Here is a 57,671-nt window from a genome sequence, read left to right as displayed (position 1 = left end):
ATTACGCCAAGTGCGAGGACTGGCTGTGGAGGTCCCTGCGCAGCGGCATCTCCACCGGTGGCGTCAACCTAGCTAATTTCTACCGGGAGGGGAAGGCAGGGCTCATCTCTCCCCGGCCGGAGAAGGCCATCGAGGTGTACCGCTATGGAGCGGAGAAGGGCTATCCCAGTTACTTCTTCTACTATGCCAACGAGCTCTATGACCAGGGGAACAAAGGGGAGGCCTTTGACTTTTACCGCAGGGCGGCAGAGGCGGGGGAGCCCCGGGCCTTTTTCTGGGCGGGCTACTCCTATGAGTTGGGAGAGGGAGTCCCCAAGGACAATGCCCGGGCCGCCCAATACTATCATCAGGCGCTCTCGGCACCCATCCAGGAAAAAGTGAACCCTGCCAACCGAATGGGCATGTGCTACTATGACGGGCGCGGCGTGGAGCGGGATTACGCCAAGGCCTTCCAGCTTTTGAAGTGGGCGGAGGACCACGGCGGTCCGGCCATGCTTTACTACCTGGGGGCCTGCTACGCCAACGGCCAGGGGACTCAGCAGGACTACGCCAAGGCCTTTGCCTATCTGGAAAAGGTCAACTGGGATTGCCCTCACGCGTTTTATCTTCTGGGAAAGATGTACTGCAACGGCCTGGGGGTGCCGGAGGACATTGCAAAGGGTGTGGAATATCTTCAAAAGGCCGGCGATTATGTAGAAGTTAAAGAGGAATTAAGACACTATAAAAAGACCCTGTTTGGCAAATGGGTGCGGCGATAAGATGGAACGACCCACGGAGGAAACAATATGAACCAAATTTTGAAAGAACTTCGTGCCATCGCAGGCCGGGAGCGGGCCCGCTGTCTGCCCGAAGTCACAGATCAGGACCTGGAAAAAAACGGCGCACTCTTTTATATGAATGGGCAGAATGGAACCGAATTTGACTGGTATGTCAATGACCGTCTGTCGTCTTTTATGGTATTTTATAATGATGAAGCCAATCTCGGGGCAGTCAAGCTGCATCTCAGCCACAACGGGACTGCGGATGTGTTTCTCTACGGTGAGCAGGGGAAAAAACTTCTGAAACAGGAGACTGTGCCGGTAGAGGCCACGGAGCAGGAGTTGTTGGAACTGGCGGTTCTCCTGCGGTGCGAGGCAGACGACAAGCGGCTGTGGGACGCTGACATCGAGACGCTAAACACTGATGACGCCCCGGAGCCCGCCGTTGTGGCGGAGTTTCGAAGCAGACAGGGGGGCTACACTGCCATGCGCGACCGCCGCATCCTGCTGGACAAGCGGGCCATGGTCTCGAAAAAAATCCTGGACGAGGGCTGGAAAGTGGGGTACATGGAGCGGGTGGAGCCACACGACGCGGAAGACAGCGGGTGGTTCTTTGCCTCGGGTACGGAGGAGCAGGGCTATCTGGACGACTACCGCAATATTCAACTGCTGCCGGTGGGAGTGGTATGGCAGCAGCTGGACCGGGACATTTTCGCATACATTGATCGCCCGGTGGGCACTCGGCTGATTCGAACCGCGTCGGATCAGTTTGATGTGGACCGGTTGGATCAGGAAATCTACACCGTGAAACGCTGAGTTATTGAGGCACAGATTACAAAAATCCCAAACTATTGTGAGAAGGTCCAGCCTGTGTTAATTCATAGGCTGGGCCTTACGTTATGAATCTGAAATCAATAAGTTTTATGGCTGTATCAAACCAATTTCATAAAACAAGAAACGTACAACTGCCTGGTGCAAGCAGAACAGTGCCCTGGGGCTGCAGCTCGGGTGTCAATTCAGGAATACCGCAAGTGCCCGAAATGGTTAAGTCTTTTCCGTTTAGCAGCATTGTAGGAGAACGCATTGCTTGGGCATGCAGTGTGTAGCGATGGGCTTCTTTGGGGAGCATCACGGAAATGGTGTCCGTGAGCGAATTGTTGAGGATCAAATAGACTACTCCACAGACTCCGTCTTTTCGGGAGTGACAGTAAATATGGATGTTTTCACGGTTGAGTTCCCTGCAATCATATACGGCCGTTCCCATCAGTCGATTCCAAAGCAGAACGGCAAAGTAATTGGGGCGGGGCAGAAAGGTGCCGTGCTCCAGAAAACCGTAGTCGGAGGAGGCTAATGTGTTGTGAAAAATCACGCCGTCGGTGATGGTGGAATAGCTGCCCAGCTCGTTCAGCGTACGCAGGACATCCAGATAGGTGGAGGCCCAGGTATCTCCGCCTCCGCCGGCGTCGCCGGATTCCGTGACCCACATCTGTCCGCCGGGGACAAATCTGTCTCTGAGTGCGGCGTGGGCTCTGGCGCAGTCCGGAGCCACCGCCAGGTATGCGTCGCTGTGGGCCATATGACCGGGCCAGTGGGCGGTGGGCAGGACCCAGGCAATCCGCTCAGAGACGCCGTTGTAATAATGGTAACTGAATACATCTAGGGGGATTTGTGTGCCTGCCAGCAGCTCTTCCGTGGTGCAGGTCTTGGTCATACTGGCAATTCCAGCCCCAAACCCTTTGCCCTCCGCACCGACAGCAGCAGGATCCCCGGTGGTACATGGGCCGACCAGAAGACAGTTGGGGTAATTTGCTCGAACCCACGTATATAGAATATCCTGGTCCCGGGCATAGTCCGAGGCGGTATAGCCTTGGGGAGCACCGGACAGCTCCAGCATATTGGGTTCATTCATAAATTCCACGGCATCAATGTCCCTGCCATACCGATGACTGAAGTCGAAGATCTTCTTTGCCTGGGTCAGATCCAGCGGTCCCCCGTGGGGGTGATCACCGGCACAGTTGCTGACGGAGATCAGCAGCTTGGCCCCGACATGAGCGACAAAGTCCAAAACTCCCATCCACTGTTCACGGGTCAGGACATTGCCATAGCCATCAGGCGCCTTCCCTCCGGTTACACCTTCAAAGTCATAATAGGTTTTGGTGGTCCATGTGCCGGATATGCGGATCCAGGCAGGACCCAGAGCCTTGGTAAGCTCCCGCAGCCGCCTGTTATGCAGGTCGATAGGAGGATAATACTCCATCAGCTCCGGCATGGCGGTCACATCGGTGAAGGATGTGACAGAAGGAAATCCCGATGTGCCGGCAATCTGCTCTCCGGTATAGGATTTCCAGAAGGTCCCACCGGTCACCTCTGTCATCTCAATGTTACTAGGACATAAGCCTCTTGTCCACATGGCGGAGAAAATGGGTCGGGCAAACAGGCAAGGGGATGCTTCCTTGTGCACTTCGGTTTTCATTTTTCATGTTACATACTCCTTTGTTTGAAAACGATCGGCAACCTCCACGATAAGCCGATGCAAAGCTGAGGCAGGAGGAACGCGCAGCAGTATTCCCGGAATGCCCATCAAACTGCCGCCCAGCGTGACGGCTGTCAGCACCCAAATTGCTGGAAGGTTGATTTTCGATCCGACCACCCTTGGATAGATCAGGTTTCCTTCCACCTGCTGCAAGATCAGCAGCGGTTTTGCAAGACCTGCAAGCCAGGAAAACGCCTGGGCAATACTGCTGATATGGCGCGGGCGAGATAAATCAAAACGCAGCAGGTGATTGTTCCAATGACCCATTTGCTGATGCACGCCGTTTTTCCGGGGTATCAAACATGGAAAACTCCTGGCTATTGTTACATCAGCGGTGCAAACAGACGGAGGATCTCCTGAAACAGATGCACCAGGAAATTGCTGCGGCAGGTTTCCACCAGAATGGGGCGGCAGGTCTGGAGGGTAGTAAGAAAATCCTGCTTGATGTCCTGAATAGCGGGGCTGCCGAACAGGAGCGCTCCGCACTCAAAGTGGAGATACAGACTGCGGAAATCCAAATTGGTGGTGCCCACAGTGGCGACCCGGTCATCAGATACAAAGGTCTTGGCGTGCATGAAGCCCTTTTCATATTCATAGACCCGGACTCCCGCGCGAACCAGATCTCGATAGTAGGAGCGGGTGGTCATGTGGATGGCCCACTTGTCCCAGCGGTGGGGCGTAATGATCCGAACATCCACGCCGCGTTTTGCTGCCAGCGTTAGGGCGGATACCATACTGTCGTCCACAATGAGGTAGGGGGTGTTGATGTAAACATAGTCCCGGGCCTGATTGAGGATCTGAAGGTAAACGTGCTCCCCCACATTTTCCGTGTCCAGAGGACTATCGGCGTAGGGCTGCACAAACCCTTCCCCGGAAACGGTGCAGGGCTGTCCTGACCAGGGATAATAGATCTGAAAATCCTCCTGCCGTCCGGTACAGATCTGCCACATCTCCAGAAACATGATGGTAAAGCTCCACGCAGCCTTGCCTTCCACCAAAATCCCGGCATCCTTCCAGTGCCCGTGCTTTTCAATGGCGTTGATATACTCGTCGGCCAGGTTGATTCCACCGGTATAGGCTACTTTCCCGTCGATGGAAATAATTTTTCGGTGATCCCGGTTGTTCTGCTTGGCGGTCAGAAAGGGGCGGAATGGGTTAAAGAGTACGCATTCGATTCCACATTGCCGCAGCTGCTGGGGGTAGTTTTGCGGTAAGAGGAGAAAACAGCCGATATCGTCATAAATCAGGCGCACCTTCACGCCTTGGGCGACCTTTTTTTCAGAATGTTCAGGATGGAGTCCCACATGTTTCCCTCCTGAACAATGAAGAACTCCAGAAAGATGTAATGCTCCGCCTGTTCCAGTGCAGGCAGCAGGGCCTCAAAAAGTCGTTCGCCAGGTGAAAAATATTGCACTGAGGTGTGATCGTAGATAGGAAAGCCAGCGGTATTCTGGAGGTAGCGTACCTGGGGAAACAGCTCTCCCACGTATTTTTCAGCCGCATCATATCCTGTCCCGGGCAGGGCAAACTGTACTGCGTTTTCTGCCTCCACAGTGCGGACCTTTTTGGCCAGGCTGCGGGTGGGGCCCTGAACATGGAACATGAGATAGAGCAGTCCGCCAAACAGCGGGAAGAGCAGGATCAGAAAGACCCAAGCAGTTTTATAGGCGGCCTTGTCTCGCTTGGACACAACGTGCAGCACTGTTAAGAAGCTCAGAATCGTCAGAATTACGTTTAAGGTTTGGAAGATCCGCCCGCCCCGGACCAACAGGTGGATCAGAAATGCGGCTTGGGCGACCAACAGAAAGATGATCAGAATCCGCTGACGAAAATAATTGGCGAAACCATTTCTGATTCATATGTGGTCTTCCTTTCCTTTTTGCCGCTTCAGATAGATATAGTAGAGCACGGTCGATAAGAACGCCAGGCTGACAGAGAGCACCGCGGAAATCCAAAAGGCAGGTGAAGATGGATCTTGAATGCTGAGGCCCATGATGGTGGCTGGGATCATGCCCGGCAAGATGCCCAAGGTTCCACCCAAAAGATTATGCCAAAAAGGAGTGCGGGTGGCGCCCAAGTACATGGTGACAAGATCGCCCGGAAGGCAGCTGATGGCGCGCAGGAAGAAGCAGAGAAAAAAAGAGTGGTTCTGCTGCTGTTTCATGACGGCCTGAAATTTGGGGTATTTCTGGGTCAGCTTGCTGACCTGGCGGAGCCCCAAAGCGCGGCCGATCCAGTAAGGAATGATCAGAATGATCCATATGCCAATAAGATTGATGACCAGAGCGGCGGGGGCAGGGAAGAGATAGCCGGCGGCTATTTCCAGAAGGAGCAGGGGGAAGACAACGGTCGCGCTTTTCAGCCCGTAGCACAGAAGCAGCAGGGCTGCAGTCAGAACGGAATTTTGGGGTGTACAGGTCAAAACTGTGTCCAGGGAGAGGTTGGAACGCAGAATCAAAATCACTGCAAGCCCCAAAAGGATCACACCCAGTACACATCCTGCGATATAAAATCTCCGTGGACGACGGTTTCTCATAGCGGACTCCTTGCAGGAAGAGGGACTGCCCCATGGGCAGCCCCTCCGGAAGATGATTTGCGGGTTTTAATGCTGATGCTTGATCAAGCCAAAGGCTTTGGACAGCTCCATGACGACCACAGGGACCAGAGAAAGGCCAAGGCCCAGCAGATAGGACTGTCCGGGCAGGACAACCAGACCGAAGGCAGTCCGTACCGGGGTGAACAGCACCAGAGCGACAAGCAGGAAGGAGACCAGGCACGCCCAGTTCAGCTTATGGTTGGAAAAGAGGCCGATCCGGAACAGCGAGTGCTCAGAGCGCATGTTGTAAGCCTGCACCACCTGGGACAGGGACAGAACCATAAAGGCGAGGGTCTGGCCGCCGGCCAGGGAACCCACGGCGCGTTCGCCGGAGACAAAGGCGATCAGGGAGAGTACGGCAAACATCACACCCTGAAGGAATACCCGGACGCCAAGCCCGTGGGCGAAGATTCCCTCGTCCTTGGGGCGGGGCTTCTGCTCCATGATGTCAGACTCCACCGCCTCCATGCCCAGAGCGATGGCGGGCATGCTGTCCGTCACCAGGTTAATCCAGAGAAGCTGCATGGACAGCAGCGGCGTTTTGTGCCAGAGGAGCATGGCGGTAAATACGGTGATGACCTCGCCGATGTTGGTTCCCAGCAGGAACCCCACCACCTTGCGGATGTTGGCATAGATGCCCCGGCCTTCCCGGACAGCATCCACGATGGTGGAGAAGTTGTCGTCGGTGAGGGTCATGTCTGCCGCGCCCTTGGCCACGTCCGTGCCGGTGATTCCCATGGCGCAGCCGATGTCAGCCGCCTTCAGGGCAGGCGCATCGTTGACGCCGTCGCCGGTCATGGAGACCACCTGTCCCTTACGCTGCCAGGCTTTTACAATGCGGATCTTGTTTTCCGGCGAGACGCGGGCGTAAACGGAGATGTGCTCCACCTCCCGGTCCAGCTGCCCGTCGGTCATGGCGTCCAGCTCGCTGCCGGTAATGGCCTTGTCCCCGGGCTGCAGAATGCCCAGCTCTCTGGCAATGGCCGCGGCGGTTACCACATGGTCGCCGGTGATCATTACCGGCTTGATTCCGGCCATACGGCAGACGTCGACGGCATCCTTTACCTCGGGCCGCGGCGGGTCGATCATGCCCACCAGTCCCATAAAGGTCAGGCCGCATTCCAGATTCTCCGAGGTGGGATTCTCAGGCAGGGCGTCGATCTCCTTGTAAGCGATGGCCAGGACCCGGAGCGCATCGGAGCTCATTGTGTCCACCATGTTCCGTGCCGACTCCAGATTTCCGGCCACGCACCGGGGCGCCATCATATCAAAGGCACCCTTGACGATGACTGTGTATTTCCCGTCTATCTGGTGGACGGTGGTCATCAGCTTACGATCTGAGTCAAAGGGCAGCTCTGCCAGGCGGGGATACTGCTTGTCCAGACCTTCCTTGGGCATTCCGTTTTTGTGGGCGGCCAGCACGATGGCCGTCTCGGTGGGGTCGCCAATGTGCTGCTCCTGGCCGTCGTGGAAGACCACCGTGCCGTCACAGCACAGGCTGGCATACCGCAGAAGGGTGCGCACCGGGTCGGAATTTTGGGTGCCGATGGCTTCGGGGGCATCCTGGCCATCCACATATGCCTTCACCAGGGTCATGCGGTTCTGTGTCAGTGTACCGGTCTTGTCGGAGCAGATGACGGAGGCACTGCCCAGAGTTTCCACAGCGGGCAGGCGGCGAATCAACGCATTTTTCTGAACCATGCGCTGTACGCCGATGGAGAGCACCACCGTAACAATGGCGGGCAGGCCCTCGGGAATGGCAGAGACGGCCAGGGAAACTGCGGTCATGAAGATTTCCAGAGGCGGGATCCCGTTGGCAAGGCCTACCACGAAAATGATGCAGCAGGCGACCAGGGCCAGGATGCCGAGGTATTTGCCCAACTGGGCCAGCTTTTTCTGCAGCGGAGTCTGGCTGTCGGTTTCGCTGTCCAGCAGGTTGGCGATTCGGCCCATCTCTGTGTCCATGCCTGTGGCGGTCACCACGGCCACGGCGGTTCCGTAGGTGACGGAGCAGCCGGAGAATACCATGTTGCTGCGGTCACCAAGAGGAGCGTTCTCCGGTACCACCACCTGAGCGTCCTTCTCAGAGGGCACGGATTCGCCGGTTAGGGCGGATTCCTCGCATTTGAGGCTGACACTGCGGAGAAGGCGGCTGTCTGCGGGGATGAAATCGCCGGCTTCCAGGCGAATGATGTCCCCCGGGACCAGCTGCGACGCGTCAATTACCGCTTCCTGTCCATCCCGAATGACTCTTGCGTGGGGGGCGGACAGGTTCTTCAGCGCGTCCAGGGCTTTCTCCGCCTTGCTCTCCTGCATGACGCCCATGATGGCGTTGAGTACCACGATCAACAAAATGAGTACCGGCTCAAAAAATTCCTTTGGCTCTCCCTCCACACAGGCGATGGCAAAGGAAACGGCTGCCGCGGCCAGCAGGATGAGAATCATCACGTCCTTGAATTGTGCCAGGAAACGCTGGAAAAAGGATTTTTTCTTTTTCTCCTTCAGCTTGTTTTCACCGAATTGGCTCAGCTTTTCCTGCACCTGCTGAGCATTCAGGCCGCTGGAGGGATTGGTGTTCAGCACCTGTATGGTCTCGGTGGGGGAGAGTTGATGGAATGTCAAGGGAACATCCTCCTTACTGTCGTGTTGTGTGGGCTATTGTAATCGTAAAGTCAGGAAATTTCATTGGGCAAAGCCTCGCTTGCGTTACACTTTTTCTCATCTGTATGCACAGTGTTACGTTTTGGGACACCGGCCTCATTTTGTCCAAAAAGGAAAAGAAACCGCAGGTTGAGAAAAGTCGAATCCTATGGTACACTGATTCCTAATAAGGTAAGAGGCGCCCGCGGAATGGGTGGGAAGGCCGGGAGAAGAGGCAGTGAAACGGAGGCAGGATATGGCGGATTCCAACATCACAAAGCATGCGTTGGCGGAGGCTCTGAAGAGCCTGATGGCAGAGCTGCCCTTTGAAAAGATCAATGTGGCGCAGATCTGCGAACGCTGCGAGATGAACCGCAAAAGTTTCTATTACCATTTCAAGGACAAATATGACCTGGTGAATTGGATTTTCGACACGGAATTCATTGCCCTGCTGAAAGACGAACATTTTGGGTCCGACTACGAGGAGCGTTGGGCCTTTGTTGAAAAGACTTGTCAGTATTTTTATCAGAATCACGGATTTTATCGCAAAGCCCTGCAAATTAAGGGGCAGAATTCCTTCAGCGATCACTTCCGGGAGTACATCCGTCCTCTTTTGGCGGAACGTATTTCCACTCTGTTTGGAAAGAAACAGCTGGATGAATTTACTATGAATTTCTTCACGGACGCGGTCATCTGTGCCATGGAGCGGTGGCTGCTCACCAAGGAGTGCATGCCGCCGGAACAGTTTTTGGGGAAAATCAAGATGATCACCGAAGAAGGGGCACGTTCCATTTGCCGGGAGCTGTTGCAGCTGCAGGAGTCTACCTGACCTTGGACGTTTGAGGAATGTGAAAAGAGAGGGCGTACCGCATGGAATTTGCGGTGCGCCCTTTCTTGCTGCTTATTGGGAGGAGGCCGGCGTAAGTTTCGGATAGGCGCGCTGGATCAGAGAAGTCAGACCCTCTTGAAACAGGTTCCCCAAGGAAGGACAGTCCGGGCGGTCCAGGGCGAACAGTTGGCCATGGCCGTCAAAAAATACACAGCAGGCGTCATCAGAGATGATTTCGTCCAGATTCCGGGTGTCGTAGGACAGCTCCCAGGGCACGGTCTGATAGTACTGTCCATTTCGTGTCTGTATTGCTGCCTGGTGGACCAGCTGCCGTATGTTGGCCGGGCAGTCCGGCTTGGCCGTCAGCACGGTGAACAGAGGGTGCAGCTGCTGGGTTTCGCAAAACAGATCGCTGTTGAGAATAAACTGCAGGTCTTGCTGGGAGTAGGGGTAGTAAACGGAGTAGGGCAGGCGGGCGTCCCGCAGCGTGGTGCAGACGTCTTCGGCTGTGCCGCTCCAGCGTACTACCAGCATAAGATGCTGGAGGGGAGTAATTTCGTCCAGAACCTCAGCGGTTATATCCTCTGGCCGGCAGAAGAGGAAAAAGGCGCTGTCGGAGTGTTGCTCAATGAGCGGGAGCAGCTCCAGCGGGCTGCCGTGAGACAAAAGCATCCAGCTGTAGATGCCTAGCTGTTCGCCCTCCCCAATGGCGCGGTCATACTGGGGAAGATGGGCGGAATACTGGGGGCAGTTCATTTGAAACAGTACCGTCCAGGGGATGTTGAAGCCCATACGATCCTCGTTCGTGCGGATGCGCTGGGCCCCCCAGGTGCAGCTGTTGTACCCCAGATTCATGCCGAATTTCACCAGATGTTCCGTCTCAATGTGGCTGACGGCGTCCTCCACCAGCGTGTAATACGCGCTGTCCTCATGCTCCAGCATGGTGCGGGCCGTCTGGAAAAAACGGCTTTGAAAGCGGCCCTCCGAAAAATGCAATGCCATATCCACCAGATTCCGAATGCTCCGCTTGGGGTTTTCCTGAAGGCTTTTCAGAGTTTGCCGGACGGTGGTTTCGATTAAAATACGGGACATGCTGTTTTCCATAGACAGAGCTCCTTCCGAGATGCTGCGTTGTGCTCGATAGGAAAAGCTTAGTGTTCCGCGCCCGCGTGGGCAAGGGACAATTTGCATCTTCTGTCCCAAAAGGTAACGGAGTGGGAGGCGTGTCGCAATTTTTGACTGACCGGTTCTTGTGTCCCGTGACTTTCCGCCGCAGTTCTCTATAATGTGGCTTAAACAGCCGGAACAAGGCAGAGAAAGGATGAATATCATGGGCAGCGTGAAAGATAATATGCAGAATTTTGCCATCAATCAGGCATTGAAGTACATTGAGGGGAATCCGGAAGAAAACATTCCAAAGCTGATGTCTCTGGTGGACCGGTTCACGCCGGATGGGTGGTATCAAAGCCAGCGGGACGCCATTCGGCAGGCCATTGATGAGAAGAACAACTGGTACCAGCTGATTCTGCGGGTCTATGAGCTGGACCCCGGTGTGCGCCGCGCCTTTTTCCAGAATTTCCTGTTTAACGCCAGCTTAAAGGGAAGCGCCACCCAGGAGGAGGTTAAGGCCCGGGAGAATTGTAATGTCCCTTGGGCCATTTTGCTGGATCCCACCTCTGCGTGCAATATGCACTGTACCGGCTGCTGGGCGGCGGAATACGGCAATCAGCTCAATCTCAGCTTGGAGACCATCGACTCCATTATCCGCCAGGGCAAGGAGCTGGGTACCTATATGTATATCTACACCGGTGGTGAGCCGCTGGTGCGGAAGGCGGATCTCATCCGGCTGTGTGAGATGCACCCGGACTGCGAGTTCCTGGCCTTCACCAACGGTACCCTCATCGACGAGGCGTTCTGCCAGGAGATGCTGCGGGTCAAGAACTTTGTCCCCACTATTTCTCTGGAGGGCTTTGAAGAGGCCAACGACTCCCGCCGGGGCAAGGGCGTGTATCAGAAGGTGAAGGGGGCCATGGCCCTCTTAAAGGAGCACAATCTGCCCTTCGGCATCTCCACCTGCTACACCAGCCAGAATTACGCGGATATTACCAGTGAGGCCTTCTTTGACTATATCATCAACAGCGGGGCCCTGTTTGTCTGGTTCTTCCACTATATGCCCGTGGGAAATGCCGCCGCTACGCAGCTGCTTCCTACTCCCGATCAGCGGAAGGAAGTGTACCACCGCATCCGGGAATTCCGTAAGACCAAGGCCATTTTCTCCATGGACTTCCAGAATGATGCGGAATATGTGGGCGGCTGCATTGCGGGCGGCCGGAACTACCTGCACATCAACGCCAAGGGGGATGTGGAGCCCTGCGTGTTCATTCATTACTCCAACTGCAACATCCATGATACCAGCCTGCTGGACGCCCTCAAGAGCCCGATTTTCATGGCTTACCACGACAATCAGCCCTTCAATGAAAATATGCTGCGTCCCTGTCCCATGTTGGAGAATCCCGAGGCACTGCGGGCCATGGTCAAAGAGACTGGAGCAGTCAGCACGGACTACCAGAGTCCGGAGAGTGTGGATCACCTCTGCGATAAGACCACGCCCTATGCAGAAAACTGGAAAGAGACGGCCCAGGAGCTTTGGAAGGGGTGCGGCGGCTGTACGGCCTGTGGAAAAAAGGGGTAATTGAAATGGTCCCTATCAGATTTTACCGATGCAACGGCAGATTGTAATCCTCAATGGCTGGAAGCGTTGCCCCACGTAGGCATTCTTCTCATGCAGGCAGAGAGCGCTGATCGGGAATATACATACGGTCCTGGCGGGACGATCGCCGTGTAGGATGTTTACGCGCTTCAAAAAGCGGGAAACGATGCCACAACCTCACAAATTACACCCGTCCAATATGTTCAGGACTTTGAACAAGTGCTGAAGGCCGGAAAAGATATTTTGTACCTGAGCTTCTTCTCCGGTATGTCCGGGACGTTCCAGTAAGCTGAGATGTGCGTGGAGGAACCGCGGGAACAATACCCGGAGCGTACCATCCTGTGCGTGGACACGCTGTGCGACTCGGTGGGGGAGGGGGTGTGAAGCGGCGCAGAAGAGAACGGGAGGATATACACTGGAAGATCCGGCGCTGTGAGTGACCCGGCATCGCTTGGAGGTCTGCCGCTGGTTTACGGCGGATGTATTCGACCACTTGCGGCGGGGCGGCCAGGTATCTGCCGGGATGACGGTCCCTGGGACGGCTCTGAAAATCAAGCATCTTCTTGTCAATCAAAATAGGGAGTTGGCAGTTGCGGAAAAACCAAGGGGCCGTAAACAGACCATCAGAGCTTAGCTGCCCCAAATAGAGCGGGGGCTGGAATCCTCAGATGGGAAAACGGGGTGTGGTGGGACATGGGAGCTGACCGGACGGTGCGCAGGGCCTGCAAGAGACCATCCGGGAGCAGAGGGAACTTTTCTCACGGACATTCCATGGTCAATGTATGTGACACAATGGAATGGGAAATTACCAGAAAATTCATTTGCTGATACGCATTCCTATGATATAAGAAGCGCAGCTGTTTTCCGTGGGAGAATAGCTGCGCTTAATTAGTTAGTATGTATGTGAGAAGTCGACTATGCGGTGTGTATATTAGCCCTCTTGCTGTTATGAGAATACAAGATCAAACAATTCCATCTGTACCTCATATATTTCCCCGTGAGGGACTTCAACGTAACTCTGCTCATCTGTTTCATAGACGAAATAGCGACATTCCCTTGTATCGATCTGAAATGAGATGCCTCAGTATGTCCTTCCTGTAGGGAAATGATTTGTCGCCGTTTGCTGAGAAGGTTTGTCTTCGTTGAGATATTGCTATAGTTGTTTCATATCTTTTGCGCGCAGAGGGATTGCCTGATCGGAGGTTGTGCCGCTGAGGGATACCGATACGATATCCTCAACTTCCGGTATATTGATTGGTCCTGTTTTGAGAAAACTGTTATCGAGAAAATATATGAAACCTGCAATCACACCAATAATGATGATAAATCCAACGCATAACGACCATATGGTTTTTGATCAGTTTATCCGTTTGAACGCATCGATATCTCTTTGCGAAATCTTGTCGCTGCAGACCACATTAACCGGTAGTCCGTTTGTCCCTCCAGGTAGGCGTAATCCAGGTGGGCTGTTGGGAAGTGTTGGTTTCAGTGCTTGCAGTTTCGGCGGTCTGTGACATCAGCTGGGTAATCAGCTCCGTTACATCGGAAATGGGAATTGCGTAGCCCATGCCCTCCACATCTGTATCCGATAGCTTGGCAGTGTTGATTCCGATCAGCTGTCCATCCAGATTCAACAGGGCTCCGCCGCTGTTACCTGGGTTGATGGCGGCATCTGTCTGAATATAGGTGGAAGTTGTTCCGCTTTCACTAGTCAAGCTGCGGTCCAGAGCGCTGACAATGCCGGTGGTAACGGACTGTCCATAACCCAGAGCGTTTCCGATGGCCACCACCTGTTCTCCTACCTCCAGCGCATCCGAGTCGCCCACAGCTATGACCGCAATTTGAGAGAGCGTATCGGAGGATATGTCAGACAACGCGATTTTCAGAACTGCCAGGTCAACCGCCTCGTCAGTACCACACAGCTGGGCCTCATAGACGGAGTTGTCCACAAAACTTACGGACAGAGTCGTAGCGTCTTCCACCACATGGGCGTTGGTCACAATGTAAAGATAAGTGCCATCATTAGCGATGATGATGCCGGAACCGCAGCTGGTCGTTTCTTCCAATTGGGTCTGCCCAGCGCCATTAGCCCCGAACCGATTAAAAAAGCTCTGCACTTCCTGCACTGAAATGTTGGTAATGGACACCACACTGGGCAAAGCGGCGGCGGCAATGTCCGATACATCCATGCCATATCGAGCGGTGGAGTAGGAGGTGCTGACCAAGCTAGTCAGCACCGCATCGCTGGAGGAAATGCTTTCTGCAGAAACAAGACGTTCCTCCAGGGGCAATAGCTGGCTGATGCCATAGAAGCTTCCGGCAGAGATTGCGCCGAACAAGGCTGCGCTTAGCACCAGGGACATAAGGCGCTTGCATAGGCTCGAGCGCTTGCGCTGCGGACATCTCCGTTGCGGAAAAAACTGCTGGGTTAGATTCGCTTCTGGTTCAAGCCAAGTGTTCCTGTCATTTCTGTAATCCATAAGGCAGGCTCCTTTCTGATGAGCATTGTGTTTGCTTCTGCCTTTAGGATAAGAGCGCAACCATAATTATAATTAAAAATCACGCAGGTAAATAGACCATAAATGTCAGCATCTGTCCATCTGGACTTTCCACCCGGATTTTTCCCTTGTGAGCCAGTACAATGCTCCTGGCAATGGAAAGCCCCAGGCCGTAGCCGCCTGTCTGGCTGCTGCGGGACTGATCTGTGCGGTAAAAGCGGTCAAACAGGTGGGGCAGCTTATCCTTCTCAATGGGTTGGGCGGAGGTGTTGGAAACAGTCAGAAGGAGCGTTCGCCCCTGTTTCTCCAGCCTCAGCTCCAGCCGTCCACCGGCGGGGGAATATTTCAGCGCATTGTCCAGCAGGATGGACAGAAGCTGGCGGATGGCTTTCTCATCTCCAGTGCAGGCGAGCATGGGCTGAATGTGGAGGGAGAATTCCTTCTCCTGGCTTTTGGCGAGGGCCTGGAAGGACTGGGCCATCTCCTCGGCCACATCGGAGATGGGAAAATCGATGAGCGGAAGCTTGGGCTGCTCCTCCTCCATGCGGGAGAGGTAGATAAGGTCATTGGTTAGGCCGGTCAGACGTTGGGCCTGACGGCGGATGTCGGAGATCCACTGGTTTTCCCCGCACTCCATCTCTGCCAGGTCAGCGTCGGCGCTAATGATGGTCATGGGGGTCTTTAGCTCATGTCCGGCGTCAGTGATAAATTGCTTTTGCTTTTCATAGCTCTCTGCCACTGGCCGGACGATGCGTTTGGACAGGATCAGCAGCAGTACGAGGACTGCCAGCAGCCCCAACAGCGCCAGCAGCACACTGGCCAGCAACGTCATGCGGAAAGAGGAGAGGCTTCTGCCACAGTCCAGAAAAATGATTAGGATGCCCTGCTCGTTCTCACACTGAAGGTACCGATAATTTCCCAGAAAGCCAGAACGGCGGCCGGAAAGCAATGCATTCTGGGCGTAAAGTGCCGCCTCAGCCTCGTCTACAGCGGCAATCTGCCCTGTGTCGGTTTGGAGTACCTGACCATGCTCTCCCAACAGAACAGAGAAGAAGCGGGATTCGTAGGGAGTTTCGGGGGACATTCCCCTCTGGCCAAACGGGTCTTTCTTTGCCGGCGGAGCGCTGTCCGGCTGGGTAGTTCCAGAGAGCTGTCCATCATGGTTCTTGGGAAAGGCTCCGTTGTTGGCGTCCAGCAGGGTCAAAATATTATCCGCATCGGCCACCACTTTATGATAGCTCATCAGATTCACGCCGCCAAGGATCACCGTCAGAACAATGGCCAGGGAGATCATACAGGCAACGATGAACTTGCGTCTCAGACGTCCGATCATGTCCGTTCCTCCAGAGAATACCCGGCGTTCCGGGTGGCTTTGATCTGAATGTCTGCCTGGAGGGCAGCCAGCTTTTTCCGCAGATAGGAGATGTAGACCCACACCACATTCAGCTCCACCTCGCTGTCATAGCCCCAGATCCGCTCCAAAAACCGTTCGGTGGGAATGAGCTGCCGTGGGTTGCGGAGCAGCAGCTCCATCATCTGGTATTCCTTATTGGCCAGCCGGAAGCTGCCGTGGGGCGAGGAGAGCTCAAAGGTGGCCTGATCCAGGGTAATGTTGCCCAGGGTGAGGCGGCTGGTCATCTGACTTCCGGTCTGGCTTCTGGTCATGGCCCGGATCCGTGCCATGAGCTCCGCGGTGGAAAAGGGCTTGGTCAGATAGTCGTTGGCCCCCATGTCCAGACCGGTCACTTTGTCCTCCACTTCCGACTTGGCGGTGAGCATCAGCACCGGAATGGGATTGCCCTGCTGACGCAGCCGCCGCAGCACCTCCAGGCCGTCCAGCTTGGGCATCATAATATCCAAAATCAAGGCGTCATAGTTGCCGCCATCCAGAAAATCCAGGGCCTCCTGGCCGTCATACACCGCATCCACGGAATAGTTGTTTTTCTCCAGCAGAGCGGAGACGGCTCTGGACAGGGAGCGCTCATCCTCCGCCAACAAAATTCGCATGGTATCGCCTTCTCTCTTTTGTACTATGGTAAGAAAATTGTAATGCTGCCGCCTTAACTCTAATTAAAATCATAGCACAGGTTGCAAAAACTGTCATCTGTTCTCCAAAAACATGGTTGTGGTCGTTTAATTTGTTTGCAGAAAAAATACGCCGCCTTTAAAGTCCAGTTATGGTTCGGTTTTTACACTGGCTTTACAAGTTCATGAAAAGGAGGCACCGCCAATGAAAAATCAGATGATCTTTCAGCGGTATGAATTCAAATATTTAATGGATGCTCGCCAACTGCAGGCTGTACTGGCCGCTATGGCGCCCCATATGGTACCGGACGAATACAGCCACAGCTCCATCCGCAACCTGTACCTGGATACCCCAAACTTTCGGCTCATTCGCCGCAGCCTGGAGAAACCGGTCTATAAAGAAAAGCTGCGGATACGCAGTTACGGCCGTGCGGGTAGGGAAGAAAATGTTTTTGTGGAGCTGAAAAAGAAGTGCTGCTCGGTGGTGTATAAGCGCCGTATCTCCATGTCCCAGCATCAGGCACTGGGATGCGTGGCGGGAACGGAACTCTGGCCCGATAACCAGATCGGGACGGAGCTGGCCTATGCCGCCGACTTTTACAAAACCCTGTGCCCTGCTGTGTTTCTCTCCTATGAACGGGATTCCTTCCGCGGCATGGAGGACGAGGATTTCCGGGTGACCTTTGACCGAGAGATTCGCTACCGCCGGGAGGAGTTGACGCTGGACTCTGATGCCTGGGGCGTCCCACTTCTCGCTCCCAATCAGGTGCTGATGGAGCTGAAGGTGGCCGGAGGACTTCCACTCTGGATGGCCCATGTGCTGTCGGAGCAGGGGATTTTTAAAACGTCCTTCTCCAAATACGGCACAGCCTATGCAGATATCCTGCTGAGCGGTCAGAGAGGAGAGCAAAAATATGCTTGATACCTTGTTTCGCGGACTGTTTGACACGACGCTCACCGTTCTCATTGCTCCCAGCGACTTTTTGCTGTGCGTAGGTGTGTCCCTGCTGCTGGGACTGCTGCTGTGCGGCATGACCATGTGGCATTCCAGGTTCAGCCGGAGCCTGATGGTCACTCTGGCCGTACTGCCCGCCGTGGTATGCGTGGTTATCATGATGGTCAATGGCAATGTGGGTACTGGCGTGGCGGTGGCCGGCGCCTTCAACCTGGTGCGCTTCCGTTCCGCGCCCGGCTCCGCGCGGGAAATTGCGGCTTTGTTTGTAGCCATGGGAACCGGGCTCATCACAGGTATGGGCTATCTGGGCTACGGCGTTTTGTTTACCCTGATCCTGGGTGCAGCGATGATGCTCTACAATGTCATAAGTCTTCGTTCCAGAGCGGTCAGCGTGACGGAGCGCACTCTGCACATCACCATTCCGGAGAATCTGGATTATGCCGGGGTTTTCGAGCCTGTCCTGTCCAAATACACCCGTCAGTATTCCCTCACCCAGGTGAAAACCACCAACATGGGCAGCCTGTTTAAACTGACCTATGACCTAACCTTAAAAGATCCCGCTCAGGAAAAAACTTCATCGACCAGCTGCGGCTGCGCAACGGGAACCTGGAGATCTCTCTGGGACACCAGGACAATGCTGTGGCCACACTGTAAAAGGAGATGATTCAAAAATGAAAAGAACAAAATACAGGAGCATCACTGTGCTGTTGTGTGCACTGCTGGTTCTCAGCGGCTGTGGAGCCCGCACTTCAGAAGAAACGTCTTCAGCCCAGGAGACTTCAACCTCTGAGGCGGCAGCGGTTACCACAGCTTCTACCATAGATACTGCCACTATCTTCAGTGACCGGGACCTGGAGGGAACTTACGATGAGAGTGCGGCCATTGCCATCCAGCTCAGCGGAGACAGTGCCTCCTGCGATTCTGATGCCGTCACCATAGAAGGAAGCCGGATCACCATAGGGGCGGAGGGGGTATATGTTCTCTCTGGCACCCTCGCTGACGGACAGATCGTGGTAAACGCCGGGGAGACCGACAAGGTACAGCTGGTTCTCGCAGGCACGGATATTACCAGCAGCACCTCCGCTGCCATCTACGCCCTGGAAGCGGATAAGGTTTTTGTTACCCTGGCGGAGGGGACGGAAAACACGCTGATCAACGGTGGGGAATATGTGGCGATCGACGATAATAACATCGACGCTGTGATCTTTGCCAAGACCGACCTGACCCTCAACGGCTCGGGCAGTCTGACCGTCAACGCCCAGGCGGGACACGGGGTGGTGTCCAAGGATGACCTGGTCATTACCGGCGGCAGCTATACCATTACCGCCGCCAGCCATGGCCTCAGTGGCAAGGATGTCGTCGCTATTGCTGACGGCGTCTTTTCTATCACCTCCGGCAAAGATGGTATCCACGCGGAGAACAGCGACGATCTTACCTTGGGTACCCTCTATATCGCTGATGGCAGCTATACCATCACCTCTCAGGGAGACACCATCAGTGCCCAGGGTGCCCTTCAGATCGACGGCGGTACCTTTGATCTGTATACAGGAGAAGGAAGTGACAGTGTGGAGATGACCAGCGGTGACCAGTTTGGCCAGATGGGCGGTGGCCCGCGGGGTGGAATAGATGCTCAGACAGTAGTGACCACCACAGCGACGGAAGAGGACACAGTTAGCCAGAAGGGTATTAAAGGCGAGAGCACCTACACCATTAACGGCGGCGTTTTTACCATCGACAGTGCCGACGACTGCCTCCATGCAGGCGGCGTGATGACCCTTGCTGCCGGGGCGTTTACCCTGAACAGCGGCGATGACGCTGTCCACTGTGATGACGTCCTTACTATCCAGAGCGGCACCTTTACCATTCCCTACTGTTACGAGGGGATCGAGGGCTTGTCCATCACCATTGAGGACGGCACCTTTGATATCACTTCCAGCGATGACGGTCTCAATGCCGCCGGCGGTGTGGACAGCTCCGGCTTTGGCGGACAGACACAGGATACCTTTGCCGCCGACTCCGATAGCTTTATTACCATCAACGGCGGTACCTTGACCATTGTCTCTTCCGGCGATTGTGTTGATTCCAACGGCGCTTTGACCATCAATGGCGGAAGCCTGGATCTTACCTGCAACGGCAGCGGCAATACAACCTTGGACTGTGACGGCACCTATAGCAACAACGGCGGCGATATCAGCACCAATGACGGTTCAGAAGACAATCCCGGCCAGATGGGCGGCAAAGGCGGCGGCCAATCCGGTGGAGGACGGCAGGATGGCACAAATGGCGGTGGGCGTCCCGATAGGCAGACCGTCCCTTCCGCCTCCTAAATGTTTCAGTAACTTTCAGAAAGTATGCTGTCAAACAGATATCCCATAGCCAGAAAGAAATTGTTGTATCAAATAAGTGAAGCAGAGGAAATTTCCTCTGCTTCACTTGCTTCTGTCTGTATCAACTTTACGGAACAGACCGTTCCACCATCCGTCTGGTTCAGTGGAGTTTCCAGAAAACTACCGGCCCATCCGGAAATACCATTCCAGGTGAGCCGGTTTCTTTTGTTTATGTATCCCAATACCCTGATGTAAGCGACACCCGGAAGATCTTATGGAACAAGACCTTTCGGGTGTTGCGGGCAGCTGTAGTAAGCTTTGATCATATCAGAAGAGAGGGGAAGGTCCCATATGCATAGAAGGACGAGTTCAAATAATGAGCGGGAGCGCATGGCGATAAAAACTCGCCATGCGCTCCCGCTTTTTTAAAGGACGATTGCATTGATTGCTTCAATCAAATCAACGACATCAGAACGCGGGACCAACGAAACGGGCTCTCCGTCGATCAAAACAAGGCAATTCTCTCCGTCGTAGCGATACAATTGGATCTCCACCTGCGGATGGACCTCATTGTCAAGATAAATGGTCAGTGCAATTCCTTCTTTCTGAGAAGGACGTTCGTCGGTAAAGCTGGACGCAGTCATATCTTCCAAAGCAGATTGCAGGTCGTCAATGGAGATTTCCTCTTCGCCGTAATGGAACGTCTTGTTTTCGCCTTTCCCATCTGTGGTAATGGTATAGACGGTACCGTCCAGAGAAATATCCATGGAAGTGATATCATCAAAGGATGCGGTAAGTACTTCAGAGTGCCGCAGATCGTTGTAGCTGGCAGCCATGAGAGACTCATAACTACTGGAGGAGATTTTGTAGATGATCTTGGAATCCCCGATCCGAGCGTACGCAGTAACCTCTTCTTCGTCATCCTCAGAGTCCGAGTCATCTGTGGTGCTCTCTGCCTTTTGGCGCTCCTCAGGGTCACGGCTGATGCTGATGGTAAAGGTCTGACTCGTCGCTTCCGAGCCGTCCTCTTCGTCGGGCGTGTACTGCACGGTTACGGTTAGCTCCGGGTCATCCAACCCATAGGTGGCCAAATCCTCTTCTCCGGCGTTATAGGTCATGTAGTCGCTCAGATCCAGATAGGTAATGGAGCTCAAATAGCTGTTCACCAGAGAGGTGTCGAGAGGCAGCAGCTCCTCGCCGTTTTCCTTGAAATAGACGTCATCTTCGCAATAGGTGTAGGGGCTATCTTCGGTATACTCCTGATAAACTACGTGATAACTGTCGCTTCCCTTGAAATCAATGCTTTCCGCATGGTCAAAGGAGGGCGTTTCGTCATTCAGAATCATATCGCTCAGAGTCGCATCAAAATAATCCAGAGGATCGTTGGTCGCCAGATAGACATTGCCATCCCCAATGGAAACATACCTCTGAGAGTCCATGGCACTGTAATTACCCAATGTTATTTCATAGGTTGTCTCCTCCGTCGCCAACTCGATGGTGCAGATGGGATTATCCAATCCATATTGGCTGTAGTCGGAGACTTCCTCAATGATAAAAGCGGCCGAAAACGCCTCGAATTGCCCGATCAACTCGTTTATTTTCTCTTCGTTCACCGGGAAAGCGGTGTCGTCGTCATAAAGCCAGCCGTCTTCTTTGTGGAATGACAGGGAGTCTGACTCATTCTCCCAGGAGATGGACTGAACCGAGTCGGCATCGACTTCCAAAACAACTTCGCCGCTGTTGCGGATATTTTCTTGTTTTTCTTCGTGCTTCACCACAAAGACCGTCACAATGCAGACAACGGCCAAAACGCCCAGCAGAGCGCAGATACGTTTAGCCCGCTTCATTTTGCTCCCTCCTTCTCTTCAAAATGACAAATACACCAATTCCAAGGTAGGCCAGGGGGAACACCCCGATCATCAGTGTCTTAAGCAGCGAAGCGGTGGAATCCGCAATGGAAAGGTAGTTGTAGTTCAGAGATTTGCTTCGGATTGCCATGGCTTCGCTCTCGCCGATCAGGGAAGAAAGGGCATTCATAGCAAGGTCGGAGTTGGATCCGGAAGACAGTGCGTTATACATGTCGTCCAAAAACGCAGCGGAGGAGAACCAAACGATTTGCCCTTCGTTGGTGCAATCGATGGACAGCGCTACGGTGAAGGGACCATCCGTGTCTCCTTCCTCTTTTTCGTAGGTTGTAAGATCATAGCCGGCCGCCTTGCTGAACGAGTCACTGGAAGTGGTAAGCAAGGAGGTCACGGCTCCGCTGTCGTCGTTGACAATCATACCCTGAGAAATAGGCATGTTTGGATAGTAGTTTTCTTCCATAAGCGAGTCGGTAATTTCATGACTGGACATCTCGGGTAAGAGGACGTAGGGCTGCATGGTATAGCTCTCCCGGTTGCCTTCCACCACGATGCCTTCGCAGGTTTCCACACCGTAGTTGGCCAAGAGACTATACAGGTTTTCCAGGGAGCCATTCTCCGTCGGACCGGCAATTACAAGCAGCTTGCCGCCATTTTCAGCGTATTCGTAAAGCATGGTGACTTCTTCCTCCGACAGGTCGGACGAAGGCTCGTAGATTAAAAGCGCATCCGCATCCTCGGGGGATTTCATCCACGGTCAACAGGGAGAGGGTGTTGGTTTCAATGTTTTCTTTTTCGATCTGTTCCTGGAAGTTCTGAGGCAGCTCTTCTTCGCCGTGGCCCTCCAAGATATAAAGCTGGGGCAGCTCATCCGTGGTGACGTAATCAATGGCAGAAGTGATGGCACCCTCGCCGTCAAAGGAGGTGTTGTAGGAATAGGAGTACATGTCTGCTTCCTGAATGTAGATATCGTCATAGCCGATAAAGCGGCTGCGATCACCACATTCCACCACAAGGCTGTTGTTTTGTACGGTCTCGTCGGTGTACTGCTCCGCAAACGTGGGATACACATCGGGGTTCTTTTTCACCACGTTGATGTGGTCGGACAAGCTGTCATATTTGCTGAGCAGGGTTTCGATCACATCATCCTCTTCACCGGACTGTACGATCCAGTAAATGGTGACGTCTTCCTCCAGCGCATTGACCACCACCTTGGTATTGCTGGTAATGGAGTACAGCTTTGCAGCACTGATGTCAAACTTGGTAAGGCTGGAGGGAAGGGAAGAAACGAGGATGTTGAGCACAATCAAAATTGCCAGCACAACTGCGGTGATGGAAAGCGCATAGGTTCCGCCCTGAAAGGCCGTGCGATTTCTGGCTGTCTGTTCCGCGCTGGGAAGGAGTTTCCATTTTTTCATTAGTTATACCTCCTTTTCTCCAGAGACTGCACAGACAAAAACAGGAAAAATACAATTACAGATACATAGTAGAAGATTGCAGTCAAATCAAATACACCGCTGACAAAGGTGCTGAAGCGATCAAAAAGAGACAGCTGCCGCATAATATTGGGCAGAAGCCCCTCGAAGACATTTGGGTCAATGTACGAGACTGCGGTGATCACAGCGATCAGTATGAATGCGATGCCGTATCCCAGCAGTTCGTTGCGGGTTAAATAGCGTACAATTGCGCCAAGAATGACAGACAGGATGACGAGCGCAACAATACTGCCAAAGGCGGTGGAGGAAACATACTCGGACAGACTGACACTGTAATAGTTAAACAGGATGGCTGCAATGCCAATGCCGGCAGCGAGCCCCTGATTGTCCGTCAGAGAAGAAATGAATACGCCCAGTGCAACCAAGGCGGCACCCATGATAAAAATCGCCACTATGGACCCATAGGAGGTAGGCAGGTATACATCCCCGAACTGAGAAAAGATCAGCGGGTATATGGAAATGATAAGAAGGGGAATTAAATAAATCACCAGAAGTGCCAGATATTTCCCGAGAATCACCTGTACGGTGGAGATGGGGAGGGAATAGAGAAGTTGGTCGGTTTTCTGCTTCCGCTCCTCGGCAATGACCCTCATGGTCAAAATCGGGACGATGACAACAAAGATAATGGTGCCGAAGCTGAGTACATATTCAAAGTTGCTCACGGCAGCCTGCAGGTTATAAAGCATTGCGCCAATGCCGACAATAGCCAGCAGAAAGGCACCGAATACATAGGCGGTAAACGAGTGAAAATAGCTTCTCAGCTCATGCTTCAAAACGGCGTTCATACCGCTTCACCTCCTTTTTTCTCCTTTGAAGGCGCCTCTGTCTCCGTCAATTCAAGGAAGATATCCTCCAGGGTCGCCCGCTTCAGGGTTAATTCCAGCAGAGCCTGGTTCCGCTTGGCGAAGGCAAAGAATACCTCCTTCGATACGGAATAAATGTCCTGAGCGTCGGTTTTGAGATGGGCGGACAAGATGTTTGTTTCATTCGTTTCGATGGTCAGGTCTGTAATGTGCGCCACAGTGGAAAGAGCCTCCCGGACATCGGCTTCCGGGGCATCGGTTGTGAAGAAAATCTCGTTGGCGGAAAGCAGCTGCTGCTCCAGCTTGTCGGGCTCATCAAACGCAACCAGCTTCCCGTGGGCAATGATCAATATTTTTTCGCAGATTGCCTGAACCTCGGAAAGAATATGGGAACTGAGAATGACCGTGTGGTCCTGGCCCAGCTGCTTGATTAAGTCTCGAATCTCAATGATCTGGATGGGATCCAGACCGACAGTCGGTTCGTCCAGAATAATGACCTTCGGGTTGCCGAGCAGCGCCTGAGCAATCCCAACACGCTGCTTATAGCCCTTCGACAGGGCGGAAATCCGTTTTCCTTTTACGTTCTGGATTTTGACTTGCTCAATGACTTTGTCGATCTGCTCGTTTAGCTCGGAACCTCTCAGCCCTTTGGCCTCACCCACAAAGCGCAAGTACTCCACAGGCGTCTCATTCATATACAGCGGCGGCTGTTCCGGGAGATATCCGATGAGCCGCTTGGCATGATTCGGATCTTCGAAAATATCGAATCCGCCAATCTCCACGTGGCCCGAAGTAGCGGACAGGCAGCCGGTCATGATATTCATTGTTGTCGTTTTGCCAGCTCCGTTTGGCCCCAGAAAGCCATATACATGGCCTTCGTTGATTTCAAACGACAAATCATTGACCGCCAGAAAGTCGCCGTAGTACTTCGTCAAGTGCTCTACTTTTATCATGGAGGAACCTCCTTTTCATCCATGGATTTGATTGCGTGGACAAGATTTGCACGCTGCAAAGTATAATGCGCCGACCTAAATTGGCACTAAAGAAACCGGTGGGGCTTGCATAAAAAAAGGACCTGCTGCAAAAATTTACATTTTGCAGCAGGTCCTTTTTATCTGTTCTGTATATAGGGTCAACCGCAGCCCGCGGGCTATTTTAATTCCACCCGAAATCCGATGGTACCGCTTTTTTTATAGGCGGAAAGGTTCCCCTTGTGGCTTTTTACAATGGACTGGGCGATGGAAAGGCCGATTCCAAAGCTGCCGGAAAAGGTCCTGGCTTTGTCGGCACGGTAGAAACGGTCAAAAAGTCGATTCAGCTCCAGGTGATCCACATCCTTGTACGTGTTTTCAATGGTGAGAATGGGATATCTCCGAACCGTCAGGGAGAGCTGGATGGAACCGTCCAAGTCACAGTACTTAATGGCGTTATCCAAGAGAATGGCGGTGAGACGCCGGATTAACGCCTCATCTCCGTAGTAATGAATGGAGGGAGGGATGGAGCTGGTAAGGTCGTGGTGGCGCTCTTCTGCCAGATTTTGAAATTCTGAGACGGTATCGGCGATGGCGCTGCTGAGATTGAAGTCCGCGCGGGTGAGGGAATCGGTGCTCTCGTCCATCCTGGACAGCGTCACCAGCTGGTTAATCAGCAGCCCCATGCGTTCTCCTTCGCTTCGGATGTCATCCAGCCATTCATTTTGCCCAATCTCCGCCTCAATGATATCCAGATTTGAGAGGATCAGGGTCAGGGGCGTCTTCAGCTCATGGTTTGCGTCGGTAATGAACTGACGCTGCTTTTCGTAGCTCTCCGCCACAGGACGTACCGCCCATTTGGAGACGACAACGGTCAAAATCAGGATCAATGCTGCGCTTCCCAGCAATACGAGCAGAGCGGTGAAGAGAAGGCGGTTGGCCATGTTCTGGTATACAACGCCGTTGACGAATACAACAATGGTGCCGTCTTCCGTATCCATGACCTTATAGCGGTAGTCGGAGATCCAGCCGCGCTCGCCGGCCTTCCGGAGCGCCTGTTCGGTAAACTCCTCCACGTCCTGTTCCGTGATGGTGGAGACGGAGTCCACGTTGATGTCGGTAATCTGCTGTTGGTCGTCCAGCAGAACGGAAAAAAAGCGGGTGCTGAACTGTGTTTCTTCGGTGATGACATCGGAATAAGGCAGCCGGATCGGGGGATGCCGCTGGGCCGGATCAAATTCCGGGAAGACACCGTCATTGGAGGCAATGGTGTCTGCAATCACGTCCAGGGAGCGGTTTGTCTGTATTCTTGTAAAAACCAGCAGAAAAAAGAAAATGCCGGAAAACACAAGGAAAATAGAAATGATGCTGATGGAGATGAATTTTTTTCGAAGGCTACCGATCATTTTTGACCTCCAGCACATAGCCGGCATTTCGAATAAAACGGATTTCCATTGGTGCGTTGATGGCACTGATTTTTTTCGCAGATTGGAAATGTGAACCCAGATCACGCTGGTGTCCACGGTGGTGTCCCAACCCCAGAGATGGGTGATAAAACGCTCCGATGGCAGGATAAGTCCCGGCTGCTGCATTAACATTTCCAGAATTTGAAATTCTTTTCCGCTGAGAGGCTGTATCTGGTCACGAAAGCTCAGCTGATAGGTGGAGCGGTTTAATGTAACGGCGCCTACGGTCAGCAGGTCGGGCAGGTAGGTATCCTTCCTGCGCAGCATGGCGCGTATGCGTGCAAGCAGCTCCACCGTAGAAAAGGGCTTGGGGAGATAGTCGTCTGCGCCGGCGTCCAGGCCCGCCACACGGTCGGAGACCTCGGTGCGGGCGGTCAAAAATAGGGCCGGCGTTGTAATGTTGCTGGCCCGAAGCGACTGCAGAACCTGGATTCCATCCATTCCGGGCATCATGATATCGAAGATTAAGCCGTCGTACTCTCCGGTCAGTCCGTAGTTGAGCGCATCGTCGCCGTTGTTTACGCCGTCCACGCTGAACTTATGGCTTTCAAGAATATGCATAAGAGATTTCAAAAGCTTGGGATCATCCTCTGCAATGAGCAATTTCAACGTGTTCACCCCCAAATCTGTTTTCAGACTATAACACAGACAGCTAAATGCAGCCTAAAGACGTGGTGCACAGGGGCAAGCGTTATATGCCAAAACCCCCGTTCTGCAGAACCATTATAAAGAATCAAACACGCTGAATCAACATGAGTTTTATCACCGGAGGGATACCCGAACCGAAGACGCTGGCCATACAGTTCAAAATCGGTTCACATTTATCTTTAGCGCTAATTTAGGCTTATCTGTTACTCTAGCCATAAAATCTGAAATTTTACGCAATCTGCACATGGGGCACAGGAGGGTCCCGATGTGCGTCTGCTCCAGAGAGAAAGGATGGTAACGGAATGCCCACGAATTTAGAGAGAGCAGCCAAAGGGCACAAAAAGTCCATGATGGAATTGTATTTGGACAACAGGACCTCGGTTTATATCTTTTGTAAGCTGATGCTGGAAGATGAGCAGGAAGCGGGCTGGGCGACGAGCGCTGTGTTTGATGAGGCGTGGCGTGAGCTGATGGTTTATACCACCTGGACGGAGGTCTCCTTCCATCATAAGCTCATGGTTCTGGCGGCCAAGTACTGCTGGAGGCATGTGTTCGGCCACATGCAGAAGAAGGTGAAAGTCGCCAAGCCGACTTCGGACAAGTGCAGGAAGGTTCAGAGCAAAAACTATTATGGTCCCGTCGCGGATGGAATGGAGCTGCTGCAGTGCGCCCTCTCGCAGATGGCGCCAATTCAGCGATATGTGTATCTCGCGATTATTTCCGGAAATCTGAGCACCAGAGAGCTCGGCCAGCTGATCGGCCAGAGCAACGAGGAAATCATAACCATCTATAACAGCAGCCTGTCCTCGCTGTCCTGTTACCTTCCGGCGGACATTGGCGGGGGGCTTTCCTACCTTCAGATTCAATCCCTGCTTCAAAAGGCCGGCGAGGCACAGGACGTTCCGGAAGAGGTGGACTGTGCATGCGTCGAGCAAATAAAAGCAAAGTCCAAACTCCAGATGCCGCCGTTTCATATAATGCTTTTCTCGGGCTGCCTCCTTGTCTGCGGCTTCATTTTGATCGCCTATCTGGTGTTTTCCATGGGCAGCTCAGAGCCAAACAATCGGGAAAAACAAATGACAGACAGCAGCGTATCGGACAGCTCGACTGAGGAGACACAGACGTCAGGTTCGCTCCGCGCCGATGCGACTTACTATGCGGATATTGTCATTCAAGACTACGGCACGATAACGGTAGAGCTGGATCAGAATGCGGCTCCCATTACAGTGGAGAATTTTATTTCCCTTGCCGAGAGCGGATTTTATGACGGCCTTACCTTCCATCGTATTATTGAAGGCTTCATGATGCAGGACGGAGATCCGGAGGGCGACGGCACCGGAGGGTCCGGCAGTACGATCGTAGGTGAATTTGAGGAGAACGGCTATGAAAATACGCTGTCTCACACCAGAGGTGCTGTCTCAATGGCGCGTTCCAATGACTATGACAGCGCCAGCTCACAATTTTTTATCGTACAAGAGGATGCGAGCGAATCTCTGGATGGCAAATATGCTGTCTTTGGGTATGTGGTGGACGGAATGGAGATTGTGGATGAGATTTGCAGCGATGCAAACCCGACCGATGGGAATGGAAGCATTGCCCCGGAAGAGCAGCCGGTCATCACCACAATCACCATCACAGAAGAAGGATTGAATCGCTGAGACCAAAAGGTGAACCTGAGGCTGGGAAAGAAGAAAAGCAGACTCCGTATGGAATGGGGATTTCCCTATGAGCAATGTGTTTTTTCCAATAGCAGTATGTTTTTTGCCGGAGCCGGAGCCGGGCTGGGAACCGGGTTCGCGGGATTGAGCGCAGCAACCGTGATTAGCCCGATGCTGATCACATTTTTGGATATCCCTGCTTATGATGCAATCGGAATTGCGCTGGCAAGCGATGTTTTGGCAAGCGCAGTGAGCGCAAGGACGTACGCCAGGCGCGGAGCCATCGATATCAGAAACGGGATTGCCATGATGGTGGGCGTACTGAGCATGACCGTGGTGGGCAGCTGGCTCTCCACCTATGTGGAGAACCGGACGCTGGGCAACTTCTCGGTTGTTATGGCGCTGCTGCTCGGGATTCGTTTTTTGCTTTTTCCCATGGCAGCCCCCAAGGAAAAGTGCGCTCCATGCTCCGAGCGGATGAAGGCAGTCAAAGGGCTCATCGGAGGCGCGGGAGTGGGACTGATTTGCGGCTTTTTTGGTGCGGGCGGCGGCATGATGATGCTCATGGTTTTGACCACAGTGCTTGGGTATGAATTAAAAAAAGCGGTTGGAACCAGCGTGTTTGTGATGACGTTTTCAGCACTGACCGGAGCCCTCAGCCATTTTGCCCTTGGGAGCGTTTCCTACCTTGGACTGCTGGCCCTCTGCATCCTGTTTACGTTGGTGTGGGCGCAGATAGGTTCCAAAATAGCCAATCAGGTCAGCCTGACTGTACTTAACCGGCTTACCGGCATCATCCTTACATCAGTCGGCGTGCTTCTTCTGCTGATTGAACTGCTGTAAGGGGTGCAGAGCGATATAAAAATTCAATAGAAGGTATGACAGTATGAAGAAAAAGAACGTGTTGATAGCCATCTCTGTCATCATAATCATTGCTGTTGTAACGGTTCCCTTTTTGGTCATAAACATCTCAAAAGCCTTCACCGGCCAGGAACAAGTGGTTCGCACGGATTGGACGTTTGATACAGGAAGTTTTATTGAGGAGAATGCCGAATGGGAAATTGACATCACGCGGGCAAATCTGGGAGAAGGAATCTATGCCTTTCAGCTGGTACCCAAGGACATAGAATCGGAAGGATTTACCTATTACGACCTGGAGGTTCAAGACCGGCTTTACAACACCATTGAGGAACTGAAAGCCTCGTCCGACATATCCTGGACCGCAACACAGCCTCTGGCGATTCTGAACCCCCACGGTACCGGCAGCAACGGCTTATATCTCTATTTTGAAACGGACCTTGAAACAAAGGTAAACTATACCATTCATGTGGACAATAGCGAAATACCGGATTTTTCCGCAGAGGCGGCCGATAGTTCCGGGAAGGAGTATACGCGAACCCATGAATTCCAGATAATTGGACTGGTTCCGGGAGAAACAAATGAGGTGACCATAACCATTACCGGAAGCTGGGGCAAGGAAAGACAGATCGTTCACTTTACTGTGGATGTCCCGGAAACAAGCTCAGGGTATCCGACTCAGCTGGAGGTTTCGGAGGGAACCTCCGCTCAGAGCCAATCGGACGGGCTCTTTGCCATGATGCGTGTCAATGGCTACCTCGGTTACGGCTTTTTCTTCGACAATGATGGGATCCTGCGCTATGAGATGGTGCTGGAGGGCTATGGACTGGATCGGATTCTCTATTATGAAGATGAGATGATCACGTGTGTCTCTTCTTCGAAGCTTGCAAGGATCAACGGCCTTGGGCGGGTTACTCGGGTTTACGAGCTGGACGGATATGACCTTCATCACGACATTTCCCTTGGCGCGGAAGGAGAGGTGCTTACCCTGGCTGAGGTCAGCGGAAATGAGACGGTTGAGGACCGTGTGCTGTCCATCGACCTGGAGAGCGGGCAGGTAACAGAGCTGCTGAATTTCAGTGAGCTGATGGATTCCTATTATGAAACGACGCGAGCGGTCAGTCCCAGCGACGACTTTTTCTGGCAGGCGGGCGAGAGAGACTGGATTCATCTCAACAGCCTGGCGTATTCTTCCGAGGATGACAGCCTGATTTTGTCTTCGAGAGAGACGTCCGCCATCATCAAAGTGACAGATATACATGAAACATCGGAAATCAGTTGGCTTATTGGGGATGAACGCGTTTGGAAAGGCACGGAGTATGAGGATAAATGCCTGACCCAGGACGGAGACTTCGTGCCGCAGTACGGGCAGCACTGTGTGGAATACGTTGCGGATGGAGAGGAGGAAGGCGTTTCCTACATTTCACTCTATAACAACAACTACTGGTCAATCAATAGCCGGGACCTTGATTTAACGGTTGATGACAGCGTCGGGACGGACCTGTATGACACCGAAGGCAAAGTAAGCAGCGTATACATATATCGCATAGACGAACAGAATGGCACTTACTCCTTGGAGCAGAGCTTTGATGTTCCCTACTCAAGCATTGTCTCCAACGGCTCGCGCTGCGAAGGCTCGGAGAACTGGGTGGTAAACAGCGGAATGGCCATGTTGTTTGGAGAATATGACGAAGATGGTGTTTTAATTCGGGAATATGAATATCCGTGTACCATGCAGAACTACCGTACATTCAAGTATCAAATGTCTATCTGGATCTGTTACGACTAATCCAGAGAGCGGTGCGATGCTGCATTTGAATAATCCTGATTGAGCAAAAGAGGAACGATTGATATGAGATATAAATTTCACGCATTCTTTTCCGGCAGAAACGGTTTTGATGTGCTGGGGAAGATGCTCTTGTGGCCGGCGCTGATCCTCCTTGTAGCCGGAAGTGCAGTCCGTATTGCCTGGCTCAGCAGCATGATTTATTATTTGGCGCTGGCGCTCCTGATCTATGTCTACGTCCGAGCGCTTTCCAGAAATATCGAAAGGTGTCAGGCGCAGAACGAGCGATACATCCAGTGGCGGAATTACCGTAAGCTGCGGTTTCAGCAGCGTAAAACATACCGGTTTTATTCCTGTCCCAAGTGCAGACAACATTTGAGAGTTCCAAAAGGAAAAGGGAGAATCAGCATCACTTGCAGCAGATGCGGCAGCAGCTTTGTAAAAAAGACATGATTGGGGTGCGTACCAATGAACGATCCCTATAGCGTGCTGGGAGTTTCCAAAGAGGCGTCCGAGGAGGAAATAAAAAAGGCGTACCGAAGGCTTGCAAAAAAATACCATCCGGATTTAAATCCGGGCGATCCGGAAGCGGCCCGTAAAATGAACGAGATTAACGCGGCGTACGACCAGATTAAGAATCCGGGCAATGTCAATTCCGCGTACGGCTATGGTACGCAGCAATCGGACAGCAGGCAAGCCTACTACGGGACGCACGATTATGAAAACGGCGACCCCAGGTACGCCGGCGACGGATACGATCCATTCGATCCCTTTGGATGGGCAGGCCGGACAGGCGGTGCGCCGGTATTTCGCAAATCCATCATTCTCTACATTTTGATTGCCTTTGTGCTGATGAATTTGCTGTCCTCCTTGTTCATGGGATCCATGCGAAGAGAATCTGCCGGGCAAATGGAGCAGCAATTCGAAGAGTTTGACAGCAGATATCCGTATCCTCCCGGCGGCTTTCCTTCTTCCGGCAATCAGGATGCAGCAGATCCCGGACAAGGGGAGACGGGGGATACAGAGACGGAGCAGGGAAATTCCTGGGATGAGTATTGGGGCCAGCAGTGGCCGCAGGAGTTTTACAACTGGCAGAACGATAGCGGAACGTAAGCAGAGGAGAACAAAGATGTCAAAGATAATCGGAATCGACCTTGGAACGACAAATTCGTGTGTTGCAGTATTTGAGGGCAATGAGCGGGTGATTATTCCAAACGCGCAGGGCGGACGAACCACGCCGTCGGTGGTGGCATTTCAAAAGACAGGGGAGCGCCTGGTGGGGGAAGCGGCAAAGCGCCAGGCGGTCACGAATCCGGACAGGACCATCCAATCCATTAAACGTGACATGGGGACAAGCCGAAAGATACGCATTGACAATCAGGAATATACACCGGAACAGATTTCGGCCATGATTTTACAGCAGCTGAAAGCGGATGCGGAACGCTATCTGGGCGAGCCCGTTACCGAGGCTGTGATCACAGTGCCCGCCTATTTTACCGATTCGCAGCGGCAAGCTACAAAGGATGCGGGGACAATTGCGGGACTGAATGTGCAGCGAATTATCAACGAGCCCACCTCGGCGGCCCTGGCATACGGAGTGGACAAAGAGGAACCCCAGATCGTGATGGTGTACGATCTGGGAGGCGGGACCTTTGACGTGTCCATTCTGGATATCAATGGCGGCGTAATTGAGGTTTTGGCCACCTCGGGGAACAATCACTTGGGTGGGGATGACTTCGATCTGTGCATCTGTGATTGGATTGTAAAGGAGTTTAAAAAGCAGGGCAGAATGGACCTTTCCAAGGATACGCTGGCGATGCAGCGTATTCGGGAGGCGGCGGAGCAGGCCAAAATTGAGCTGTCCAGTACCGTGACCACGGAAATTAATCTTCCCTTTATCGCAACGGGAAAGGACGGAACCGTACATCTTCAGCTGAACCTGACGCGCGCCAAATTCAATGAATTGACCGACCACCTGGTTCGTCAGACGATGGAGCCGGTCAAGATGACGCTGGCAGACTCCAAATTGTCACCAGAGCAGATCAGTAAAGTGCTGATGGTCGGCGGCTCAAGCCGAATTCCGGCTGTGCAGGAGGCAGTCAGAAATCTGTTGGGGAAGGAGACTTCCCGGGGCATCAATCCGGACGAATGCGTGGCCATGGGGGCATGCCTTCAGGGCGGCGTGCTGATGGGGACGGTGAAAGGGCTGCTTCTGTTGGACGTTACGCCCCTTTCGTTGGGGATTGAAACGCTGGAAGGCGTCTGCACAAGGCTGATTGAGCGCAACACTGCGATCCCCATTACAAAAAGCCAGATCTTCACCACCGCGTCCAGCTTCCAGTCATCTGTGGAAATCAACGTGCTTCAGGGAGAACGGCCCATGGCCCGACAGAACCGAAGCATCGGGAAATTTAAGCTGAACGGAATACGGCGTGCGCCGAGGGGCGTTCCGCAAATCGAGGTGACATTTACCATTGATGCAAACGGTATTGTCAATGTCTCGGCGAAGGATCTGGATACCGGAAAATATCAGGAAATAACCATCCAGGGCTCCAGCAATATGAGCCGTGAAGAGGTTGAGCGGTGTGTGAGGGAAGCGCAGCAGCATGCTGCGGAAGACGCCCGGTTCCAGTCGGCCAGTCAGGCAAAGGACCGTTTGGAGACGCTGCTGTTCCGTTCCATGGAGGTCCGGAAATCCATGAACAAGGAAGAGCGGAAGAGACTGGATGAAACCATCAAGCAAGCCAAGGCGGCGCTGCGTAAAAAGGATCCCGCGTCAATGGAGGAGATGTCCAATAAGCTTGAATCGATGCTAGGCGAGCAAAAATCTTGACCCGCAAGGGGAGAGCCCTCGGCCGTCTTGTGTAGAAGAATTAAGCCCGTGCCAGTGTTTCTGGCGCGGGCTTTTTTGCCACTGAGGTGCAAGTTGGGAGATTGCAGCGCATAAAATCCGGCAAGGCGGTGTGCGCCATGAAGGAAAGGACCCTTCACGTTTCCTGCGTATATTCGGAATGCAGCCCATCGGCAGAAGAACTGCTCCGGGAGTCTTTTCTGATTTTCCTGAAAAAAGAATTGGCAGCCCTGGATGCTTGTCTGCCGGTGTAACGTTGCTGCGGCAAGGAATGGCTGTGTATCGCAGGAGGTATGGTATGTACTTAGAGATAAAGAATCCCATGGACTACCATGCGGCTTTATACATCAGACTGTCCAAAGAGGACGAGAGCGAGGGACTGTCCCAAATTGTCCAGAATCAAGAATCGCTGCTATGGTGGTTTATCCGTCAATATCGGCTAGGTAAATTGTCTATATTTTTGCTGGATACTAGCAAGCTTTTTGCAATTTGTTCGTTTCTGTTGCATAATTGGTCCCAAAGAGGTTCCCAGCATTTTTTGCGGTTCTTTATAGCAATTTATAGCCCTTTCCGCTCCAAAGCAATTACTTTTTAACGATCTTATTTCCAATGTTTCCGTGTACTCCAACGCTGTCTGTGGTCTTACATGTGGTCAAAGAGCCCTTCTTGACCAGGTGCAGCAAAACTGCAGTTGCATGGTCAGAAGGGCTCTTTTTCATGTTCAGGTTTTGGGTATTTTACCTCTGCAAAGTCTGAGAGGCAAGTCTTTTTACATCAGGCATATCAAATTTTATTATGCAATAGACAAAGAATAACCCGCTGAATGTAACATCCATTTAAGGGAACGACAAACATTTTCTCTGGCTGCACAAGCAGTCATTCTATCCGCTTAGCGCTTTCCGGAAGCATAGTCTCCCATATTGATGTCCAGCACTCCTCTGGGCGGCTGGATCATGGCATCCTCATACTGACACTTCCACTGGATCTCCCGGCTCATCTGTCCATTCTCCACACCATCTACGGTTTCCCCATCCTGAATGGGGTTATCATGCTCCAGAATATAGGACGCAACATTATAGGCATGGTTTACCACCCAGTTGGGGTCCATGCCATGGAAGTGGTACTGGAGATCCGGCAGAAACAGGGTGCTCATGCCTACCGTGTCGATGAGCATATCTTCGGTGCCCTCAATGTTGAAGAAGCGGACATTGACGCCAAAGCGGATGAACCGATCCGAGCCTTCAATCTGATGGGAACGCACATCCTCCGCCAGCAGGAGCTTGCCGCAGTTCTGGAAATAGAACGCCTCACAGGTGGGGTACAGCTCCGCCAGGGCCTCCACGAAGTCGGCGTCCAGGTTTGCCCGCTCCAGCGCTGGAAGCGCCGCAGCCAGCATATCGGTGGCCACGACCTGATACCGACACTCTTTGAAGATCCGCTCCCGGTCCTCCTGGCAGTCCCACATCTGGCTCATCAGGAAGGCGTCAAAGCCTTTTCCCTTGAACTTGTCGCATTTCATTACCATCAGCTGCATCGGGCATTTGCCATCCTGAAATTCCGCGATATGATCCAGGGCGGCAAAACCGGCCATCTTTTTATCACGGCAGAAACACTCTACAGCACCAATGTGCTTTTCCATCACAGCGGTCATTTCATCCTTGTCCGGCATGTCCACCGGCTCTTTGAACAGCATCTGAATGAGATAGGGGCCGCCGGGCTGGGGGCCTTTTTTGTCATCCAGGTTCTGCCGGAAAACTTGATTGCTCATACTTGTCCCTCACTTCTCCTGATGGCATCCGCGATCTGCCTGCTGGCGGCATCTATGTAGAGATACACCCCATCCCGGTCGCAGTGGTATAGGTTGGAATAACTCGTACTCTCATTGGGGCGGATAGGATTAGGCTCCACCACCTCAGTGGCTTCCAGCAGACCGACACCCAATTCTGCCGCAGCGACAAGAGCCTTTTTCAGCACCGCAAGCTGCCCATCGCTCCAAACTCCCTCCAGATCTTCCAGCACCTTTGGTTCCTGCTCCAGATCCCGGAGAAGCTGTGTGACCTGATCCCGAGACAGGTACACACCGGAGCAGTAGTTTTCGATGATCTGATTTTCTGCCGGATTGGGAAAGGCTGTTGGCACCACCTGCGCCCATGGGGTGAAGTACCGGACATATTCCGGCTTCTCCTCCATCAAGAGGGAAAAACTGCTCCCTCTGGTGTAATAGTAGTCCCGGAAGAAGCCTTGGATCACCGCAATGTAAAAGCCATGGCTCTTATCAAATAACTCATCAGGCTTTGTCTCCGCCCCGACTCGCAGGGTGTCCAGATATTTTTCCGCGTAGAAATCCTCCATTCCGTGATGTGCGGCAAGGGCCAGCACCTTTTCCTCCTGCCCCTGCTGTATCCAGGTGAGCGGAGTGAAATACCATTCCCGCATTTCTTCCGGTGAAATCGGGTGAAAACTTACATCATATCCCATAAAATCCCTCCTCAGTAATCCAGTAAAATGGGCACCCGCTGTTCCTCGGCAAACCGCATGGCCCGCCAGAACATGGAGAAGGCAAACTTGGCCAGGGATTGGGTGTCATACTGAGTGTGTTCCGGGATGTCCGCCTTGCTATACTGTCCATTCGGGCCCACGGTCCCGTCTACCGGATATCCCTCCGTGTCTGCCCAATCAAGGATGGTATCCTCATCGGCCTGCCACGCCAGCTGGTTCAGCTTCTCCAGCTCCTTCCGCAGTCCGCCTAAGGTGGCGATCATCGCCTGATCATCGGTGGGCAGAGGTGCCTGAAAGAAGAAGGCGTCCGCCAGAGGCAGCCACCAGGTAGCCCCACGGAACAGGGACCACACCCGCTCCTCATCTGCCGCAAGACGGGCGACCAGAGGATGCTCCCCGAAGTTCCAGTCCTTCTCCACAGTGGGGGGCATCGGCTCATCGTATGTATGGCAGGCGGCCACCAGCAGCATAGCGCCGAAGGCATCCCAATCCGGCTTGTCGGTGTAATAGGGTTTCTCATTATCTTCAGGCCAGGGGGCGTAGGGGGGCTGGCCCGGCAGAGAAATGGCGCTCAAGATCTGATCCCGCCAGTTCTCCACCGCCGCCTGGACCTCTGCCGTGGACATTTCTTCCTCGTTATCAGCAGGTTCTCCATCCGGCGTGATCCGGTTAAAGGCGTATCCGTTTTCCTCCGCCCACTGCTGAACAACAGTTTTCCAGTTGTGAGAATAGTACCGGGTCAATGTTCCGGCGTAAATATCAAGTCCCATGGCAATACCTCCCTCAAAGTTCCCCACAAGGTATCCTTGCATTTTCATAGCAGGAAATCAGCTTCTCCAGCCATTTGTCCGAGTAGCCCAGCCGTTTGCTGTCTGCAATCAGTCCAAAGTCGTCAGAGATGTACCCTGCCAACTCATCATTCTCCGATTTTTCGTAGACGGTGATGTATGCTTTCTTCTCTATTTCTCGGGTATCAGCAACCGTTTTTCCCTTTTTCAGTTCTTCGAGAGCCTGATAAACCCTGCCCCATTCACTGTCAAAAGGATCACTGTCTCTTTGATCTAAGAAATCGTCTATATCGAGTTCTTCATAATTGATTTGGCTCAGTTTATCAAGCAGCTCATACATTTGCTTCTCCCACATAAATTTCACCTCTTATTCCCACTCAAAGGGTTCCTTTAAGTCATATTTCTCCATGATCTTATTTTCCAGAGCTTCATAGGCATCCATATCTTCTGGCTGCGCTGGAATACCCTTGTCCTCCCACCAGTAGCCGTTCCCATAGTAGAAACACATAGCCCAGTAATAAGGCAAGTCATGGCTGAATATCGCCACTCCCAAGGCATCGGTCACTGGCTCTGCCAGCGGTGAGCGTTCCACTGTCTGGGAGGCTTCCTCATAGGAGATCCCTACCAGCTCCACCAGCAGGTGCTTCACCAATTCACAGAAGCTGTACTGGTTGAATATGACCTGACCATCCTCATCTTTGAACACAAGTCCATCTCTCACCATGGTATTTCTCTCCGTTTTTTAATCCTCATCCCCGGCCTTAAAGTTGTAGATGGGGCGGATGATCCTCCTCACCTCCGCCGTGGGGCCGATGTTGTCCAGAATATCCTGCATCCCCTTATAGGCCATAGGGCACTCGTCCAAGGTGGCCTTGCTCACCGAGGTGGTGTAGACCTCTGACATCTGCTTTTTGAATTCAGATACCGTGAAGGACTGTTTGGCGTCCGCCCGGCTCATCAGGCGGCCGGCGCCGTGGGGAGCGGAGCAGTTCCAGTCCTCGTTACCCTTGCCCACACAGAGCAGGCTCCCGTCCCGCATATTGATGGGGATGAGCAGCTGCTCGCCCTCTTTGGCGGACACAGCCCCTTTCCGCAGGATCATGGCATCGGTGTCGATGTAGTTATGGATAGTGGTAAACTGTTCCTCCACATGGAGCTTCATGCCTTTGATGATCTCATCCATCATGGCCTGCCGGTTAAGCATGGCGAAGTGCTGGACGATCTTCATGTCGTGGATATACTGCTCAAACAATTCTCCGGACACATAAGCGAGAGCTTTGGGGATGTTAGTTTGCTTGATGTTTTTCAGTTTCTTCAGTTCTTTCTGGATTTCATTCTCCCGGCCCTCTGCCTTCATCTGAGCCACCAGCGCCTGCAGGGAGGCATCGTCGGTACGGTTGAGCACCTTGTAACCCGCCTCCTGATAGTAGGCGGCCACCTCTACGCCCAGATGACGGCTGCCGGAGTGGACCACGATGTAGAGATTCCCTTCGTCGTCCTTGTCCACCTCAATGAAGTGGTTCCCGCCGCCCAGGGTGCCGATGCTCTTTTCTGCCCGGAGCAGATCCACATGGCGGGCACAGCACAGTTCGCTCAAGTCGATCTGGCTGAGATAGCGGTGGGCCTTATCCCGGATGGAGAAGCCGGAGGGGATCTTCTCATAGATCAACTTGTCCAGTTTCTGAAGCTCCAGCCGTCCCTCCCGGATGCGGGTGGTTTCCATGCCGCACCCAATGTCCACACCCACCAGATTGGGTACCACCTTATCGGTGATGGTCATCGTCGTGCCGATGGTGCAGCCCGCCCCGGCGTGGATGTCGGGCATGAGCCGGATACGGCTGCCCGCCGTAAATTCTTGGTTGCACAGTTCCTGAACCTGTGCGATGGAGGCACTGTCCACCACATCGGTGAAGATCTTGGCCTGATTGTATTTTCCTTTAATTTCGATCATAATTTCCTCGCAATATTCTATGGGGCATGGCTCTGTCAAGTCATTTCGTACAGCAGGGCCGCGTCGCCCTGCACCAGTTCCAGATGGGAGCGCAGCGTTTCAAGTCCGCTTTGTACCGCCTGGGTGGTCAGATCCCAGTCCGGGGCTATTTTAGCGGCCAGTTCCGGGAGGTCCTGCTCCCGCAGAGCTGCCAGCAGTTTAGACGCTAACTCTCCCTCCAGCAGAGCACAGTCCAGGGTGTCCTCCGTCTGGGGAGCAGGAAAACGGACATCCAGATCAAGCTCGCTCTCACACCAGTCCCAGATGGCCATATAGACCGCGCCGGAGCAGTCGCCGTTGGACAGTTCCTGCCGCTGGCCGTCTTTGAGAAGATAAAAGGATGCGATCTGTGACATGGCAATTCCTCCTGAATGTCATCCTTTTTCTATCAGTCCTTCAGCCTGCATTCGAATCACATAGAAGGCCCGCACCCAGTCCAGTTCCTGCTCCATGGATTCCTCCAAAGCCAGCAGGCGGCGCTTTCCTAGCCTTCGATCCAGAAGGGCAAAGATGCGGACAAGGGGATTCTGGCTGACAAGGCTTTTCTCAATGCTCTGGTTATCAAAGATACCAAACGCCTCATAGAACACCTTTTGGTCAAAGGTGCCCTGCTCCAGCGCAAAGGCATGCGCCTGGTTGATGGCCTCTTTTGCGGAGTCGTGATCCTTCAGCGTTGTGGACCGCAAGTGATGAAATTTCATCCACACATTCTCAAAATAGGTGTAGTAGTTGCTCCGCAGCACTTCCACACCGTCCATGCGAATGGCTGCCCGGCCCTCATGGTCAGCGCTTTTGCTGTAACTGGTGGCAAAATACTGGATGTGGCCCCGAAGCGCCGGGCACAGGTAGTCATTCTCCAGCTTGTTCCGGATTCCGCTCCAGGTTGACATAGGTACTTGTCTCCTTTCTGATGCCGCTGCGGGCGTTGCCCCTTCCGCAGAATTTGCCTTTTGTGTTTGAAGTGTTATCCGTTGAATCCGCCGACTTCAATTTTATATTTGCAGTCGACCTCGATACAAACTAAATGTCCCATGAAATAGTCGGGTTCCGCATCCAAATCGATGTAAAAACCAGTTTCACTTCCATTTACAAATACTGTTACATTGTTTACGAATAGTGCTTTTACAAACTCCTCTTCTGAAATCTTCCCATCTGCTTCCAGCGTTCCATCTTCGATCATTTCATTCACGGCGTCTATGCAGTCATCGTTTTCCTCCAAAAATGCTCGAATAATGGTATCTTTATGGTCATTGACCCAATTTACCTTTTCCAAAACGATATCGCCTATATTTCCCTCTGTGCTCTGAAACTCAAGGAGAATTTTGGCCTTTCTATCCCATACGGTCCATTCTCCAACATGAAAGCCGAGTTTGCGATCAAATACAAATTCCGTATTTCCCAAAATCATTTTATCCGGCATTTCGACCCTTTTCTTCAAAAATAGTCCCATAATACACCTCCAAAGATTCCAATTGATTGCTCAGTAGGATAACCCATTCGCTTGCTGCTTTTGGAGATACTTCCGGAAGCATTCGATGAACTCCCGATTCCGCTTTGGGACATCGAACCCCTTCCGATGGGGAAAGAACCCCTCTCGTTCCACATCATCCAGCAGCTTTGGCAAGTCGGAAAACCGAGCAAAGAACGGCAGGGCATAGTCCTGGATCTGCCCGGAAATCTCCTGGATAGAGCGTTCCCGCTCCAGCAGAGTAGATACCTCATAGCGGGGGAAGTCATCATACCGGCGGGTCAGCCGGGCAATGGAGGTACCCACGATACCATCACAGGTTTCCTCCGTCCCTTCCTGCTCACTGCGCCACTGGGCAATCACCGGGGAACTTACATCGAAGAAGGCAGTAAAAGTGGTGGAGCCAAAGCGGATGGAGGGGGAAAAGTAAAAGGAGAACACAAAGATGCCATCCTTTTTGTAGATGTCATTTTTGCTCTTGCGGTATTTGTAACCCAGCGGGGTCAGTGGCTCCGCAATCCGCTCACAGGTATAGACGAAGATCTCGCGGGGCTTGGTTCCCTTGGGGAAATCCTTCTTCTCCATGTTGCCACCTTCCTTCACGCATTTATAGTTCAGCCCTCAGCTGCTCCACTGGCACTCGAACTTCTTTCCACCGGCCATCCTCTGTATCGCAGCCCCGGAGAACCAGACTGTCGCTTTCCCAGCGGACAAACTCGATATCGTCAAATCGGGTGTCGTCCGGGTCAACGATGTGCCGCAGATCCAGCCAACGCTCCGGGGGCTGGGGCTGGAGTGGGCAGGAAAAGTCCAGCACAATAGTGGAGTAGGGACAGGCCCAGATGCAGCCGATGACAGCCAGCAGATCCGTATGAGGGTCATAGTCTGCGCCGGTCCAGATGAACACTTCTTCGGCTTTCTGGCCCTCCTCCGGGTGGACACAGGCAGGGACATAGTGCATCTCCTGTCCGCTCTCCACCTCCAGAACGCTGTATCCATACAGTTCTGTGCGGAAAATCAGATAGTGCTTTCCGTTGCGGTGGCGAAACAAGGAGCAGAATTCACCATCCGTGTCCAGATTACGCCAAGCATACCGCACCGTCCCCTCCTTGTCCAGCAGTTCACTCTCGCTGCCGCAGAGATGTAGATTGCCGTCATAGATGTAGGCTTTGGAGCGGATGGAATACCCATCCGTCAGCGGAAACTGCTCGTCTTGCTGTGGAGATCGATTCTCCGGTGCAAACATGGCATCATGCTGCGCCCGCCAGTCCCGATAGCGTTTTTCATGGGCGATGTTTTCAGTGCTCATTGAGATACCTCGCCAATTTCTTCTCCATCAGTTCTGTCACATCATTGCAGAGGCGCTTTACCTTGTCCTGCTCATGGGCGTAGTACCAAATGGTTTCCTCTCCGGGGCGGAGCAGGAGTTGGTCGCCATCCGCTTCTTTCCAGAACTCGCCCAGCACACAATACCGCTCTCCATAAATGGTCAGATCAAACATCCCGGAAAGGGTAAGGATCACGCCTGTGGATACATTGATGCCTGCGGTCAGCAGGAAAAACTCCTGCACCTGGGACGGGAGCGTGAAGTCCAGCGTCCTTTCTCGGCCTGCGATTTGCTCCTCCGTGGCGGCAGGCTGGATCTCATCAGTGGGGTCCAGCACCTTTGCCAACGCCTTGGAGAACTTGGGGTAGCGTCGAAACAGCTCCGGGTTGTCGGCCTTGAATTTCGCTTGCTTTTCCCGCTGTACTTGCTTCTGTTCCTCGCAGAAAGCGTCCAGCTCCGCCAGATACCGCTCCTGGTAGAGATTGCTGGCCTCAAATGCTGTGCCGCTCTTTTCCAGAATGGCGATGGCTCCCTTTTGGCTGCCAAACACCGGGACCCACTGAAAACCGTGTCGGCAGGGCTTCAGTTTCAGAAATTCACCCCGACTCAGCAGGGCTTCCAACTCTGTCTCATGTTCGTCCCACCAGTTCTGCCAGGTTTCAGGTGTTTCCCGTCCCTCAGCCAAGTCCAGGAGTTTTTCAGTCAATGATTCTTTGTTCATGGGTGTCCACGCTCTTTCTCTGCCATTACTTCCACATTACTCGGTAGCACAAAGCTCATTCATTTTCGGAATCAGTAATTTATCCATCCACTGACAAACAATCTCAAAGGTATTGTTAATTTTTCCTTCATTTCCTATATCGAGATATATTTCATTGTCTCTTAAACTGTAAAACAGCGGTTGTGTGTTGATGTCTGGTTTGGCATAACCATAAGGGTCGTATGGACGGGTGTTGATTATATAGCAAACCTCTATGCTTATGCTATCCTTTGTGTTCCCGCCAAATGAAGAAAACGCAATCATATAGGTGAAATTTTTACTGTGCCTCGTAAGCGTTTTGTCGGATTTTTTATACTTAAAGCCTAAATGCCCATACTTTTCTTGCAGCTTGTTTCCAAGTATTTGCATTGCTTCGTTAAAGTTCATTGTGCCCACTCCATTTTTTCATCGTAAAAGTAAATATAGTTCATTTCTCCATTTCAGAGGGCGCAGGAATAGATGCTCATGGCCCCGTAGTCGGTGTGCAGGACAAGTCCGCTCTTGGTAAAGGCAAAATTCACCTGCCGCACCACAAAGGGGTCATCAATGGTGGCCAGCAGTTGGCCGCTGTCGGTATCCCACACCTCTATGGGGGAGCTGCCCCGATCCTGCTGAACAGCCATCAGACTACCGCTTGTCCGTACCATGCAGGTATCTGAAAAATTCAGTCCCTGTCGGACAGGGAAGGGGAGGGGAGTGGTCGTTTCCTCTCCGGTCTGGGTCAGATAGAACTTGCCGCCCACCGAGAAGCACTGGTCATCCGGGGAGAAGAAGGGATGCCAACCTTCATTGGGGATCACTACTTTTTGGGCGGACTTCAAATCGACCAGCACATACTCACCCTCGGTGACGCGGTAAGCCGCTTTGCTCTGTCGGGGAGATAGCATCCCGAAGCAATAATAGGCAAAATTCGGGTCTTTTGACTTCTTGCATTTTACCGTTTCCCGCCACACCTCTGTGTTGCTGCCAAAGTCAAAGACGACGATTTCCTCGCCTGTGTACCACAGGGCCAGGTCGCCGCTGGCATCCAGCATGGTCTTCATGCTGTTTTTCTTGTTGGCAAAGGGCATGATTTCATGGGTGCGGAGTGAGAACTGCTGGAGAAGATAGCTGTTATTTAGAAGAAGGGTGTCATTGGGGCAGAGGACCTGCTCATAGGTCATTCTCTTTGCACCCAGGGAAACTGTTTCGAAGATCTCCCCACTGCCATCGAAGTGATAGAGGGTTTCGTCCTCAAAATCTCCGACCACCCTCGTCAGGAAGAAGTCGTCCCGTGTGAGGGCGGCAGCCAGGGGCATAAAGCCGTTGCTGTCCTTTCCAACAAATCGGTGGCACCGCGCCTGCCCAACAGCGGCATCCGGATTCTGATAGACAAATCCTTTCCGCATCTGGCCCATCATGGCACTGGCGGCCTTGCTCTTGACCTGGAAGGCGGAGTCGCACAGGATCTCCTTAACCTTCCCGCCATTCAAGCAGGTTCGGATGGTATGTCCATCAATTTCAATCCGCCACTGCTTATTTGTGGCGGGGTTGAGGAAGGTTTTTTCCATTGGTGCAGGCACCTCCTTATCAATCAAAATCCATCCAGACCAGGTGTTTTCCGCAGTGGAGGCACTGGAACAGATAGCATTGCAGATGCCCGCCATTGACGGATTCCTGAATCATTTCCTTATGTTCGTCATCCCACATTGGATCGTCCAGCACATCCTCCAGCACACCCAGCGCCCGCAGTTCTCTGGCACCCACATGGCCCAGATAGGCGCAGTAGTCGCCGCAGTGGGCGCGCCAGTATTCCTGCTGCCAACCGGAGTAGCCGGGAGTTCGGTGGATGAGCTCGTCCAACTGGGCCGGGTTCTCCACGCCATCGTCCACGGAGCAATCGTCCTGGAAGCTGCCATCATATTTCCGGGCCGCCTCGCCGCTGGCGATACACTCCGGGCACAGATACTCAACATCCTCCACAGCGTAAAAGGGGCCTGTATAGAAAATATGGGTCGTCTTGCCGCAGCAGTCGCAGGCAACGCCATCCGCAGACTCTTCAAAAGCGCCGGTTTCCAGCGGGTTGGGGTGATACCGGAAGGTGGGCAGGCCCAGCTGGGCCTGCCGCTCCTTCTCTTTCTGCTTTTCCTCCGGCGTTTTGGGCTTGGGGAGGGCATAATGATTGCCCCAGTTTTCCGCATAGTCCTTCAGCGTGCCCAGCCGCTTGAGGGTCTTTTTATCGGAACGATTTCCGATTTGGCAGAGCAGTTCATAGGCATCCTTCTTGAAGTCCAGCAGATCATACACATCCACCAGCACTTCCTTGGCCTGCTGATCCTCACTCTGCTCAAGTTCTTCCTTGAAGGTATATAGAGCGCGGACACTGTCCGGACCTTCATTGGTCGCAACAAACTGTTTTTTTAGTTCGATATAGGTTTTCTGATATTCTGTCATTGGTCGCACCTCCCATCAATCCCACCAGAAATACCAGACGGTGGACTGCCGCAGGACATCCGCCAGATTGCCCACAGTGGGGTCATCTTGTTCTTGATCCACGATGTCCGGGCAGAAGCCGTACTGCTCTGTGGCAACCTCCATGGCCTTCTCCTGGGAAACAGGGGCTGGGAGCAGGAATTCCAATTCATCGTGGCTCATGGCGGCAGGGATGGCGCCATACTGCTGGAACCAGTATTTCGCCACTGCCATCAGGTCCGGTGTGTCGGGACACTCATTCCAATTTCCAAAGGGCAGATAGGCGAAGATCTCCCAGGGGTTCTTTACCGGAATTTTAGCCAGAATGAGCGGATATGTCATGTGACTGTCCAAGTCCCAGTAGCAGGAGAAGCGGTCATTGTCATAGCCGCCCTCCATCTCGCCCAGGACTTCCTCCTCCCAGTCCATATCGTCATCCTCGGCTTCTTCCTTGCGCTGATCGGTCAATTCCTCCAAAACCGCCTTTCCGTCCTTGACAGGGGCGGAGAGCATCTTCTTCCGGTACTCTGTTACAGTTTTGAGGTCAAATTCGTAAATGTCTGCTTCATTCTCCGGGTCGGCATTCATCACCAGACACTCCAACAGCGTTTCATCATCCGCCTTGATGAGCACCGGCACAAAGCCTTCCTGGGCGCTGTCCCGCTTGGCATAGTTGTAGGCTGCCATGATGGGGTCATCATCCTTCATGGAGGGGAAATAGGTACACTCGCAGTCCAGATACTCCATGATGGCCTGAGCGACCTCGGAAGGCTCCAGTGTGTCCTCGTCGAAGTCCTGTCCCTGCCAGTTGGTGAAGCGTTCCTCGATCACCTTTGCCATGGCCTGATAGTAGTCCTCGTCAAAGGGGATGAACAGATAGGCTTCGTCTTGGATCTCGTCGGAGTAATTGCGCTCCTGCCCGATGACGCTAATGGCATAGTCGTCGATGTCGCTGGGGAAATAGGGGCTGTCCGGCTCCCCATAGTAGTAGGAGGCAAAGGCTCGGCCGATCTTGTTGAACATCGGGCCTACCAGCTGCCCATCCAGCTCATCCCGGATAAATTCCCGCAGATCCACGCCGGCAGGATTAACCTTGACCTTTTCTACTACCTCTCCGTACTTCGCAAGGAAATCATCGCCCATCAGGTCATGCTCCATGCACCAGCGCAGGTAAATAGCCATGTGGTTGTAGACGTTGATCTCATCCACCGGCAGATTCTTTTCCTGAATGGTTTCCAGGTGCCAGTCAGCACAATCCATTTCCATCACGCCGCCGTCCTCCACGCTGCCAAGTTTGCCCATGGTCATGGCGTTGGGACGGGTATTGTAAGTCACAAAGCTGATGCCGTCCATTTTGTCCAACAGAGCATCTGCGTCATGCTCCATTTTATATTCCAATTCCTCTCGGTAGAGGGGGATCACCTGATAGAAGTTGACCTCCTCGCCGCCCGGCAGGATGCAGACCTCGCTGCCATCTTCGGTGTCCTGGGGACCAGTCAGAATGGCGGCGCACAGCTTTGTGCCCTTTGCGAAGTCCTCCTCATTGTCCATGGTATGGCCAAAGCCCAGCCAGGTATCGCTGGCAATGGGCAGGCGGGCCAGGGTTTTCAGCAGACGAATGGGCCAGTACCACCGCTCATTTTTCAGATCCTCACGCTTCAGCTTCCAGTTCCCCGGCAGCGCGATGGCCAGCTCCGCCCGCTCCAGTTTGTATTCGGCCAGTTCCTCCGGCACATTCATCCGGTGGGCGCCCATGCCCATGGTGACCAGAGTGTAGTAGTCCCGCTTCTCGGAGGGCGGCACCACGCAGATATCCACATGGATGTCCGGGGAAGAAAGCTCATGGAACACATTCTCGAACTTGCCGAAATACTGCTGGATGTGCCCCTCGACGGCCTCCATCTCCTCCTCGGTGTAGACCTCGGGAACACCGGATTCCTCATCCTCGGGCGCTTCGCCATCCGGGTCATCGCCGTCATCGTCAGGGTCACCGTCCGATGACGCCCAGGAGATTTTCAGGGTCATCTGCTCCTCCGGCAATCCGACGCCAGGGCTGCGGGTGATGGTATGCTTGTCATCTGCCGAGAATCCGATGGTCTCCCCGTCGAGGAGTTCCACATCATTCTCCAGTACATAGGACACAAGGCTGGCCAAAAAGTCCCGCAGATCGCTCGGCTTGGCATCGGTGCCCAGCACCTCCATCTCTTCCTTACCAAACGAATCCAGACCATAGGTGTAGCCATTCATGCCATTCTCATCCCGCCAGAGACCGAACCAGATCCAGTTGAAGATGGGCAACTCGTCCTCGCACATCTGCTCAGCAAAGCCCTCATAGAACCGGGGTTCAAACACCACGCCGCTGGTGTAGATGCCGGTGGCATATTCCTGGCGACAGCAGGCGGCCACCACCTTGGTGAACAGCTTGCCCTTTTCCAGCAGATCCTCCTCTTTGCCCAGCACTGCTACCATCAAGTGGGCACAATGCTCCTTGGCAACCTTGACCGCATCCTCCCACATATAGTTGTTTTCCGCATTGCCCTCGGCCTCGCCTCCGGGGATGGGATAGTTATTCAGGCTGACGGCGGCGAGCATATCGCCTACTTCAAACACCAGCGCGTCATCGTCCTTCTCCTCGCTGGCGTCATATTCATCCACGGCGATGTCCCACTTTTCCTTCATATCCCGGATGAACTGCTTTTTATCCCATTCTGCCTTGGACAGCAGCACAAAGCCGGTGAAGACGCCTGTGTGGTCACTCTCGTCCTCGGCCTCTGCCTCGGCCCGCTTTGCGATCTCCTCCTGGCACTCCTGAATCACCGCCAGGGCGTTCTCGTCCTGTGGGTCCAGCTCCGCCCACCGCTGGGCGTAGGGGATGGCCTTTTCCTCCTGATGGTAGAGATACTGGTATCCATAAGCCATCCGCATATTCCACTGGGCCTTGTCCTGGCCTTCCTCCCGAACTAATTCCAGTAATTCAATGGCTCGGAGCAGGGCTTTTTCTGCCTTGTAGTAGGGTGGTTCCTCGTGATGGTCGCCCAAAACTGCGTAGTTTTCCAGCGCCCGGGCCATGGCATAGACGATGCGGTAGTTCCGCCAGTCCTCCGGGATGGCGTTCAATGCCTGGATGCAGCGGGTGTGCTCGTCCTCGTCATTCCACTGCTCCAGCTGCTGGAAGAATTCTTCTTCGTTCTGCGGGGTGTAAGGGATATAGTCCATACCCGTCAGCGTCTCGTCCAGCTCGGGGATCTGATCCTCATCGTCCGGTTCCTCCTCGGGCGGCGTTTTCAGATTCACAGTACCTGCTTCTCGACGGAAGGTGTGGAAGCTGGCCCAGGGGATCTCACTGTCCTCGAAGAACTCCTTTGCCATCTGGAGCGCCGCTTCGATGTCCCAAGCGATGAAGTCCACATAGCCGCAGAAAAGGCCGGTGGCTCCGCCGGTGAGGGTGAGAACCTCCGGGCCGTCGCCGGTGGTGAACACTTCTTCCAGCTTGTCCCGGAAGTCGAAAATCTTATCCGTTCCTTCCTCCTCCCGCAGAGTATCCAGAGGATAGCAGAAGAAGCCCGCCACCGCGCCGTCGGCATGGAGAGCGTCCATGAAGTCATTGTCGGCATCCAGATAGCCGTTGATGAGCGGCACGCAGTTGGTGGAGCCGACCATCACATCCAGCCGCCAATCGGCATCCGGGTCCTTGTTGGGTTCCATTTTGTAGCCGAGGTAGCTGTTCAGATAGGCTTCCGGGTCAGTGGAGAGATTCGCTCCCTTTTCCTTCAGCTTGTCCGGCAGCTGGGACATGGGGATGGACGGCTCTGCCCTGGGGGCCTCCAGTACATCAAAGCTGTCTATGTATCTCATGTGGGGGATCTCGCCCAACACCTGGTCGGTGAGGGTGGTGAGCATCCACCAGGCCCGGCCTTCTTCTTCCTCCAGCATGGGCAGCAGCTTTTCGCAGTAGGCGGAGAGGGCGAAACTGTTTTTGCCCTGCTGCTCCAGCCAAATCTGCACATCCTCCCCAGAGATGTCCCAGCCATCGTCGGTGCGAAGGCCGATGTTTCGGATGGGCTGACGGCCCACCAGGATGTTCCAGTGCTCCAGCACCTCCTTGGGGGCGTGCTTCTGGAAATAGACCAGCTCAAAGAGCTTGACCTTATCCCCCTCCGGGGTGAGGATCAGCTCGTACTTCTCGCCGCCCACGCCCATCTCGAAAGAGATTTCGTCAAACGCCTGGTTCAGAATCCCTTCCACCCGGTCCACCAGCTCCTGGCCCCGGGTGTGGTCCTTGTCCTCATCCATCATCCGGCGAAGCTGGGCTTCCTGCTGAGCAAAGTCCTTCCATGTAGATTCCGTCCGCTCCCGGAAGCACTCCGAGAACTGAGGCAGAGAAATGCCCTTCTTGCACCCGTCGATCAGCTGCATGGTGTCCTCGTCATCGGGGCGGGCCTCCAATGCCTTTTCAAAGTAACGAAGAGCCTTGCCCTCCTGATCCAGATAGTAATAGGAATAGCCCATGCGAAAGTTCCAGTAGTAGTCTCCCTCAAAGTATTCCTCATGAGGTTTCAAGAGAGCGATGGCCTTTTTGAGCATAGCTCTGCCTTCCGGCGTTCTGTGATCTGCCTCGTTGTTGTACGCCCTTGCAAGCTGGCTGTCCATTTCCGGAGTGCGCTCCTCAATGCCCTCCAGTGCTTCAATGATCTTGTGATGCTCGTTGTTCTCATGCCACTTCTGGCACTGCTTCAAAATATCCATATCCGGGTCCTCCTCGTCCTCATCCGGTTTCCAGTCTTTGATTTGTTGGAACACGCCGTTCTCATCCCGCTCAAAGGCGCAGGGGGCGGGCGTATGTAGCAGCGCAATGATGTCGGGATCGTCGTTGCAGATTGTGTTCAGCTTGTAAATCCCGGCATTGTTGGGGTCGTCCATGTACTCCTCGCTCTCATCACCGGCGGTGAAGCGCCAGCCACTGTCCCAGTCGCCGTCCGGCTTCTCCCGGTAGCAGTAGCCGACCTTGCAGCCCTCCACCGTGATACGGTTGGTGGCAATGCAGCCATCGGCACCCCTCCAGTCAGGGAGCAGAGATTTCACATCCTCCGCCTTCACATGGTAGTCCCGGTTGCGGCCAGCGGCCTCGTACAGCTCCTTCCGAAGTGCCTCCACATCCCGAGCCATCTCCTGGATCTCCTCATCGTCCATCATCTCACTGAGGTCATATTCCAGCGGATTCTGGGCAAAATCCGCCAGGGCCTTGTTCATGGCGTCGTGCTCCTCTGGCGTGGCGGTGATGCGGATACGGCGGGAAGGGGTGTTGTACTCATCCAGATCCTGAAGGTTTACACTGCCGCTAATGCTGCACTCCAGCAGGATGGCGGCCAGATCGGTGACCACATCGATGGCGAAGTGGAAGTCCATCTCCACGCCATCGGAGTGTGTAAACTCCAGATACTCCACGGTCTGGCGGAAGTCCCAGTTCTGCTTGTCCAGCCCGATCTTGGCAAAAATCTCGCTGAGGGGGATTTCCTCTTTCTTCTGGTCTTCTAAAAAGGCCACAAGGTTCAGGCGGTCGTCCGAGCCTCCGATAAAGTTGCCCCAGTATTTTTTGATATACATGACCATCCTCCTCACTTGCGCGTCAAAGTTCCGTTATCAATAAGGGCAGCCTCCCGGATGCGCCGGAGGGATTCCGGCTCCAGCAAAAACTCCCGCAGGTTCGGGTCCTCAAAGAAGGACATGGGACGCACCTGCGTCGGCCCGGCAACCGCCCACAGCCGCGATGTTGCCAACCGCTCCGCTGTCTGGAGCGCCTTCTCCTGCTCGCCCAGATAGAGATAGCGGGCGATTGCGTCCCGATAGGAGGAGTCAGCCATGGGCACGCCTTGAATCTCCTCAAAGAGATCTACGGCATCCCTGGCGGTTCCGAACATACAGCAGTGGTTATAGAGCTTCCGCCTGGCATCGGGATCGTCCGGGGAGAGCTTCTTGTTCTGCTCCGCCAGCTTTGCCCAGAGCTGCTCCTTTGTCTGCGGTTCCTCCGGTTCATGGTAGGGGTAGTTCTTGTCGTTGTCCGCAAAGGGCATAAGGCCCCGTTTGAGGTAGTCCATCAGGATGTCACAGAACCGATCCCGCTGGGGGAGGCCGTTCTCAGCCCGGATGCGCGTCTGTTCCTTCGTCAGCGCCTCAATCAGCTCCTGCTCCCGGTGGAGCTGGATGGCGGCCACCGTCATGGCAATCATGTGCTCATCGCTCACATTGCTGTAATACCACTCCTCCAGCCAGGGAAGGATGGTCAGATCCAAAGCCAGCGCCTTTTCATAGTCCAGGTTGAAATAGGCGACCTCGGCCTTGACCGCCGCTACCTGATGGGGATATTTATCGGCAAAGGATTCCAGCGTGTCCAAGGCTCCTTCTTTGCCATCCATGATCTCATAGCAGACCATGCGGACCTTCTTGGGGAGTTTCACGACATCCATGTTGACGCCTCCTTCAGTCTTTTTTCTGTAAGTAATAGGTTCCACACCGGCCCCACAGCCGGGTGTCCAGATTTTCCTTTTTGATATCTGCCATCTGCCGAAAGACCGGCTTGATTGCCTATCAGCAAAGACAGTCGAGGCTGTCAGCGGCGGCTCATGAAATGTGCAGTTCATCTTGACCGTTGCTGGCTCGGTTGGCTTTGCTATCTCCCCGATAAATGGGAAGTTATCGACCTGTTTTTGATAGTCTGTTCTGCAAGAAGATAACAGCGGCTTCATGTACTTCTTCTCTTAATTCGCCCTGTGTAGGACTTTTTGCAATCCTCTGTATATCTGAGAGAATACAATTTATGCTCTCATCGGAAAAAAGAGGTACCAGACAGGTGATAATCCAATACTTCCATATGTCGTCTTTTTCATGTGGACTTAAAACTCTATGAATTAAAGGGACAAGGGCTGATTGGTGTAAAGCGAGCACCGGCAAAATATCACCAGCAACAGGCCAATTACAGTCCTGTATCCACTCCAAAAGAGAGGGTAATATCGGCTCAATCTCATTGTCAGTAAGGTGTTTTAGCCTCTCTATATTTGAACTATCAAATTTATTTTTTGGCACTAAGTCGTGAATATCTGTCATATTAGCTCTTAATCTCCATCTCAAATATTATTTTGTCGTTCTCCAAATACCTTTTTCTTTCTTAAAAAAGACGGAGCGTGTTGTTCACCTTGTCTGTACCATACGCGGTACGCATGGCATTCACTCCTTTAAGCGTTTCAGATAGGTCGCAGGAACCACCTTTGTCAGCCAGACTCCATTGGCGGACAAATAAAAGCAATATCCGTCCCGGTGCATCTGGCCGGCATCCACCAGGTAAATCACAGGCTTGCCGTGCCGCTGGCCTACTTTTTCGGCGGTTTCGGGATCTGGGGACAGATGGACATACAGGCGGCTTTGGGGAAGCAGTCCCTGGACCTCGATGGAGGCGGCAAAACGCTGGGCTGTTCCGTGGTACAGCGTCTCCGGTGGTTCAGTCACGGGGAGTTCCACATCCACCTGAATGGAGTGGCCCTGGTTGGCCCGGATTTTTGTCCCTTCCTCGCTGAAGGAATACCGCTGCTTTTCATCACTCCGCACGATTTCCTCCAGAATATCCCGGTTGATGGGGTATTTTCTGCTGATACCCGCTAACAGCGCATTGACATCCGCCCAGCCGTGGGCGTCCAACTGGATTCCAATGACCTCCGGCTTGTGCCGAAGGATCAAACTGATATACTTGCTGATCCTTGTAAGATCGGGTGTTGTTTCTCTCATGGTGCCCTCCGCATTCTCAAATTGCCTCCACCCGGATAATAGGCCGGTAGAAGTCATAGTCGCCGTTCAGTTCCTTGTCCTCCTGCACTTCCGGCTTGCAGTGGGGCGAACAGGGCAGAAAACCGAGGAAGATCCCCAGTCCGCCGCAGATGCTGCGCCCGCCATCACCGCCGCAAGTGGTAAACTGCTCGGCCTTCACCACCTCCCGCATATAGGGGTCATAGGCGATGGACACTCCGAAGAAGTTAGGCTCCTCCATATCGAAGGGCTTGTCCTCATCCTCTGGGCTTTCGAAGTGGTGCAGGTGCATGGAGTAGTCCATTCCATCTCCCCAGGGGAACAGGGTGCGGCACCCACCGCCGCACAGATAGGCCCACTCGTCTGCCGTAGGCAGCGAGAGCCCCTGCTTTTCCAGCCCGGCAAGGAGTTCATCGTAATCAGTGCGGTTATAGATACAGATCTGAAAGCCCTTTTCCGTCCGCTCAATGCGGGCTGACTGGTGCATAGTAAGGCTGTCAAGGTCGCTCCAGGCAAACTCCCGGAACTTCTTCAGCCAGTCAGGGTGGGCGGTCAATCTGGGATCGTCCATTGTGACCGGCTCCCAGCAGAGCTCCTCCAACTCCCGGCCCACCAGCATGGGGCCAATGGCTGCCTGCCGAACAGGAGCCATACTTTCTCGTATCATCTCCTCCGGGTCCTGTTCCATCTCCCATTCCTGGAACAGATAGTCCAGTTCCTCTCGGCTGTCCTGACTGAGCCCTATGGCGAACCGTTCCCAGCCCAGGGTGACGGTATCGCCGGGAACAAAGACAAACTCCCGGCCATCTTTCTTGAATATGCCGGTGGTGCTGCTCTGGCCCCAGCGGTTAAAGGGTTGTAGACCGAGAAAAGTCATATCATAACGAGCAGCCAGGCTTTCCATCAGCGCCTGTTTCTCGGTGGTTTCCAGTTGATCGAATTGGGTGCGGAATAAATTTTCGTTCACAGTAGTCCTCCTTCGATCCTTTCTGCGTGTTCCAGCAGATAGCGCCGGCCATCCTGCTTGGCCTGCTCTAAGTATTGAGGAAGCAGGCCGGAATGGATGGCGTCCAGCGAGACCAGAACCGCGATCCGCTGGTATTCCTGTAATTCGAGGGAATAACAGTTCCGCTCCCAGAACAGCGGAGCGAACTGTTCCACACAGTCAGGACGCAGAGCGGGCATCGCCAAAAGTGCCCGCCGGCTCACATATTCATTGGGGTCCTTTGCGAAGTCCAGGATCATGTCTTTTACTTCCTGGCTGCACGGACATTCTGGCAGATACGCGGCAAACTGCCACTTGGCCTCACTCTCATTGGAGGCTGCGGCCCTGCGGCAGAGGCACTCGAACCATTGGGGATGGGAAGTGGTCTCCTGTATAAACCCCTCCGCTTCGTTGTCCCTGGCGATCAGATAGACCATCTCATCCAGTAGGACGCTGTCTGCCGTTTCTGCATCCATTTGGGTCAACACATGGCAAAAGGCACTGTAAGTATCATTCCAGTATGGATAATCGACTTCCCACTCACCGCCGAGTTCCTCGCTGGTTTTGCCGGGATAAGTGGCTTCCTGCCATTGATGGAACTTTATTGCCTGCTCCAGTAGGCGTTCACGGATGCCCTTTGCCATGTGCTCACCTCACAATTTTTCGAAATGGTCCAGATATAAATCCCGCACAGAATAAGGGCCTACAAGGTTCGTTTCCTGCCTGCCATCCCAGGAATACACATGAATTTTGCCCTCGTCCCCAATGTACTGCTGCTCCTCAAAGGATGCGGGGAAGGGGAAGCTATCTACTATGCTCCAGTCGATCTTGGGTTTCAGCCCATCAAACTCCTCGCGCTTGAGCCTTTTGAAGTTAAACACCAGTGCTGCCCCAATCCCATCGAACAGCAAGTCTGCGTATTCTCTGGGGGTGATACTCTCGCTCACATTGGCGGCATCAACATTCACATCCAGAACCTTGTTGCCGCAGTTTGTCCAGATTTTATCGGGGGAGAACCAGGTGGCGCGTTCCGCAGCGTCTGCAAAGTCCTCACGGGGATACCATCCGTTTGCGCTGTCCGGCTTGACACCTTCCCGAAGCTGCCCGTTGTACGGGGAAAGCGGATAATATCGGTGCCGCACCGGATCAAATCGGCCAAAGGCAATTTTCAGCAGATACCTATGCTTTTCGCTGCGCATGAGCTTATGGGGCTTCACGATATGTTCTTCGATCAAACCCCAAATGTACTCATCCACACGGATGGATACACGGGGACGGCTGAATAGTGTGATTTTGTTGGTGTCTGTATCCACATTGAGCCAGACACGATTGATTTCAACCATTGTCACGCCTCGCTTTCACCAAGTACCCCGCCATAGAGAACACCGTTTTTCCCGAGGAACAGCATCTGGCTGCGAAGCAGACCGCACTGCTCCACAGCGACCTTGTTTCCGTCACAGGTGGGAATAGCCTTCTGTTTTTTCCCAAGGCGACCACCATGAGCAGTAAGGAAGTAGAATTTGTTGTGTTTCTGATACCCGCCCTGAAACAGAAAAGTATCACCAGACGGGGCAACAGAAAAAGCTCCGCTTCCTTCGATTGGCAGTTCAAACACAAAGTCCTCTTTGAAGTTCGTCCGCACCAGCCGGAATTCATTGTAATAATAGAACCACAGGTTTTCTTCTTCGTCCAGGCTAATGGCGTAGCAGTCGTAGATGGGATACTTCTCATTCTTCCAGAGAGAAGTTCCCTCCGATGTCCATGCAATCAGGCCGCAAGCACCCAGAGGTTCATCCCAACCGTAATTACCAAATACACCTTCGTCAAAGTAGCTGGTAATGATGGTGCCATCTTTTTTTACCACACAATCTTGAATGCCATCCCCCAGGCAGAAACGGGACAGCACAGTTCCGTCCCGGCTGACAATCCAGGCGTTCTGGTCAGGGCCGTTTTCCCGATAGGCGCATCTTGCCCCCAGCAGGAGGAAGTGATCACCTGCAGGCCGCAAATAATGGAACTGGAACTTCAAGAGGCCAAGAGGAAACAGCGTCGTTTCCAGCACCCGCTGTTCCGCCCAATCCAGCTGGATTTCCACTGCGGTATAGGTGGAAGGGGTGCTGAGCCAGTCCTTACCCTGTGTTTCGGACGGCTGTTCCATGAGAAGATAGACTTTTCCATCCCTTGCCGTGAAAAAGTCTGTCACTTCTGTGCCCTCCAGATGGTTTTCCCGGCGCAGCTGGTCCAGGTCAATGATGGAGAACAACGGCAGATTTTTGGCTTTTAAGGATTTGTTCATAGGGACTCCTCCTGGTTACTTTAACGCTCCATCATAGGTGTGAGTTTCCCAGATGGCCTCAAATTCTGCTTTCTCTATTACGCAGGCGTGGAACTCCTTGCCCCAGACATGGGCGTTCAATTCCTCCACGGTGGGGATCGGCGTGATCTCGATGACACCGTCGTAAAGGTCAGGGATGTTGTGGGTGCGTCCATTTGCAAAGATGTCGATGGAGCGGAGGGCCAGACGCTCATTCTCGGTATCCACTTCATAGAGGATGACCGGTGGTTCACCCTCCGGTACGCCCTCCCAAAAGAGCTTGATGTACTCGATCTTGCCAAGATAAGTCCGCATCGTTTTTTCATCGGCACAGGCCGCCCGGATCATTTTGGCCAGCATCATCAGGTCGTCGATGTATTGGGAATAGACGCAGAACACATCCTCGTCGGAGTCGAAGTGAAACAGATCCTCGCCGCTGTTGTTTTCCTCAAACTCCCGGATCACGCCCCGGACCAGCCGTTCCCAGTCTCCGCTGCTGCCGGTCAGTCCCAGCCGGCAGAATTCTTCTGTCCGGAACCCGTCACTGATCTTCAGCAGAAGGGAGATGGCATAGGGGTGGTGGGGAATGAGAAAGAATGGCGCGATCTGCTCCGGCTTCATCCAGATTTTGAAAGGCGGACGCGGATCGGGTATCCAGGGCAGCATCTCCCACTGGTCGTCCGGTCTGTTTCCGTATTGGGAAAAGTCTTTCATGTAATCCCTCGCTTCCCGGCACATCAGCAGCCCAGTTGTCCTCCGTTTACCGGGCGGAAGATCCTTCGGCCTGCCAGCAGTTCCTCCAGTTTTTTGGCCAGCGCCTCCACAATGGCGTGGCAGGGATTCTCAACCCCCACGATCTCCAGCTTTTGCAGCTCGACGCAGTGGAGCGTTCCATAGAAGCCCAGCATGAAGTCCGTCAATTCAGCAATCATCCCATAGCCTTCCATGTTGCTCACATCCGTCTGACCTTCTTTTGCGGTCATCAGCCCAATGATCCCCACCGCCACGGTAAAGGCGCCGCAGCA

At 53.4% G+C, this 57,671-nt stretch carries 54 protein-coding genes and 2 pseudogenes (2 of these 56 cut by a window edge); 14 read left to right on the top strand and 42 right to left on the bottom strand.

The window, feature by feature from the left end; translation table 11 throughout:
• Together DWX58_RS06125 and DWX58_RS06120 are read left to right on the top strand one after the other, a co-directional pair.
• On the top strand, positions 1–758 hold the 3' portion of the coding sequence (locus DWX58_RS06125) for a tetratricopeptide repeat protein (RefSeq protein WP_118642092.1). The gene continues 484 nt to the left of window position 1, outside the view; 758 of the gene's 1,242 nt are visible here — the last part of the coding sequence; its start codon lies off the left edge, out of view; its stop codon occupies positions 756–758.
• Positions 759–785: 27 nt separating this feature from the next.
• Entirely contained in the window at positions 786–1,574 is a 789-nt protein-coding gene (locus DWX58_RS06120) for a DUF2185 domain-containing protein (RefSeq protein WP_118642091.1), read from the top strand.
• A 127-nt stretch (positions 1,575–1,701) separates the two neighbouring features.
• On the opposite strand, the gene DWX58_RS06115 is transcribed toward DWX58_RS06120, so the two are convergent.
• From DWX58_RS06115 to DWX58_RS06095, 6 genes and pseudogenes are all read right to left on the bottom strand, one after another.
• Complete coding sequence (locus tag DWX58_RS06115; protein WP_243093287.1) at positions 1,702–3,132, bottom strand: beta-glucuronidase; 1,431 nt, start codon at positions 3,130–3,132, stop codon at positions 1,702–1,704.
• A 102-nt stretch (positions 3,133–3,234) separates the two neighbouring features.
• Positions 3,235–3,450, bottom strand: a pseudogene (locus DWX58_RS06110) (AI-2E family transporter); the annotation flags it as partial.
• A gap of 164 nt (positions 3,451–3,614) precedes the next feature.
• On the bottom strand, positions 3,615–4,595 hold the full coding sequence (locus DWX58_RS15615; RefSeq protein ID WP_243093286.1) for a phospholipase D-like domain-containing protein: 981 nt from the start codon (positions 4,593–4,595) through the stop codon (positions 3,615–3,617).
• A complete protein-coding gene (locus DWX58_RS15610; protein WP_243093285.1) occupies positions 4,547–4,993 on the bottom strand; it encodes a PLDc N-terminal domain-containing protein in 447 nt (148 codons plus the stop codon). Before DWX58_RS15610 ends, DWX58_RS15615 begins: the two co-directional genes overlap by 49 nt.
• A 153-nt stretch (positions 4,994–5,146) precedes the next feature.
• On the bottom strand, positions 5,147–5,827 hold the full coding sequence (locus tag DWX58_RS06100) for a VTT domain-containing protein (RefSeq protein ID WP_118642090.1): 681 nt from the start codon (positions 5,825–5,827) through the stop codon (positions 5,147–5,149).
• A 66-nt stretch (positions 5,828–5,893) separates the two neighbouring features.
• Positions 5,894–8,509 (bottom strand): calcium-translocating P-type ATPase, PMCA-type, encoded by a 2,616-nt coding sequence (locus DWX58_RS06095; protein ID WP_118642089.1) that lies wholly within the window; start codon positions 8,507–8,509, stop codon positions 5,894–5,896.
• Between the two features lie 274 nt (positions 8,510–8,783).
• On the opposite strand from DWX58_RS06095, the gene DWX58_RS06090 reads away from it, so the two are divergent.
• Positions 8,784–9,356, top strand: a complete 573-nt coding sequence (locus DWX58_RS06090) for a TetR/AcrR family transcriptional regulator C-terminal domain-containing protein (RefSeq protein ID WP_118642088.1) — start codon at positions 8,784–8,786, stop codon at positions 9,354–9,356.
• 72 nt (positions 9,357–9,428) lie between these two features.
• Here the strand turns inward: DWX58_RS06090 and DWX58_RS06085 are convergent, their stop codons facing one another.
• Positions 9,429–10,460: a hypothetical protein gene (locus tag DWX58_RS06085; protein ID WP_118642087.1), complete on the bottom strand. Its 1,032-nt coding sequence runs from the start codon at positions 10,458–10,460 to the stop codon at positions 9,429–9,431.
• 217 nt (positions 10,461–10,677) lie between these two features.
• Here DWX58_RS06085 and DWX58_RS06080 point away from each other — a divergent pair, with 217 nt between their 5' ends.
• A complete protein-coding gene (locus DWX58_RS06080; RefSeq protein WP_118642086.1) occupies positions 10,678–12,048 on the top strand; it encodes a radical SAM protein in 1,371 nt (456 codons plus the stop codon).
• Positions 12,049–13,484: 1,436 nt separating this feature from the next.
• Here the strand turns inward: DWX58_RS06080 and DWX58_RS06065 are convergent.
• The 3 genes from DWX58_RS06065 to DWX58_RS06055 all read right to left on the bottom strand — a co-directional run bounded on the left by DWX58_RS06065 (position 13,485) and on the right by DWX58_RS06055 (position 16,571).
• A complete protein-coding gene (locus DWX58_RS06065; RefSeq protein ID WP_118642084.1) occupies positions 13,485–14,429 on the bottom strand; it encodes a trypsin-like peptidase domain-containing protein in 945 nt (314 codons plus the stop codon).
• Between the two features lie 196 nt (positions 14,430–14,625).
• Complete coding sequence (locus tag DWX58_RS06060; RefSeq protein ID WP_118642083.1) at positions 14,626–15,897, bottom strand: HAMP domain-containing sensor histidine kinase; 1,272 nt, start codon at positions 15,895–15,897, stop codon at positions 14,626–14,628.
• Positions 15,894–16,571, bottom strand: coding sequence for a response regulator transcription factor (locus DWX58_RS06055; RefSeq protein ID WP_118642082.1), 678 nt, complete (start codon positions 16,569–16,571; stop codon positions 15,894–15,896). The genes DWX58_RS06060 and DWX58_RS06055 overlap by 4 nt, the downstream gene beginning before the upstream one ends.
• 223 nt (positions 16,572–16,794) lie before the next feature.
• On the opposite strand from DWX58_RS06055, the gene DWX58_RS06050 reads away from it, so the two are divergent.
• The 3 genes from DWX58_RS06050 to DWX58_RS06040 are packed head-to-tail and all read left to right on the top strand — an operon-like array spanning position 16,795 to position 19,871.
• On the top strand, positions 16,795–17,511 hold the full coding sequence (locus tag DWX58_RS06050; RefSeq protein WP_118642081.1) for a polyphosphate polymerase domain-containing protein: 717 nt from the start codon (positions 16,795–16,797) through the stop codon (positions 17,509–17,511).
• Entirely contained in the window at positions 17,504–18,208 is a 705-nt protein-coding gene (locus DWX58_RS06045; protein ID WP_347559155.1) for a DUF4956 domain-containing protein, read from the top strand. The genes DWX58_RS06050 and DWX58_RS06045 overlap by 8 nt, the downstream gene beginning before the upstream one ends.
• A 7-nt stretch (positions 18,209–18,215) precedes the next feature.
• Positions 18,216–19,871: a carbohydrate-binding domain-containing protein gene (locus DWX58_RS06040; RefSeq protein ID WP_118642080.1), complete on the top strand. Its 1,656-nt coding sequence runs from the start codon at positions 18,216–18,218 to the stop codon at positions 19,869–19,871.
• 425 nt (positions 19,872–20,296) lie between these two features.
• Here the strand turns inward: DWX58_RS06040 and DWX58_RS06035 are convergent, their stop codons facing one another.
• The 6 genes from DWX58_RS06035 to DWX58_RS06015 form a co-directional block, all read right to left on the bottom strand.
• On the bottom strand, positions 20,297–21,718 hold the full coding sequence (locus DWX58_RS06035; RefSeq protein ID WP_118642079.1) for a DUF4340 domain-containing protein: 1,422 nt from the start codon (positions 21,716–21,718) through the stop codon (positions 20,297–20,299).
• The gene (locus tag DWX58_RS15875) at positions 21,705–22,409 is read right to left on the bottom strand and encodes a hypothetical protein (RefSeq protein WP_347559154.1); all 705 of its coding nucleotides are present in this window, start codon (positions 22,407–22,409) and stop codon (positions 21,705–21,707) included. The genes DWX58_RS06035 and DWX58_RS15875 overlap by 14 nt, the downstream gene beginning before the upstream one ends.
• Positions 22,390–23,151 (bottom strand): Gldg family protein, encoded by a 762-nt coding sequence (locus DWX58_RS15870; RefSeq protein ID WP_279229852.1) that lies wholly within the window; start codon positions 23,149–23,151, stop codon positions 22,390–22,392. The genes DWX58_RS15875 and DWX58_RS15870 overlap by 20 nt, the downstream gene beginning before the upstream one ends.
• A complete protein-coding gene (locus DWX58_RS06025; protein ID WP_118642078.1) occupies positions 23,151–24,014 on the bottom strand; it encodes an ABC transporter permease in 864 nt (287 codons plus the stop codon). The genes DWX58_RS15870 and DWX58_RS06025 overlap by 1 nt, the downstream gene beginning before the upstream one ends.
• Entirely contained in the window at positions 24,011–24,985 is a 975-nt protein-coding gene (locus tag DWX58_RS06020) for an ABC transporter ATP-binding protein (protein WP_118642077.1), read from the bottom strand. The genes DWX58_RS06025 and DWX58_RS06020 overlap by 4 nt, the downstream gene beginning before the upstream one ends.
• 197 nt (positions 24,986–25,182) lie before the next feature.
• Entirely contained in the window at positions 25,183–27,030 is a 1,848-nt protein-coding gene (locus tag DWX58_RS06015; protein ID WP_243093284.1) for a response regulator, read from the bottom strand.
• 389 nt (positions 27,031–27,419) lie between these two features.
• Between DWX58_RS06015 and DWX58_RS15960 the strand changes: the two genes are divergently transcribed.
• The 7 genes from DWX58_RS15960 to DWX58_RS15600 all read left to right on the top strand — a co-directional run bounded on the left by DWX58_RS15960 (position 27,420) and on the right by DWX58_RS15600 (position 34,865).
• On the top strand, positions 27,420–28,775 hold the full coding sequence (locus DWX58_RS15960; RefSeq protein WP_347559153.1) for a peptidylprolyl isomerase: 1,356 nt from the start codon (positions 27,420–27,422) through the stop codon (positions 28,773–28,775).
• A gap of 48 nt (positions 28,776–28,823) precedes the next feature.
• Positions 28,824–29,618: a sulfite exporter TauE/SafE family protein gene (locus DWX58_RS06000; RefSeq protein ID WP_243093283.1), complete on the top strand. Its 795-nt coding sequence runs from the start codon at positions 28,824–28,826 to the stop codon at positions 29,616–29,618.
• Positions 29,619–29,661: 43 nt separating this feature from the next.
• Positions 29,662–31,422: an aryl-sulfate sulfotransferase gene (locus DWX58_RS05995; protein ID WP_118642075.1), complete on the top strand. Its 1,761-nt coding sequence runs from the start codon at positions 29,662–29,664 to the stop codon at positions 31,420–31,422.
• 63 nt (positions 31,423–31,485) lie between these two features.
• On the top strand, positions 31,486–31,872 hold the full coding sequence (locus DWX58_RS05990; protein WP_118642074.1) for a hypothetical protein: 387 nt from the start codon (positions 31,486–31,488) through the stop codon (positions 31,870–31,872).
• Positions 31,873–31,887: 15 nt separating this feature from the next.
• Positions 31,888–32,532: a DnaJ domain-containing protein gene (locus DWX58_RS15865; protein WP_118642073.1), complete on the top strand. Its 645-nt coding sequence runs from the start codon at positions 31,888–31,890 to the stop codon at positions 32,530–32,532.
• Positions 32,533–32,548: 16 nt separating this feature from the next.
• Positions 32,549–34,252: a molecular chaperone DnaK gene (gene dnaK / locus DWX58_RS05980; protein ID WP_118642072.1), complete on the top strand. Its 1,704-nt coding sequence runs from the start codon at positions 32,549–32,551 to the stop codon at positions 34,250–34,252.
• A gap of 178 nt (positions 34,253–34,430) precedes the next feature.
• Positions 34,431–34,865 (top strand): hypothetical protein, encoded by a 435-nt coding sequence (locus DWX58_RS15600; protein WP_243093282.1) that lies wholly within the window; start codon positions 34,431–34,433, stop codon positions 34,863–34,865.
• Between the two features lie 294 nt (positions 34,866–35,159).
• On the opposite strand, the gene DWX58_RS05970 is transcribed toward DWX58_RS15600, so the two are convergent.
• The 26 genes and pseudogenes from DWX58_RS05970 to DWX58_RS05845 all read right to left on the bottom strand — a co-directional run.
• Positions 35,160–36,038, bottom strand: a complete 879-nt coding sequence (locus DWX58_RS05970; RefSeq protein ID WP_118642071.1) for a DUF4261 domain-containing protein — start codon at positions 36,036–36,038, stop codon at positions 35,160–35,162.
• Positions 36,035–36,748 (bottom strand): hypothetical protein, encoded by a 714-nt coding sequence (locus DWX58_RS05965; protein ID WP_118642070.1) that lies wholly within the window; start codon positions 36,746–36,748, stop codon positions 36,035–36,037. The genes DWX58_RS05970 and DWX58_RS05965 overlap by 4 nt, the downstream gene beginning before the upstream one ends.
• 11 nt (positions 36,749–36,759) lie before the next feature.
• Entirely contained in the window at positions 36,760–37,539 is a 780-nt protein-coding gene (locus DWX58_RS05960; RefSeq protein ID WP_118642069.1) for a hypothetical protein, read from the bottom strand.
• 13 nt (positions 37,540–37,552) lie between these two features.
• The gene (locus DWX58_RS05955) at positions 37,553–37,912 is read right to left on the bottom strand and encodes a hypothetical protein (RefSeq protein WP_118642068.1); all 360 of its coding nucleotides are present in this window, start codon (positions 37,910–37,912) and stop codon (positions 37,553–37,555) included.
• Positions 37,913–37,924: 12 nt separating this feature from the next.
• Positions 37,925–38,281, bottom strand: a complete 357-nt coding sequence (locus DWX58_RS05950; RefSeq protein ID WP_118642067.1) for a hypothetical protein — start codon at positions 38,279–38,281, stop codon at positions 37,925–37,927.
• Between the two features lie 18 nt (positions 38,282–38,299).
• A complete protein-coding gene (locus tag DWX58_RS05945) occupies positions 38,300–39,508 on the bottom strand; it encodes an RtcB family protein (RefSeq protein WP_118642066.1) in 1,209 nt (402 codons plus the stop codon).
• 35 nt (positions 39,509–39,543) lie between these two features.
• A complete protein-coding gene (locus tag DWX58_RS05940; protein WP_118642065.1) occupies positions 39,544–39,903 on the bottom strand; it encodes a hypothetical protein in 360 nt (119 codons plus the stop codon).
• Positions 39,904–39,921: 18 nt separating this feature from the next.
• Entirely contained in the window at positions 39,922–40,437 is a 516-nt protein-coding gene (locus tag DWX58_RS05935) for a hypothetical protein (RefSeq protein WP_118642064.1), read from the bottom strand.
• Between the two features lie 74 nt (positions 40,438–40,511).
• On the bottom strand, positions 40,512–40,997 hold the full coding sequence (locus DWX58_RS05930) for a DUF2262 domain-containing protein (protein ID WP_199648709.1): 486 nt from the start codon (positions 40,995–40,997) through the stop codon (positions 40,512–40,514).
• A 30-nt stretch (positions 40,998–41,027) separates the two neighbouring features.
• Complete coding sequence (locus DWX58_RS05925; protein ID WP_118642063.1) at positions 41,028–41,600, bottom strand: DUF4304 domain-containing protein; 573 nt, start codon at positions 41,598–41,600, stop codon at positions 41,028–41,030.
• 22 nt (positions 41,601–41,622) lie between these two features.
• Positions 41,623–42,324 carry a hypothetical protein gene (locus tag DWX58_RS15210; protein ID WP_158579224.1) on the bottom strand — a complete coding sequence of 234 codons (702 nt, stop codon included), beginning with the start codon at positions 42,322–42,324 and terminating at the stop codon, positions 41,623–41,625.
• The gene (locus tag DWX58_RS05910) at positions 42,314–43,027 is read right to left on the bottom strand and encodes an SMI1/KNR4 family protein (RefSeq protein WP_243093281.1); all 714 of its coding nucleotides are present in this window, start codon (positions 43,025–43,027) and stop codon (positions 42,314–42,316) included. Before DWX58_RS05910 ends, DWX58_RS15210 begins: the two co-directional genes overlap by 11 nt.
• Positions 43,028–43,099: 72 nt before the next feature.
• Positions 43,100–43,489, bottom strand: coding sequence for a hypothetical protein (locus tag DWX58_RS05905; protein ID WP_021630242.1), 390 nt, complete (start codon positions 43,487–43,489; stop codon positions 43,100–43,102).
• Positions 43,490–43,542: 53 nt separating this feature from the next.
• Positions 43,543–44,652: a hypothetical protein gene (locus DWX58_RS05900; RefSeq protein WP_118642060.1), complete on the bottom strand. Its 1,110-nt coding sequence runs from the start codon at positions 44,650–44,652 to the stop codon at positions 43,543–43,545.
• A 19-nt stretch (positions 44,653–44,671) separates the two neighbouring features.
• The gene (locus tag DWX58_RS05895) at positions 44,672–45,535 is read right to left on the bottom strand and encodes a CbrC family protein (RefSeq protein WP_118642059.1); all 864 of its coding nucleotides are present in this window, start codon (positions 45,533–45,535) and stop codon (positions 44,672–44,674) included.
• 15 nt (positions 45,536–45,550) lie between these two features.
• Entirely contained in the window at positions 45,551–51,157 is a 5,607-nt protein-coding gene (locus tag DWX58_RS05890) for a DUF2185 domain-containing protein (RefSeq protein WP_118642058.1), read from the bottom strand.
• A gap of 11 nt (positions 51,158–51,168) precedes the next feature.
• The gene (locus tag DWX58_RS05885; RefSeq protein WP_118642057.1) at positions 51,169–52,017 is read right to left on the bottom strand and encodes a hypothetical protein; all 849 of its coding nucleotides are present in this window, start codon (positions 52,015–52,017) and stop codon (positions 51,169–51,171) included.
• Between the two features lie 226 nt (positions 52,018–52,243).
• On the bottom strand, positions 52,244–52,654 hold the full coding sequence (locus DWX58_RS05880) for a DUF5071 domain-containing protein (RefSeq protein ID WP_118642056.1): 411 nt from the start codon (positions 52,652–52,654) through the stop codon (positions 52,244–52,246).
• Positions 52,655–52,774: 120 nt separating this feature from the next.
• Positions 52,775–53,329: an RNA 2'-phosphotransferase gene (locus DWX58_RS05875; protein ID WP_118642055.1), complete on the bottom strand. Its 555-nt coding sequence runs from the start codon at positions 53,327–53,329 to the stop codon at positions 52,775–52,777.
• Positions 53,330–53,345: 16 nt separating this feature from the next.
• Positions 53,346–54,314, bottom strand: coding sequence for a hypothetical protein (locus tag DWX58_RS05870; protein WP_118642054.1), 969 nt, complete (start codon positions 54,312–54,314; stop codon positions 53,346–53,348).
• A complete protein-coding gene (locus DWX58_RS05865; RefSeq protein WP_118642053.1) occupies positions 54,311–54,976 on the bottom strand; it encodes a hypothetical protein in 666 nt (221 codons plus the stop codon). The genes DWX58_RS05870 and DWX58_RS05865 overlap by 4 nt, the downstream gene beginning before the upstream one ends.
• A gap of 9 nt (positions 54,977–54,985) precedes the next feature.
• Complete coding sequence (locus DWX58_RS05860; RefSeq protein ID WP_118642052.1) at positions 54,986–55,675, bottom strand: hypothetical protein; 690 nt, start codon at positions 55,673–55,675, stop codon at positions 54,986–54,988.
• Between the two features lie 2 nt (positions 55,676–55,677).
• Positions 55,678–56,628 carry a hypothetical protein gene (locus DWX58_RS05855; RefSeq protein WP_118642051.1) on the bottom strand — a complete coding sequence of 317 codons (951 nt, stop codon included), beginning with the start codon at positions 56,626–56,628 and terminating at the stop codon, positions 55,678–55,680.
• Positions 56,629–56,643: 15 nt separating this feature from the next.
• Positions 56,644–56,940, bottom strand: a complete 297-nt coding sequence (locus tag DWX58_RS15595; protein WP_347559161.1) for a hypothetical protein — start codon at positions 56,938–56,940, stop codon at positions 56,644–56,646.
• Positions 56,926–57,360, bottom strand: a pseudogene (locus DWX58_RS15590) (immunity 51 family protein); the annotation flags it as partial. The gene DWX58_RS15595 and the pseudogene DWX58_RS15590, both read right to left, overlap by 15 nt.
• A gap of 23 nt (positions 57,361–57,383) precedes the next feature.
• Positions 57,384–57,671: the 3' portion of a C-GCAxxG-C-C family protein gene (locus DWX58_RS05845; protein ID WP_242960511.1), read on the bottom strand. It continues 171 nt past the right edge of the window; 288 of the gene's 459 nt are visible here — the last part of the coding sequence; its start codon lies beyond the right edge, outside the window; it ends in the stop codon at positions 57,384–57,386.

It is taken from the genome of Pseudoflavonifractor sp. AF19-9AC (genome assembly GCF_003478995.1).
GTDB lineage: Bacteria > Bacillota > Clostridia > Oscillospirales > Oscillospiraceae > Lawsonibacter.
The sequence above is the reverse complement of the archived record's forward strand: the minus strand, read 5'-3'. Positions and strand labels throughout refer to the sequence as shown.

What these genes read in the sequence shown, in the direction of transcription:
- DWX58_RS06025 (WP_118642078.1), bottom strand. Translation starts at nt 24,014, where the DNA reads ATGAACGCCGTTTTGAAGCATGAGCTGAGAAGCTATTTTCACTCGTTT.
- DWX58_RS06040 (WP_118642080.1), top strand. Translation starts at nt 18,216, where the DNA reads ATGAAAAGAACAAAATACAGGAGCATCACTGTGCTGTTGTGTGCACTG.
- DWX58_RS05875 (WP_118642055.1), bottom strand. Translation starts at nt 53,329, where the DNA reads ATGAGAGAAACAACACCCGATCTTACAAGGATCAGCAAGTATATCAGT.
- DWX58_RS15600 (WP_243093282.1), top strand. Translation starts at nt 34,431, where the DNA reads ATGCAGCCCATCGGCAGAAGAACTGCTCCGGGAGTCTTTTCTGATTTT.
- DWX58_RS15875 (WP_347559154.1), bottom strand. Translation starts at nt 22,409, where the DNA reads ATGCTTTACGAATACGCTGAAAATGGCGGCAAGCTGCTTGTAATTGCC.
- DWX58_RS05955 (WP_118642068.1), bottom strand. Translation starts at nt 37,912, where the DNA reads ATGTGGGAGAAGCAAATGTATGAGCTGCTTGATAAACTGAGCCAAATC.
- DWX58_RS06100 (WP_118642090.1), bottom strand. Translation starts at nt 5,827, where the DNA reads ATGAGAAACCGTCGTCCACGGAGATTTTATATCGCAGGATGTGTACTG.
- DWX58_RS06120 (WP_118642091.1), top strand. Translation starts at nt 786, where the DNA reads ATGAACCAAATTTTGAAAGAACTTCGTGCCATCGCAGGCCGGGAGCGG.
- DWX58_RS05895 (WP_118642059.1), bottom strand. Translation starts at nt 45,535, where the DNA reads ATGACAGAATATCAGAAAACCTATATCGAACTAAAAAAACAGTTTGTT.
- DWX58_RS06085 (WP_118642087.1), bottom strand. Translation starts at nt 10,460, where the DNA reads ATGGAAAACAGCATGTCCCGTATTTTAATCGAAACCACCGTCCGGCAA.
- DWX58_RS15960 (WP_347559153.1), top strand. Translation starts at nt 27,420, where the DNA reads ATGCCCACGAATTTAGAGAGAGCAGCCAAAGGGCACAAAAAGTCCATG.
- DWX58_RS06090 (WP_118642088.1), top strand. Translation starts at nt 8,784, where the DNA reads ATGGCGGATTCCAACATCACAAAGCATGCGTTGGCGGAGGCTCTGAAG.
- DWX58_RS05960 (WP_118642069.1), bottom strand. Translation starts at nt 37,539, where the DNA reads ATGGGACTTGATATTTACGCCGGAACATTGACCCGGTACTATTCTCAC.
- DWX58_RS06055 (WP_118642082.1), bottom strand. Translation starts at nt 16,571, where the DNA reads ATGCGAATTTTGTTGGCGGAGGATGAGCGCTCCCTGTCCAGAGCCGTC.
- DWX58_RS06015 (WP_243093284.1), bottom strand. Translation starts at nt 27,030, where the DNA reads ATGCATATTCTTGAAAGCCATAAGTTCAGCGTGGACGGCGTAAACAAC.
- DWX58_RS05940 (WP_118642065.1), bottom strand. Translation starts at nt 39,903, where the DNA reads ATGTCACAGATCGCATCCTTTTATCTTCTCAAAGACGGCCAGCGGCAG.
- DWX58_RS06065 (WP_118642084.1), bottom strand. Translation starts at nt 14,429, where the DNA reads ATGTCCCTGGTGCTAAGCGCAGCCTTGTTCGGCGCAATCTCTGCCGGA.
- DWX58_RS15210 (WP_158579224.1), bottom strand. Translation starts at nt 42,324, where the DNA reads ATGAGCACTGAAAACATCGCCCATGAAAAACGCTATCGGGACTGGCGG.
- DWX58_RS06050 (WP_118642081.1), top strand. Translation starts at nt 16,795, where the DNA reads ATGAAAAATCAGATGATCTTTCAGCGGTATGAATTCAAATATTTAATG.
- DWX58_RS05945 (WP_118642066.1), bottom strand. Translation starts at nt 39,508, where the DNA reads ATGATCGAAATTAAAGGAAAATACAATCAGGCCAAGATCTTCACCGAT.
- DWX58_RS06115 (WP_243093287.1), bottom strand. Translation starts at nt 3,132, where the DNA reads ATGACAGAGGTGACCGGTGGGACCTTCTGGAAATCCTATACCGGAGAG.
- DWX58_RS05880 (WP_118642056.1), bottom strand. Translation starts at nt 52,654, where the DNA reads ATGACAGATATTCACGACTTAGTGCCAAAAAATAAATTTGATAGTTCA.
- DWX58_RS15865 (WP_118642073.1), top strand. Translation starts at nt 31,888, where the DNA reads ATGAACGATCCCTATAGCGTGCTGGGAGTTTCCAAAGAGGCGTCCGAG.
- DWX58_RS05855 (WP_118642051.1), bottom strand. Translation starts at nt 56,628, where the DNA reads ATGAACAAATCCTTAAAAGCCAAAAATCTGCCGTTGTTCTCCATCATT.
- DWX58_RS05865 (WP_118642053.1), bottom strand. Translation starts at nt 54,976, where the DNA reads ATGGCAAAGGGCATCCGTGAACGCCTACTGGAGCAGGCAATAAAGTTC.
- DWX58_RS05965 (WP_118642070.1), bottom strand. Translation starts at nt 36,748, where the DNA reads ATGGGATATGATGTAAGTTTTCACCCGATTTCACCGGAAGAAATGCGG.
- DWX58_RS05905 (WP_021630242.1), bottom strand. Translation starts at nt 43,489, where the DNA reads ATGAACTTTAACGAAGCAATGCAAATACTTGGAAACAAGCTGCAAGAA.
- DWX58_RS05950 (WP_118642067.1), bottom strand. Translation starts at nt 38,281, where the DNA reads ATGGTGAGAGATGGACTTGTGTTCAAAGATGAGGATGGTCAGGTCATA.
- DWX58_RS15870 (WP_279229852.1), bottom strand. Translation starts at nt 23,151, where the DNA reads ATGAAAAAATGGAAACTCCTTCCCAGCGCGGAACAGACAGCCAGAAAT.
- DWX58_RS05890 (WP_118642058.1), bottom strand. Translation starts at nt 51,157, where the DNA reads ATGTATATCAAAAAATACTGGGGCAACTTTATCGGAGGCTCGGACGAC.
- DWX58_RS05900 (WP_118642060.1), bottom strand. Translation starts at nt 44,652, where the DNA reads ATGGAAAAAACCTTCCTCAACCCCGCCACAAATAAGCAGTGGCGGATT.
- DWX58_RS05860 (WP_118642052.1), bottom strand. Translation starts at nt 55,675, where the DNA reads ATGGTTGAAATCAATCGTGTCTGGCTCAATGTGGATACAGACACCAAC.
- DWX58_RS05970 (WP_118642071.1), bottom strand. Translation starts at nt 36,038, where the DNA reads ATGAGCAATCAAGTTTTCCGGCAGAACCTGGATGACAAAAAAGGCCCC.
- DWX58_RS06020 (WP_118642077.1), bottom strand. Translation starts at nt 24,985, where the DNA reads ATGATAAAAGTAGAGCACTTGACGAAGTACTACGGCGACTTTCTGGCG.
- DWX58_RS06035 (WP_118642079.1), bottom strand. Translation starts at nt 21,718, where the DNA reads ATGAAGCGGGCTAAACGTATCTGCGCTCTGCTGGGCGTTTTGGCCGTT.
- DWX58_RS05885 (WP_118642057.1), bottom strand. Translation starts at nt 52,017, where the DNA reads ATGGATGTCGTGAAACTCCCCAAGAAGGTCCGCATGGTCTGCTATGAG.
- DWX58_RS05925 (WP_118642063.1), bottom strand. Translation starts at nt 41,600, where the DNA reads ATGGAGAAGAAGGATTTCCCCAAGGGAACCAAGCCCCGCGAGATCTTC.
- DWX58_RS06060 (WP_118642083.1), bottom strand. Translation starts at nt 15,897, where the DNA reads ATGATCGGACGTCTGAGACGCAAGTTCATCGTTGCCTGTATGATCTCC.
- DWX58_RS05990 (WP_118642074.1), top strand. Translation starts at nt 31,486, where the DNA reads ATGAGATATAAATTTCACGCATTCTTTTCCGGCAGAAACGGTTTTGAT.
- DWX58_RS06080 (WP_118642086.1), top strand. Translation starts at nt 10,678, where the DNA reads ATGAATATCATGGGCAGCGTGAAAGATAATATGCAGAATTTTGCCATC.
- DWX58_RS06045 (WP_347559155.1), top strand. Translation starts at nt 17,504, where the DNA reads ATGCTTGATACCTTGTTTCGCGGACTGTTTGACACGACGCTCACCGTT.
- DWX58_RS06000 (WP_243093283.1), top strand. Translation starts at nt 28,824, where the DNA reads ATGGAATGGGGATTTCCCTATGAGCAATGTGTTTTTTCCAATAGCAGT.
- dnaK (WP_118642072.1), top strand. Translation starts at nt 32,549, where the DNA reads ATGTCAAAGATAATCGGAATCGACCTTGGAACGACAAATTCGTGTGTT.
- DWX58_RS05935 (WP_118642064.1), bottom strand. Translation starts at nt 40,437, where the DNA reads ATGTCAACCTGGAGCGGAATCCGGAACAAGCTGGAGAATGACTACCTG.
- DWX58_RS05930 (WP_199648709.1), bottom strand. Translation starts at nt 40,997, where the DNA reads ATGGGACTATTTTTGAAGAAAAGGGTCGAAATGCCGGATAAAATGATT.
- DWX58_RS05995 (WP_118642075.1), top strand. Translation starts at nt 29,662, where the DNA reads ATGAAGAAAAAGAACGTGTTGATAGCCATCTCTGTCATCATAATCATT.